The sequence below is a fragment of the Chryseotalea sp. WA131a genome, from assembly GCA_025370075.1.
Taxonomy (GTDB): Bacteria; Bacteroidota; Bacteroidia; order Cytophagales; family Cyclobacteriaceae; genus ELB16-189.
In genome coordinates, this window is record CP073016.1 from 4,037,008 (window position 1) to 4,094,678 (window position 57,671).

A 57,671-nucleotide genomic window follows, 5' to 3' on the forward strand; every position below is an offset into this window, starting at 1 on the left:
GTTTCGGCTTTGTTGGGTCGTATGCCTTCGGCCGTGGGTTATCAACCTACGTTGGCTTCTGAAATGGGTGCCATGCAAGAGCGCATTACTTCAACCAAAAATGGCTCTATCACTTCGGTGCAGGCCGTTTACGTTCCTGCCGATGACTTGACGGACCCTGCCCCCGCGACAACCTTCGCGCACTTGGATGCTACTACCGTATTGTCTCGTAAAATTGCCGAGTTGGGTATTTACCCTGCGGTAGATCCGTTGGATTCTACTTCAAGGATTCTTCGTGCCGATATCGTTGGTGACGAACATTACAACTGCGCACAGCGCGTAAAATTGACTTTGCAACGCTACAAAGAATTACAAGACATTATCGCCATCTTGGGTATGGATGAACTTTCGGATGAAGATAAATTGACGGTAACACGCGCTAGACGTGTGCAACGTTTCTTGTCTCAGCCATTCCACGTAGCCGAGGCCTTCACAGGCTTGAAAGGTGCGTTGGTAGATATTAAAGATACCATCAAAGGCTTTAACATGATTATGGATGGTCAATTAGACCATTTGCCAGAGATGGCCTTTAACTTGGTGGGTAGCATTGAAGAAGCCATTGCCAAGGGCGAGAAGATGTTGGCGGACGTAAAATAATTTGAAAATGACCCAATTTGAAAATTTGAAAATAAGTTCAGACCAGTTTTAACATTAGCTGTTTTTTTAATACTTAAAATTGGAAAAGCTCATCTCAATAAACTTCAAGTTGCATTACGTAACTCTTGGCTCATTTTCAAATTGACTAATTTTCAAATTGAGTATATGCATTTAGAAATAATCACACCAGACAAAAAAATATTTGAAGGCGAAGTAACTTCAGCCATCTTTCCGGGTGCGGATGGTATTTTTCAGACGTTGAACAATCATGCACCTCTTATCAGCCTGCTGAGAGATGGAATAGTGGAGTATAAGTCAAAAGAATCAACGCAAAGACTAACTATCACCGGAGGCGTTATGGAGGTGTTGACAAATAAGGTGATTGTCCTTGCTGATGGCGTTCAGAACAACTGAGAACGCTAAACTAAATGACTGGAAAAAGAGGCTGTCTCAAAAGTAGAGATAGCTTTTTTTGTTTAGAATTTTCGAAGTCTCTCGAGTTTTTGGGTTTTGCATTTAGGAAACCGAGGTAAAGGAAGTTATGCAACAGGAATCTAGTGTTTCCAAATTATCCCAAATTATGCATTAGACTTTGCTGATAACTAAACGATGATTGAAACTCTCAAATGCATAATGGGTTTAAAAGACGAGCTCATCCGCTTGACGGGACCAAGGACAAAGAATTGAAATTGGAAGACCAAGTACTCCGCAGGGTGGTCGTTTACAACGAAGAGCCAGCACCACATTGGAAATCATCACCAACTACCTGGATTGGAAAGCCTCTACCATAGCCGCACTTTACAAAAGGCGATCGGCCTCTAGCCATATTAGTCGAGATAGCTTCAAAAAGCTCCTGGTTTCGTTTACCGAGTGACCTGATTGTATAAGGCACATATTTGCTATCTTTCCGCTTGAAAATTTTGGGTGAATGACAAAACAAAAAATCGCACTTCTCTTTGGCGGACGCTCGGTAGAGCACGGGGTTTCAATCAATTCGGCCCGCAACATTTTTGAATTTATTGACAAGGCTTTGTTTGAACCGATCTTGATCGGCATATCCACCGCTGGCGTGTGGTACTTGGTACCGCACGTAAGTAAAGAAATCGAAACTGGAGAAATCCTATCGCTGAACCTCATGCCCGGCAAATTCACGCTGCAAACCGAATCAGGCAAAGTCATTTCTGCCGACATGGTGTTCCCCATTTTGCACGGCACCGATGGCGAAGATGGAAGCATTCAAGGATTGATTAAAGCATTGGATGTGCCAATGGTGGGCACCGGTGTCCTGGGTTCGGCCATGTCCATGAGCAAATTGATCACCAAACGATTGCTGCGCGAAGCGGGCATTCCCGTAGCGGATTTTTTGTATTTCTATTTCTCTGATAAAGAAAAAATATCTTTTCAGGAAGTTGAAAAAAAATTAGGCTTACCCTTTATGGTGAAGTCGGCCAGCTTGGGCTCATCAGTAGGTGTATCCAAAGTAAAATCGGAAGCAGATTTTGAAAACGCACTTTTGGAAGGATTTCATTATGATGATTGTATTTTGATCGAGAAATTTATCAAAGGCCGCGAAGTGGAATGTGCGGTGATGTGCAACCAACCTGCTCTCGCCTCATTGCCGGGTGAAATCATCATCAGCAAAGATTACGAGTTCTACACTTTCGATGCAAAATATGTGGATGGCAAAGCCGTAACCATTGATGTTCCTGCCAAGCTGAATCAATCATCAGTCGAAAAAATCAGAGAGCTATCCCTTCGTACCTACAAAAGCTTGGCCTGCGAAGATTTTGCCCGCGTAGATTTATTCTTAACAGAAAATGATGAAGTGTATGTAAATGAAATCAATACCATTCCTGGCTTTACTAATTCCAGCATGTTCCCTATGATGTGGAAAGAACGTGGGATATCGTTTACTGAATTGATTACCCAATTGATTACCCTTGCGCAAGCACGATTCCAACAATCAAAACGGGCAGAAAGAAGTTTTACCTCTTCATTGAAATACTAGGCGTTGCGTATGAATTTAAAAACACTTTTGAAAGGGAATTCCGTTGGCAGTTTGTTGGCGGTGTGGGCAATCTTCGTTGGCAGCATTGCCTTTGTTGCCATCCTTTACTTTTACATCTACTTGCCCAACGTTACCAATCATGGCGAGGAAATTAAAGTCCCGGATTTATTGGGGCTTACCATGCCCGAAGCCGAAAAAAGAGCCAAAGATTTTAAGCTGCGCTTGGCCGTCAATGATTCATCGTATGCCGAAGAGGCCAAGCCACTAACGATACTGAAACAATTTCCTGCGGCCAGCGAATTAGTTAAAGAAGACCGCACGATTTACGTTTCCATCAACCGCACCAATCCGCCCTCCCTGCCCATGCCCGATATTGTTGAGAAATCGTTGATCAATGCAGAAGTGGTATTGAAAAGCAGCGAATTGAGAAGAGGACGCGTGCTTTACGAGCCCGATCCTTTTTTAAACTATGTAAAAGATGTTTTGTACAAGGGCAAAACCATTGCCGCTGGCACGCGTATCCCCAAAGGTTCGGTCATTGATTTGGTAGTGGGCGATGGCGGTGGCACTTCTGATTTTGCGGTAGGTAGTTTGGTGGGTGACAATCTTAAAACCGCGATGTTGAAATTGATAGGTTGGAATTTGCATTTAGGCAAAGTAGAGATTCCGGCAGGAGAAGATACTACGGGCATTGTACCATACGTTTACAAACAGTTTCCGTTACCGGGCGACTCGGTACGGTTTGGCTACCCTGTAGATTTGTGGATTGCGCCAAAAGGTTACAAAGAACCAGAAGCAGAGGATGAAGGAAACGATAACTAGATAAATGCTGCATCACTCAATTTTGTATTCGCGCAACATTGCTAAGCAGCTAACTTCTGTCTATCTATTTCTATTGATTCCTTTTTTTGCGGTTGGTCAAATTGAAAAAGTGACCATTGAGCGAATTCCTCCACCACCCATTTCCTTTAAGAAAGATATTCCAAATGCCCGAGCGAGTGGTGCTTTGCCGGCAATGAAGCTTCCCTTTTGGGATGATTTTTCATTCAACGCCACATCGGCAGCAAATATTTTTTATCCGAATGATACGCTTTGGGAAAACAGCCGAAGGGTTTGGGTAAACAACAGCATGGGCATCAACCCACCCTCGATAAACGTAGCCACCTTTGATGGATACGATTCGCTGGGCAAACCGTATGCTGTAAACGATATATTGGCCAAAGGCTTTGCCGACCGAATGACCTCGCGGCCTTTGCGGTTGGACCTAGTGCCCGCACCCCTACGATCAAATGTCTTTCTTAATTTTTTCTATCAATTTCAAGGAAATGGAGAGCCACCCGATTTGGGTGATGTATTGAATTTATACTTTAAAGACGACAAGGGTATTTGGAATTTGGTATGGCAAAAACAAAACGATGGTAACTTAGATCCTACCAAATTTATAGAAGTGCCAATACAAATCACCGACCTAAAATACTTTCACAATAATTTTCAGTTTCGTTTCCAAAATTTCGGTCGCTTATCAGGGCCATACGATACATGGAGTATTGATTATGTGTATGTGAGCAATGGTAAAGCACAATATCTTCCGGTTTATAAAGATTTTCCCGACAGGGTAATAACACTTCCCTTCACTTCAATTTTTGGTGAATATCGATCGATGCCCGTTTCGCATTTCAGCCCAAGCATTTTAACCAAGCCAGTTGTTACTTTGAGCAACCGTAGAAAAGACCAAGTAGTTGGCCCCACCACAGATGGTCAATCATTAAAATACTCATCAAGTTCAAAAACGATTATCAGAAAAAAAGATAAGACGTTTATAACATATAAATCGGTTTTAGAATCTAGAAAAGATTTATTGCCTGTTCTTGTTTATGACATATCAAAACAACGAAATGTCACCCTCACAACCTTGCCAAGCATATTAAACTCAATTGCACAAGATATTGATTCTGTTAGCGTTCAAATAACCTTTAACCTAGATACTGCGGATAATGAAATCAAAAGAAAGAAGTTAGTAAAAGGTGTATTAACAGATTTTGGTGATTACGACACGGCTATCTACAAAGGCATTAACTTTAAACACAATGATACTACTCGAACAATCTTTGAAATGGTAAATTACTACGCCTACGATGACGGCTCTGCCGAATACGGTGCAAAAATAAATGGCATTGGCACGCAGTTGGCCTATCAATATGATATGAAAACCACGGAATCCGACACCATCGTGTCTTTTGATGTTTATTTTCCGCGGTTTGGTGATGACACCCCCCAATCCGTACAGTTATTGGTTTTAAATGCCCTGACAGGAAACGAAAGTGATTATGAATTGAGGCAATCCGTATCCATTACCCGCAACAACCGAAACAAATTTTGGCGCGTTAAATTATCAACACCTGTTGCAGTTAAAAATAAATTTTACATCGGCTGGAAATTGTTGTCAAATGCCACCTTACCCGTTGGGCTAGATGTTAATACTGATTCTGGGAGTAAAATGTTTGTCAATACCGCAGGCGATTGGGTACAAAATACCTCGCTGCAAGGCAGCCTCATGATTCGGCCGGTGTTTGGTAATCCAGGACAACAGCAGGTAACAACCAATGTGGCCGATGAAATTCTAGATAAACCATTTCCTAATCCGACATCAGGCATTTTTCATTTACCCTCTAACAGTACCCAAATTGTTGTTTACGATCTGGCAGGAAAGGCAGTAGAAGTTGGTGCCGAAGATTTTTCTGAATATGTGCGTGTCACCGTTCAAAATCCCTCCCCAAGCATTTTGTTGGTGAGGTATTTTACCGATCGATGGCATACCGAAAAAATCTTGATTCGGCCGTAAATAAAGCCCCAATCGCCCCAATCAACCAGTTTTTTCTTTCCCTGAATAAAAACCTATCTTTACACCCTAATAAAAATTATTATGGACACGATATTTTTGATTGGAATGCCGAGCGGAATGGAATGGTTTATCATCGGACTATTTGTACTGGTTTTCTTTGGTGCCAGAAAAATACCTGAATTTGCAAAAGGCTTGGGCAAAGGCATACGCGAATTTAAAGATGCCGTAAAGGATGTGAAAAAAGAAGTGGATGATGCCGGCAAAGAAGTACCTAAAATAGACGAAAAGTAATCCTTGAAGACGTACGCGAGTTTTGCAGAAATCCAGCGCGACCTTCATTCCGGAAAAATAACTTGCACGCAGTTGGTCAATGCCTATTTGGCCAACATTGAAAACAAAAAACATCTCAATGCTTTTTTGAGCGTTTATGGGGAAGAGGCCTTAACACGTGCATCCATTATTGACCAAAAAATAAAGAGCAATACCGCTGGTAAACTGGCAGGCTTGGTGGTGGGCTTGAAAGATGTGCTCTGCTACGAAAATCATCCGCTGCAAGCCAGCAGCAAAATCTTGGATGGTTTTGTTTCGAAATTCAATGCCACTGCTGTTCAGCGTTTAATCAATGCAGATGCTATCTTCATCGGCCGCCAAAATTGCGATGAGTTTGCCATGGGGTCATCGAACGAGAACTCTGCGTTTGGTGCCGTATTAAATGACATCGATAACACACGCGTTTCGGGCGGATCATCTGGCGGATCGGCAGTGGCGGTGATGGCCGATTTGTGCCATGTTTCAGTGGGCTCCGATACGGGCGGATCGGTTCGTCAGCCTGCTGCGTTTTGTGGCATTGTAGGCTTAAAGCCAACGTACTCGCGAATCTCTCGCCACGGATTAGTCGCATACGGGTCTTCCTTTGATTGCATCGGCATTTTTTCAAAATGTATTGATGATGCCGCGCTGGTGCTGGAAGTGATTGCCGGAGCCGATGAATTTGATAGTACTGTTTCACAAAAAAGGGTACCGGCTTATTCAGCAGAATTGGCCGCACCCAAAAACGAAAAATACAAAATCGCCTACATGCGCGATACCGTGGAATCTGCCGCGCTGCAACCTGAAATAAAAAAATCAATTTCAGAAGTGATCGAAAAACTGAAATCAGCAGGGCACACTGTGGAGGCAATTGATTTTCCGTTGAACGAATACGTGTTGCCTACCTATTATATTTTGGCAACGGCCGAGGCAAGTTCAAATCTATCTCGCTTTGATGGCGTGCGTTATGGTTTTCGTAGTCCTAACACAACTGATTTAAGTTCGCTTTATAAAAAAACACGAGCCGAAGGTTTTGGCAAAGAAGTGCAACGCAGAATTTTGCTTGGCACATTTGTGTTGAGTGCCAGTTACTACGATGCATACTACAACCAAGCACAAAAAGTGCGCAGGCTGATACGGAATCAATTAAAAAATGTATTTACAAAATACGACTGCTTATTGATGCCCACCACACCCACCACAGCTTTTAAGTTGGGCGAGCGTTCAGAAAACCCGGTTGAAATGTACTTAGCTGATTTGTTTTCCGTTCAAGCAAATGTGGCTGGTTTGCCCGCTATTTCTGTGCCCTGTGGCACCGATTTGAAGGGTTTGCCCATTGGCATACAAGCCATGGCCGATGATTTTGAGGAAACAAAATTGTTTCATTTTTCAAAAGTATTGATGAACTTGGCGTAATTATTGATTTTTTAAATTATCGAAAACCCTCAAACTTTAGCAATTCGCAAAGGGGTTTTACTTTTTTAAACGCATAGTGGCATGAGGAAATTTGTAATTTGTTGGGCTTTAATCGTTGCCTCGGGTGGTCTGTTTGCACAAGAAATTGATGTGAAAGACACCTTGCCGGAAAACGATTTGATTAAACCATTTGATACTATCGGCTCGAATTTTGAGCTGCCAACCGATGTTGAATTTATTCCAGCCAATGCCACGCCTGAATTGGTTTCGGATCGGTTGAGTTGCCTTCAAAAAGATATTGAGCTTACCTACAACAAACGCGTTCACGGTTTTATCGATTACTTTACCATTCGCGATCGGGAATACACCCGCATGGTGCAGCGCAGAAAAGATTTGTACTTCCCGATATTCGAGCGAAAACTAAAAGAATATGGCTTGCCGGACGAATTAAAATATTTATCCATTATTGAATCGGGCTTAAACCCCCGCGCCACTTCGCGCGCACGTGCAGTTGGTTTATGGCAATTTATGTCGGGCACGGGGCATTACATGGGGCTACGAAACGATTGGTACATAGATGAGCGAATGGATCCAGAGAAAGCAACCGATGCAGCTTGCCGCTATTTGTCGATGTTGTATTCAATGTTCAACAATTGGCAGTTGGCTTTGGCTGCATACAACTCAGGGCCTGGCACGGTGCGATATGCCATTCGAAAATCGGGTTACAAAAAGACTTTTTGGGAGGTGTTCAATTACCTGCCACGCGAAACGCGATCGTATGTTCCGCAATTCATTGCCATCATTTATGCTATGAATTATGCGCCCGAACACAACTTGGTTGAGATGGCGCGCGAACAAGTTCCTCCTCATGATACCATTCGGGTGAACCAGTTCCTGAACTTCGCCACCTTTGCCAAGCTGACGGGCACCACCGTGGAAGACATGCAGTTGTTGAATCCGCATGTGTTGCGAAATGCATTACCCGATAACGGACAAACCCATTCGTTGAAAATACCTGTTTGGTCGAAAAACACGTTGCAACAAAACAGATTTTCGATCTTAGATTCTGCTTCAAAAATTGGTAAAAAAGAATTGGAGCAATTGGCAAAAACTTCTTCTGGATCAACCTATGGAAGAGAAGTGCAAATCTACCAGGTGCAATCGGGCGATGTGTTAGGGTCTATTGCAGCGCGTTTTGGGGTGCGTGTAAACGATTTGAAAAAATGGAATGCCCTTATCGGAAATACCATTCGAGTTGGTCAACGATTAAATTTATGGACTTACAAACCTGGAACATTGGCAGCTTCGCGTGCTACGCCTTCGATTGTGTTTCCGTCCAATTCCAAAACCTATACCGTGCAGCCGGGCGACACGCTGTGGAGCATTTCTAAAAAAATTCCGGGTGGTTCGGTTGAAAAAATCAAGAACATGAACAATCTCAAAAACAACAAACTGCAACCTGGGCAGAAGTTGATCATTGGGTAAGGATCACTTGCTTCACTTAAATATACACACTATACTTTGTGACGTTTTCGCTTTTTTTGTGTTATTAGTCAAGTTGTAATCTCATCCGATATGAAACATCTACTTTGGTTAGTGCTGTCAGTGCTATTGTTTTCTTGTGATGATAAACCTGGCGAAAACCTTACCAACGCCACGGGCATGTCCGGAGATGTTTATTTGATTATGGACTCCACCCAATACCGTGGGCCACTAGGTCAATTGTTGGATTCCGTGTTTAGGGCAGAGGCACAGGTAATCAATCGGTCTGAGCCAATTTTTAAAATGCGATGGGTTGATCCACGCAAATTAAATTACACCTTAAAATTGAGGAGAAATTTGATCTATGCCGTTACGCTTGATCAAGGTCGAAGAAGTCAAAACCTGTTGACTCCAGAATCCATCAATCGAATTAAAACTGATACTTCCTTTTTCTTTTCGGCCTTAAAAAATCAATATGCACGTGGACAGGAAACTTTCTTTTTGGTGGGCGCCACGGAGGCTGCACTAATGAAAAAAATAAGAAAGAATGCACCTAGGCTTGTTTCAATTTTAGATAAATCCGAGCAAGAGCGGCTCACGGCTCAGATCTATAAATCAGGACAGCTCAAAGGCCTCACCGAAACTTTAAAGAAGAAATGGAACATTGACTTTAAAATTCCATATGGTTATGAATTGGTAATAGACACCGATGAGTTTATATGGGTTCGCCAGTTTAATAAAAAAGACGATCGCGATATTTTTATTTATCGCACACCTTATACCAATCAAAAGCAATTTGAGCGCGATAGTTTGATTAATTTACGAAATAGGATTTGTCAAAAATATTTATTTGGCGATCCTGAAAAATCGTATTCGTATTTGGTGACCGAAATGAGCGTGCCTTCCAAACAGGCACAGATTTATACAAGCCAACTAAATGGAAAATTTGCCTCCCAAATGCGTGGCTTGTGGAAAACCAATAGTTTGAGTATGGGTGGGCCCTTTATCTCTTACACCGTAGCCGATACCAAACAAGGAATGCTTTATTATGTAGAAGGCTTTGTGTATGCCCCCAGCCGTGAGCAACGCGAAATTATGCGCGAAGTGGAAACGATATTGAATAGCTTTACGATCGGCAAGTGACCGTCAATTTCAAATCTGTTGGTTTTGCATGAGGACGGTGTGATCAGCACCATGATCCCACCAAGGAAATCGCTTTTAACATTTCAGTACCAAACTTCTGTACTCACCATCTAGTGCAGAGGTCAACCGTTTAGATTGTTTGGACATTTTGGTGGATTTCTCTTTGTCCAACAAAGCCAAGGCCATCTTGTTGAAGATCGAGAAGTTGACAGTTGAATTGCCGGATTTCATCAGTAGAGCATCCGAAGTTTCTCAAAAGCAATAGAATCATTTATGAAAAGAAAATGAGGCTTTATGCAAGTGGCACAGATTAAAACGGCACGTTCACATGCCGCTCGGCATGATAGGAAGATCGCACCAGCGGGCCTGATTCCACATATTTCAATCCGCGTTTTAAGCCCTCTTCTTTGTAAAGGGCAAATGTATCAGGGTGGATAAATTCAGCTACTTCCAAGTGCATTTTGGTGGGCTGCAAATATTGGCCAAGTGTTAAAATCATCAATCCATTTTCAACCAAGTCGTCCATGGCTTTGTAAAGCTCTTCTTTGGCTTCGCCTATGCCTAACATAATACCAGACTTGGTGCGTTTTCCGGCTTCGCGGGTTCTTTTGATTTGCTCCAAGCTGCGTTCGTATTTTGCTTGGGGTCGCACCATGCGGTACAATCGCCCCACTGTTTCCATATTGTGCGAAACCACTTCTTGGCCGCCATCGATCATGCGATAGAGTGCGTCCCAATTTCCTTTGGTATCCGGTATTAGTGTTTCAATAGTTGTTGAAGGACTAAGGGATTTTGTTTGAATTACGGTTTGGTACCATACTTCTGCGCCACGGTCTTTCAATTCATCACGGTTCACGCTTGTGATCACCGCATGCTTAACACCCATCTTCTTGATCGATTCGGCCACACGCCTTGGTTCATCCGTATCGTACTCGGTAGGCCTTCCCGTGGCAACGGCACAAAAAGTACAACTGCGCGTACACACATTACCTAAAATCATAAAAGTAGCCGTGCCTGCTCCCCAGCATTCGCCCATGTTAGGGCAATTACCACTTTCGCAAATAGTGTGAAGTTTATTGTCGTCCACCAACTTTCGCACCTTGGCATATTCGGGTCCAATCGGCAACTTTACGCGCAGCCAATCGGGCTTGCGTCTTTTGGTTTGCTCTGGTGATATTGTAGGAAGTTCGATCATGAGTGGATCCTAGATTCTGGATACTGGATGTCGGATTTAGTTCCAGCATCTAGCATTAAATACCAACAGATTACTTGCCTATAAGTTCCTTGTATTGTGTGGCGTTCAACAAAGCAGTTACTTCGGCTACATCTTTGATTTCGATTTTTACCATCCATCCATCGCCATACGGATCGCTGTTTACTTTTTCAGGCGCGGTATCCAATGATTTGTTGAACTCAATCACCTTGCCGGCTATTGGCATAAACAAATCAGAAACCGTCTTCACCGCTTCCACGGTTCCAAACACATCGTGCTGCCCCACTTCTTGTCCAACCGTATTGATGTCTATATAAACAATGTCGCCCAGTTCGCTTTGCGCGAAATCAGTGATGCCAATGGTGGCTACATTGCCTTCAACTTTTATCCATTCGTGGTCTTTCGTGTATTTGAGTGAATCGGGTATCTTCATGGGGTAACGGTTAATTGAGCGTCAAAAATACTAACAAAGTTTACATTCAGCAATTAAAAGACACAACCAAGGTGAACACCATTTTTCCTTTTATAAGGAATATCCACCGAGCCTTTTATAGGTTGAACACCAACTTAAAGCCTACGCGGGTATTGCTGCGCGGAAAGGAACTGGTCACGAGTGGTTCGTTAGTACTGTGTTCCGCATAGGCTTGTAAGGAGAGCTGTTTATTTATTTGATAGCGAATATTAGGTCTCAATTGAAAATTTATATTTCCATTGGTAACCGTGGCCACATCATCTAGTCTGCGTTGAATGGTTTGGGTATTGCTCAGTGAAATGTTCAACAAAAATGTGACATCATTTTTTAGTGTAATGATTCGGCCTTGATCTTTGAAGGGCAGTTTCATATTGTTTTTGGTAAAGCCCATTTCAAACGACCAATCTTTTCCCAACTGCTCCGTCACTTGAGCATTGGAAACGCTTAACGAAATGTCGCGCTTGGTTTTGTACTCAAAACGCAAACTGATTTTGCTTTTGGTGCGTGCGTTAATGCCGATGAGTGGGGCAAATGTTTCGCTGATCATCACTTGGTTTATGACATACACCGGAATATAAAGATTACCGCTACTTGTTTGTCCTGCAAAATTGTCACCTGTATTATAATCGGTAATGCTCGAACTCAAATTTACATTTACATCGGTTTGGGGATTTCCCTGACTATACCGCATTGAATTGGTATAATTTACTACGGAGTAACTAGACGTGTAGGCATGATTGATGGTCACCGATTGAAATAGATCTTTCAGCCCACCAAGGCGTGCGAGGCCTGTGTAATCGATTCTCCAATTGGGCAATGGTATGCGGGGGAATGGAGACAAGCTGGTGCCATCCACTGAGGTGCCCGAGTAGGCGGCTATGAAAGCAGGTATCAGCACATCTTGCGATCGTGAATCATACTCTTTGCCACCGGTTACCAATTTAAAACGATCTGCCATTTTTGTTAAGTTCGATTTAAACTGTTCAAAAACATCTGACACTAGACTTGAGTTGTTTGCAAAGGCCGTGTTGATACTTAAAAAGGAGATGCGATAGCTACCCGAGCGGCTAGGGCTTAGCCCAATGTAGCGTCCACTATCTGTACTGAACCTATAAATCTCTTGAAAGCTTGAATTAGAAGTTCTGCGCGCATCCAGTTGAATTTTCAAATCATTGAATGGTTCTAAGTTTGCGCGCAAGGTGATTTCTTCATTTTGATTTTGGCTAAAGAGGTTTGTTAACTTCGAATTTTGAGTTAGCCAACCGTTTCTCGCTGCTTTGGCCGCAAAGTTAGGATCCTGCTCGCCTAAAATAAATCCCCACCCGGGCGAGTTCCAATTTTGATCCATGCCCAATAGTTTTGGTGTTTGCGTAAAACCTGGAAGAATAGACCCTTCATTTAATTGATACGTTCCATTAATACTTCGCACGGACATTAACAACCGCGAAATGAATTTTAAGCCTTTCAAGTCAGGAGGCCTACGAACCGTGTCGGGCTTAGCGGGTTTGTTTTTATCTGGCGGAGCGGTAGGTCGAGGCGGAGTATTAATATTTTTTAAGAAACCAATTTTGTTGTACAGTTTCACCATATCAATTTTGCCCGTAAAATTTTGTACGCGTGTATTTTGAATGATGTTGCCCAATTTCAAACTATCAATTTTTTCTAACGGCCCTGCTCTAAAATTATACCCTGTATTGTAGCGGTATTCGCCACCAAGAAAATTAGTGGCTGAGATTTTTTCGAATGGTAGGGTATAGTTGGCAGTAATATTTTGATCAAAGTTTTTGATGCGCCCAAGTCTCTTCAAGTTGTTGACAATCGAGTCGCGCTTCTCCGGGGTGTCAATCGCACCGTTGGGTTCGTCTATGATCGCGTTAACGGTGGCATTGTAATCCAGCGAAAGCGATTTGGTAAGGCTCCACCGTGCATTGTAAAATCGATTGAACACAAAAAACTTTTGGTAGTTGGGTTGATTGAGTGGTTGGTTTGGGTCGCGAATCGAATTTCGATAGGTCATTTCATTGTACGAGCGATCTAATTCCCAACGAACGGATAGCTGCGTTGGCATGGGATTGAAGTTGAAGTCTTTGATGAACTGCAAACTCTTGGGAAGCTTTAGTTCCTTAAGTGGCTCAAACCCTTTAAACTTAGGGCTGTATTGCCATGCTACTGCGCCTTTTACATTGCTGCGAATATTGGTGAGCAAACTAAAATTGGTTTGCGTTTGCTCGCTGTAGGCATAACTAAAGGCAAAATTTTCAAAATCATAAATGTGCTGTTTGGCATCTTTGTTCACTTTTACCTTACGCACGTTGGTGAAATTTAAACTTCTTCTGAAGGTGCGGTCTTGAATCAGCCGTGTATAGTCATCTCGCTCTCGCTCTGTGTTAAATGATTTGAGAGCCGCGGCAAGGCGAACATCAGGGTTGGCCGGATCAAAGTTGGGACTGATGACATTGCTTTCGTAGCTGAAGAACATCGGGATCTTCAAACCCGCTTTGGGCGGAAGCAATTTATCTACGTTGATGCTTCCCGAGATATCAAAGATGTTGGTCTCACCTCGGGCACGCTCGGCAATTTTGGATTGCACGCCCCCGTAGCCAAAGCCAATGTACCGATAGGAGCCGGTAATATTCCCTAAATCTGCCAGCTTTGCATTTACCACAATGTTACCAGCCCACCCTGCGGTTTGGTCAAACTCGGTTAGGCGCAATTCATTGGCCCACATGCAAACCGTGTAGGGTTTAGTGTCATCGCTTCGAGGATTGCGGATACCAATCATTATCAATCGTACTTGAGCCAAATCGGGTCGGCCCACAATGCTGATGCCATGCTTGCCCACAAATTTTGGTGCGCCCCTGGGGTATTGACCTGCCAAGTCAAAGCCTTCGCGGTCGCGTTGCACCTTTAAGGCATAGAGTTCATTCAAGTCCAAATCAATTTGATTTTGATCGGGCCACACATCTTCAGGTCTTCGTGTATCGGGCGCGGTGATTTTTAAAGGCAACTCAATCTCGTAGTAGTTTTTGTCAAAATCGGTACCCAAACGCAGAAAAGCCCGCAGTTGATTATCAGGGATCGTTTGAGAGTTTCCGCTGTGCGCACTAATAAACATTTTGATGCGCCCATAATTGAAAAAATCAAGTTGCACATTTTTGTACACAGCTCGTGCATCGCCATCGGGCAAACCATTTACACAAAGTTGCACCGACTGTTCATTTAATCTTCGCTGTTGCACTGAAGTCACATCACGATCTCGCCTTAGCGGCTCAACATAACCGGGTTTTTGTTCGCTTTCTTGTCCGTTGTCTTCAATGTTTACTGCCGATACGGTAAACTTTTCTAGTTCTTGTTCGGGCACTTTGGCCAATCCCGGGCTCTCTAAATTTTCGGTGTAGCGTCTCCAGCGATTGCCCACCAACCTAAAATTGGCCAAACGCATCACCACAGGTTCTTGAAAATCGGTTAAAATCATGCGCACATAGCGAATAGATTTAAAGCCATTGATATCGCCCACCTTGGTATCGAAATTGCGAACTGGTATGCGGAATTGGTACCAAGTTACTTCACCTCCAAAGGCCTCTGGTTTTATTTTATCAACAATGTATTTTGAACTAATCTGTGTTTGACTAGGATCTGGCTTTAGATCCATCTCATACGAATAATATTCTTCCAGATCGCTGAGTGTATTATCTTGATTTAAGTCTTCGTTATCAGGCAAGGGGCTGCCTGATTGCGCAAACGATTGGCCTGCCGTAACTATGGGTGAGTTGTTTTCCAATCCATTGATGTTTTTGTAACGCTCTAAGATTTTTGCATCTCGCGCATCATATTCTTCCCCTAAAAAATATTTGAAGTCGTCTGATGAAGGGTCGTTGGGGTCTAAGTTTGGTATGTTGCTAAAGAATTGTCTTTCGGTTTCATTTTTTAAACCATCGGCCCCCACATCTTGATTCGCCCGCGAAGCAGGGTCACTGTCAAACGCATTGTTAACAAACTGCTGACTGGTGACACGGCCAAAAGGAGTTTCTTGCACACCTGTTAGCGAACCGTCTTTCGACAATCCATTCTCAAAACCATGCTTGCCATCGCGCACTAAGTCTTCGGATATACTGCCCAAATGAAAAATCAATTTACCTCCATTAATGTTTGGCTTTTCATCCCCATTCCCTGCTTTTACAATTCCATTCGTTCCTTGTATAAAGGGGTTCATCATCCAAAACTCCACGTACTCCACGTTGGCCTTATCAAAATCTACTTCGTTGCGAATGGCGGTAGTAATGCCGCCCCAATTTTTCCGTACGTTAATGGGATCGGTTTGAAAATTTGAATTGTAATTATAGGGGCCCCGCTCATTCGGAAAATAAGCCACATCAAAAATGGGTTCATAAAAATTTCCAACAAAGGCATCGCGAAACGGAAAAATTTCTTGCGGCAATACGGGCCGTGTGTAGTGATTATCTAAATCTGGTTTGTTAATGTTGCTCGGTTTGAAACTTCCCCCTTCTCGATAAAACAAATTATCTACTTGGTACCAGGCTAACTTAGCACGCAGGTCACCTGCCCGGATATTATTCAAACTTCCGTTTGTTATTGGATCAAATTGAAAATCGCGTGAAGGTACCGCGGCCAACTTCCACCCTTGTGGCGCCAGCAAACTATACGGTGTAATGGTGTTTTCGAAGTCGTCAATAAAAGATGTTCCTTCCCCATCAATGATGTTTGAAGTGCCGGGCAATAACTGCGCAAACTCGGCATTCACCGTTACTGTAGATTTTTCTTTTGTTTGTAAAAACGGCAAGGCATCCACCATTTTGGTAAGGATGCGCGAATCTTTGCGCATGTTAAAGTCTAACCCGTATTGAATGTTTCGCGCAGGTTCGGAGCCAATCAGGTTGCGCGTTATCAACGGGCGCTCGTTGTAGTATAAAAAAGTACCGCCTAAATTTATATCATCGCTTAATTTATAATCGAAACGTGTGCCCAGCAACGATCGCGTTTGAAATGCAAAGGGATCTTGTTGCTCATAGGTAATTTCAATATCTTTTCCGGAACTCAAATATCCTTCGTTAAGGATGGTCACTTTTCCAAACGTATAGTCAATCGAGTAATCCACCCCTTCGCGCAAAGGCGTGCCACCCGCAAAAACTTTTACAGAACCTTGTGAGATGTTAAAACCCTGAATGACAATTTCTTTTCCAGCACCGGCTCGGAAAGATCCGGTGATAAAAAATTTATTTTTAGTGGCTACCAATTCTGCTTCAGCCTTGGTGGTATTGTAAAGGGTGTCGTAGAGATATTTGTTTACAAGAGTGGATTCTAACACATCATTGTTTTCTTGCTTAAATAAATTGCGAAGTGGATTATTGAAAGGTTGCAGAAAAGGAAAAATAATCAACCCATTGGTAGGGTTCACGGTTATGCCTTCCACAAAATCAAAATTGCCATCGGGCTGCGGATCGTTGTAGGGGTTCAACCGATCTAGCCCCAACACCTGTATGAGCTGTCGATTTCTAGAGACAACCCCATCTTGAATTTGTGGGTTATCGATACCTGTTCTATCATCGCGGTAGATCACACGCAGTTGAAATCCATCGCGTGTTAATTGCGACACATTTAAGCTGTAAATGTTTTTCATCATCAACTGCCACGTTGGTAAAATTCTACCTGCGTTGTCTTTCACAGCAATTTTGCGTGGGCGCAACATTTTTAGATAGATGACCTCTTTGGGATCTTTATTTGAATAATCTTCGGTTAATTCGCCCACCTTGTACACTTGCCCTAGATAGGTATATTCAAACGCTACGGCCAGTGCCTCGTCATTTTGCAGTTTCCGTTGCAAGGTGATATAACCTAACTGATTGTGGAAAGTAAACTCTGAAGCAGAAAGCTTGCGGGCACTTGTAATTTTTTCAAAGTCGGTGCCGTTGGCTAAATTAAAGTCAGCCCCTGTTAATATACCGTTGATGTTATCTGACACGGCCGAAATGGGCTTTAGTTTATCGAATAAATTATTGGCTGCATTACTAGCCGGTAAAGGCGAACTGCCACCATTGGAGGCAAATACATCTTTCCGGTAGATCTTGTCAGATTCACCTGCATCCATAAAGGCAACAATGTCACGATTGGTTTGAGTGTCCACTTGCCGATTGATGGTATAGACTTCAATGCGTGTAATATTTATGCCCGAAGTAATCTGGGGCAGCGTGCTTAGCCAGCCTTCAAAATTATCACGAAAGAACTGTGCTAAAAAAAAGTGACGGTTTTCATCGTAGGCAGATCCCACAATTTCGAACGGTCTTCCTTGTGTGGTGCCACTGGCATTGCCTGGAACTTTAATGGACGATTGCTTGCCGCGCTGCGTGCTGGCAATGGCGGTAACTGTCATCTTACCAAACTGCATTTGCGCTTTAATGCCAAAAAGATTTTGTGCCCCGCGTATCAGGCTATTGTTCAGGGGCAAACTCACGTTACCGATTTCCAGTTTTTTCAACAGGTCTTCTTTAAAACCTGTGTACTCCACCTTCATGTTGTTTTGAAAATCGAATGAGTTGTTGTTGTCAAAGTTGGTGATCACTTTTAATTTTTCGCCCACCTTACCTTGCACTTGCATACTGATTTGCTGATCGAACTCAAACCCTCCGTTGGTTTGCTGCCGGATGGGTATGCTGGGGTTTTGGGTCTTTTGAAATTGTGCGCCAAGATCAAGCGTTACAAATCCTTTTGGAACCAGTTCCACGTAGCTCCCACCAAAAATGCGATCGAGGATGGGGCTCACATAAAGCTTCGGCAAAAGATTTCGACCGCTCACGGCACTTTCTCCATCTAGCGCTAAACTTTTGGTTTGCCAATATTGCCTTCTGAACTGCGCATCTTGCTGCTGGCTAAATTCCCGAAAGGACATGGAGGAGGCAGGCCGGAAATTCAATTTGCCGATGCGCTCACGAATGTTGTAATGAAACCCCGTGTCGATTTGCAAATCGGTGCCAAACGATTTTGGATTTTTAAGAAAGAGTGGCGATTGTGTAGAGTAATTTGAGAAGGGGTCGCCATACCGATCGGGCGGACGAAAGCTAGGATAGTAAGGATTGATGACTTTATAGCGGGCCGAATCGGCTGGTTTGGTTTTGGTGCTATCCTTCTGTTGACTGTAAGATACAGACAATCCTGCACCCAGTAGCAGGCAAATAGTCAGCCCAAGGCCGATTGGTATCTTCCGTGTAATTACAATCAAAACTGTTTAGGCGTTTTTTAATGCTTGCTTTACAAGCTCCTCCAAACTAATGGTATTTCCAACCCTTTTTAGCACAGTATCCACACTCTTTTCCGCAGCAGGTTTGGCAATCCCTAAGGTAATCAAGGCAGATAACGCCTCGTGCCGCACCGTATTGCGTACCATACCTGTATTTGAGAGAGTTTCTTCCCCTTCTTTCTTCATTTTATCGCGCAGTTCCAATATCAATCGCTGGGCGGTTTTGCCACCAATTCCTTTTACCGATTGCAGGGCGGCTGCATCTTCGCGCACAATGGCTTGTCGCAATTCTTCGGGTGGTAAATAGGATAACACCACCAAAGCTGTGCTGGGGCCCACTCCGTTCACCGAAATAAGGTGACCAAACATGTGCTTCTCGGCTTCGGTGGCAAATCCGAACAGCACGTGGGCATCTTCGCGCACGTGAAAGTGGGTGGAGAGCCGTATGTCTTCTTTGTCTTTGATCTCCGCAAAGGTGTTGAGCGAAATTTGTACATGGTAGCCAATGCCATTTACCTCTACAATGGCGTAGGATGGAGCCTTGTGAACGAGTTTACCTTTTATGTAAGCAATCATGCTATTTGTAAACCAGAAAATTACTCAAATTAATTTGAAAACAACTCAATTTGAAAATGGATCAATTTGAAAATTTGAAAATGAGACTCAATGTAATTGTGAAACGCAGCGTTTAACAAGTGATCAATTTTTCACGGTCTTGTGCGAACGAAGTTTAACTTGAAAATGAGGGCCAATCCTATTGGTCAAGGTCGTCATTTTCAAATTGATTCATCTTCAAATTATCCAAGATGTTCATTCTTTTCGTGCAATTGTGCATCCACCACGGCAATGGCCGCCATGTTTACAATATCACGAATAGAACTGCCAAGCTGAAGTACGTGAACAGGTTTTTTCATTCCCAATAATATTGGCCCAATAGCTTCTGCCCCGCCAATCTCCATCAACAACTTATAGGCGATGTTGCCAGAAGCAAGGTTTGGAAAAATCAATGTGTTTGCACCTTCTTTTGCCAAGGCACTAAAGGGATAAATTTCTTTTTGCAATTCGGTATCGAATGCTACGTTGGCTTGTATGTCGCCATCCAAAATCAATTCTGGATATTTTTGTTTGGCCAAGCGCACAGCCTCCTGTACTTTTTCGGGGATTTCTCCTTTGCTTGATCCGAAGTTGGAATAAGATAACACCGCCACGCGCGGTTCAATATCAAAAAACTTTACGCCCCGGGCAGCCAACCCAATAATGCCGACTAATTCATCGGCAGAAGGATTTACGTTCACTGTGCAATCAGCAAAAAAGAATGTTCCTTTTTTATTCATGATGATGTACATGCCGGCCACTCGATTTACACCTTCGCTCATGCCAATGATTTGCAGCGAGGGCAAAATCGTTTTCGAATAATCTTTTGTCAATCCACTGATCAGTGCATCGGCTTTGCCGAACTCCACCATCATGGCGCCAAACACATTTCGGTCTCGCATTTGACGTTCTGCTTCTTTCATTGTAATGCCCTTGCGTTTGCGTTTTTCGAAGTAAGCCTCCGCATATTTTTTAGTCAGTTCTTTCTCTTCGCGCGGGTCAATGATTTCGCATCCGCTTAAGTCTAACTGATGCTGCTGAATCAATTGTTGTATTTCCGTACGACTGCCCAACAATACAGGGTGTGCAATTTCTTCGTCTTGAAGAATTTGAGCGGCTTTCAAGATTTTATGATGATCGGCCTCGGCAAACAAAATGCGCTTTGGTTTTTTCTTGGCCAGGTCAATGATGTGCGAAGTTAATTTTTGATTGATGCCAATTCGCTTGAGCAAATCAACATGATATTGCCCCCAATCGGATATCGGTTTTTTAGCAATTCCCGAATCCATAGCCGCTTTTGCAACAGCAGGAGATACCGTAGTAATCAATCGTGGGTCGAGCGGTTTGGGAATTAAGTATTCACGTCCAAATTGGATTTTATCGATGCCGTACGCTTGAAACACGATATCAGGTACGGGTTCTTTGGCCAAAGCAGCTAATGCATACACAGCAGCTAATTTCATTTCTTCGTTGATCTCGGTGGCACGCACATCGAGCGCACCGCGAAAAATATAGGGAAAGCCCAGCACATTATTTACTTGATTGGGATGATCGGATCGGCCCGTGCCCATGATCACATCAGGTCGAGATTTTTTGGCAAGGTCGTATGCGATTTCTGGATTGGGATTGGCCAAGGCAAATACAATCGGATCTTTGGCCATGGCACGAATATCTTCCTGTTTTAAAATATCTGCTACGGAAAGCCCTACAAAAACGTCAGCCCCTTTCACCGCTTCTTGTAGCGTGGTCACTTTCCGTTCGGTTGCAAATTCCAGTTTAGAAACATCTAACCCAGGTCGATTTTTATGAATCACCCCTTTGCTATCGCACATGATTAGGTTTTCTTTTTTCAACCCCAATGCGAGATACAACTTCGTACACGATACAGCCGCAGCCCCTGCTCCATTCACCACCAACACTATTTCACTCATTTTTTTCCCCACAATTTCTAATGCATTTAACAGCGCAGCACTTGAAATAATGGCCGTTCCATGCTGGTCATCGTGCATGATGGGGATGTTCATCTTCTCGCGCAATTCGGTTTCGATCTTGAAACACTCGGGTGCTTTGATGTCTTCGAGATTGATGCCGCCAAAAGTAGGCTCCAGCGATTTTACAATTTTGATGAAGGCATCAGGATCTTCTTCATCTATTTCAATATCAAAACTATCGATGCCGGCATATTTCTTAAACAACACTGCTTTGCCTTCCATCACGGGTTTAGCGGCTTCGGGGCCAATATTGCCTAATCCAAGTACTGCCGTTCCGTTTGAGATAACAGCTACTAAGTTTCCCTTACTGGTGTACTTGTAAACATCTTCTTTGTTGGCAGCAATTTCTTTACAAGGCTCGGCCACACCGGGTGAATAGGCGAGTGCTAAATCAAGTTGCGAACTAAGTTGCTTAGTGGGGGTGACTTCAATTTTTCCGGGCTGCCCTTGCGTGTGATAATCAAGGGCATCTTGCCTGCGTATTTTTATAGACATTATTTAATCAGTTAAGAGTGAAAGATAAGTAGAATTTGGAAAACTAGAATGGAAAATAGTGGCACCATAAAAATCTCTACTAAATTAGTAGGATAAATAAAATTTCGATCAATTATCAGTAAAAGAATAGTGAGTTTAGCCAATAAAAAAGTCGCCCGTGATTAATGCATGGGCGACTTTACAACGGTTGCTTCTTTCTACTTCTTGTCCACCAGTAGTCGGTTATCACGATTGGCAATTTCCCACGCAGTATAAAATGCGGTGCGCGCGCGTTTGGCCAATAAGTCAAACTCAATTTTGCTCACCTCATCGCTCACTTGGTGGTAGTCTTCGTGGATGCCATCAAAGAAAAATACAATGGGAATTCCCTTCTTGGCAAAATTCCAATGATCAGAACGCTTGTACAAATTGGTAGGATGGTTTTCATCATTGTACAAATAATCGAAATCTAACTTCTCGTATGTTTTGTTATTGCGCTCGTTGATCTCGTGCAACTCGCTGGATAATTTATCGGCACCAATCACATACACATAATCGGGTTTGCCTTTGTGCTCGGGGTCACGTCTGCCAATCATATCAATGTTAATATCCACAACCGTATTGGCCAACGGAAAAACGGGGTGCTCAGAATAATATTCAGAGCCGAACAATCCTTGCTCCTCGCCTGTCACCGTCATAAACAAAATGCTTCTGCGGGGGCCTTTGCCTTCTTTCTTGGCTTGGGTAAATGCCTTGGCAATTTGAAGTACACTCACCGTGCCCGAGCCATCATCGTCAGCACCGTTGTTGATTTGATCGCCCGTAGTGCCATCGTTTTTACCAATGTGGTCGTAGTGCGAAGTGATCACCACTACTTCGTCTTTTTTGTCGGTGCCTTCCATGAAACCCAATATGTTTTCTGATTTTACGATGGAAGAAGCCATGCTAACCTGATAGCTAAGTTTTGCTGGCTTGATTTTCTTCAACGCTTTTTTGGCCACATCGGCCTTGGCAGCATCTTGCAATTTTACAAGCGTGGTTGAAAAAACTTTTTCTGCAGCTTCGGGGCTCAAAAAGAAAATGCCTTTGTTAGGACTGTTTGGATTAGGTTTTTCCAATGACAGATTACCGCCTGATGAATAGCCTTGCATCTGCCCTGCAAACATTTTAAATTCATCTTGCTTTCCTTGCGGAATGACAAAAACCATTTTTGCCCCTTTATCGCGCACTGTTGCTACCAATTTCCGCAAGCCCGATAAAATGTTAAACGACAATGGCTCGCTTAAAATAGCAACTGCTTTATCTTTTACGTCAAGGTATGCCAAGTCTGCTTCAGAGCCATTTCCAGCAAAAATAATTTCAGCAGCAATCTCTCCTCCACTATCAGCGGAGCCCAAATACATGATTTCGCCAAAGTTGGAATAGTTGGTGGTACCCGTCTTCACATAAATATCACCGGGCTTGATCGAGTACAATTCGATGGGCATGTAGTACGAACCATTCACGGGTGCACTTAAACCCAATTCACTAAAATAATTACTGATAAATGCTGCGGCCATTTTCTGCCCACGTGTGCCGGTCTTGCGACCTTCCAGTGCATCGGAAGCAAGAATGGAAAGATTTTCTTTCAACTCAACCTCTTTAATGATGCTTGCATATTTGCTCACGGTAGCATTTTGGGCACTTGCCCAAATAGAGAGCAACAGAACAAAAGGGGTAATCAATTTTTTCATCAGGCGAATTTTTGGTTAATAATTGAAGGTGCGAAATAAAGGATTATTTGGTGCTGAAACGAAACGGAAAGTAAATTTGATTTACTTAAAAGCGGCTTTTGCGCCATAAATCAATGGTGCTGTACCACGCCTCCATAAAACGTTTATCCCGAAGCAATACATAATTGTCGGCATCATAAATGCTGCCTGCTTTCACAAAGGTGAAACGTGAATTGGTGCCACGGTAATACCACACTTCATTCCCTTGATTTTTAGAAACTTCATCAGGAACCCCAAAAACGGTATAGATCATGCCGCGATCGGTTTTCCATCCTTCTTTAAAAGAACTGAAATAACGGTTGGCCAACTCTACACGTTGAAAATAACTGCGCATAAAATTTCGAGCACGGTCTTTGTCTCGCGTAATGTCTAAAATGACTTTATCAAATTTTGGTTTATCGCCCTTGGCACCTACCAACTGCTTAAATTCATCAGGGGTGGTGATGAACAGCAACGGCCAAATCAAGTCATCAATCTTGGCGAGTTTTGGATAACTTTCATCCAATACTCTCAGAGCAAATCCATCGGCTGCCACTGTATCTTGCTGAAAAAGATACAAACCGATTCGCTTGGGAATAAACGACCCGCCAGGGGCAATCTTAAAAGTAGAATCATGAAATAAAAACTGATCGGTGGGTATTGCCTTTTCCGAGAAAGGTGGTAAAGGAGCGCTAAATTCTCGATTATAAAATGAAACGTAGATTATTTTTCCAGATTGATTGCTAAGGGTGTAGCGTTTTTTGAATGTAGCAAAATGATCTGAGATCCAACCGTTCTCATCTTCCAGCCAACCTGAAGTTGGGTAAATGGGATCCATGAATTGGTAATAGTACCACGCTTTTTGCGTTTCATTGTTCACCACTTTTGCCAACAACAGCCACGGCTTAGGCGATGGGGCAAAAATCAATTGCCCTTTTCGTTGATTGGCGTTGCTGACCGTCACCGAATCCTTTTCATTTACCGACAGCACATCGCGCGAAGAAAAGGATAAACGTTTCTCCCAGGTGATGGTATAGCGCTCCACACCGGGAGCCAAACTTTTCAATTGATAGTGAACCATCCATTGATTGGTTTCGCGTACCAAGTTCAATTGTAGCGACACTTCATTTTGTGGATTATACCAATGGCTAAAATTCAAGCCGGTAATGGCCTGACCACTTGTCTGAAAGGAAAAAAGGAGACAAGCATAGAATAGGCTTCTCTTCATAACTGTGCGAAAATCGATGCTGCTCAAGTAACTTGCGTTTACAACGATAAAATTAAGCAATTCGGCTATTTTTGCAGGATAATTTTTTTGAATGGCCTCTGTATTTACCACCGAAATCGCTTCTGACTCCATTGCTTCTGATAACCCCATCCATCAACGCTTGCTAAAAGCGTATGTATTGACCGCAGACTATGTGCATGGCGATCTGTTGGAGGTTGGCTGTGGCGAAGGCCGCGGCATCAACTGGTTGTTGCCAAAAGTAAATTCCTTTGCCGCCATTGATAAGATAGATACGATCATCGAAGTACTGAGAAATCAGTTCCCCAACGTAAAATTCACTTCTGATTTTATACCTCCGCTGCGTGCGTATGCCGACAACTCCTTTGATTGGGTAGTAAGTTTTCAGGTAATCGAGCACATCCAAGAAGACGGATTCTTTTTGAAAGAAATACATCGGGTATTAAAACCAGGTGGGCGCGCTTTGTTAACCACGCCCAACCGACCGATGTCACTGTCGCGAAACCCGTGGCATATCCGTGAATACACGGCTGAAGAGCTGACTCAATTGGCGAAAAAATACTTTTCACATGTGAGCATGAAAGGCATTACCGGAAACGAAAAAGTGATGCAGTACTACGAGCAAAACAAGCAATCGGTAAACCGCTTGATGCGGTGGGACGTTTTCAATTTACAATACAAATTACCTGCTTCCATTTTGCGCATTCCCTATGAATTACTCAACCGACTTAACCGCAATAAACTAAAAGGTGGTGCCAGCGAATTGGTGCAGAGCATTCAGCATCAAGATTACTTACTGGCAGAAGATGCTTCCACAGCACTGGACTTATTTTTGGAGGTGAGAAAGTAGTGTATCAGATAACTTAGGATAGCAAAGCTTTGTACTTTCTGAATCTTCTAAATTTCTTCCTATTCCTTTTTGAGGGGTGTATTCATCCAGTAATTAGAACCATCATTATGAAGGCCATATTTTTTAACCCTTGAGAATGTGGTACGGTCTTATCAATAAACAATGAATCCGCGACATTTTTTATGATGGATGAAAATGAGCGGTAGCTACTCTGGTGGCAGCTATCGGATTCGCAATCGGTACTCTTCAACTAGTGGTTCTCTTTCTGGCAAAATTGAAGCATTTCCAGAGAAAACATTTATGCCGCCTCAATCATTCATTGAAGAGAAGAGGCAAATTGCCCAAAATAAATTCCTCTCTTTGGCAACCCCGCTCGAAGCAAAAGTAAAAATTAAGAACATCTACAACGCAGAGGTAAACGGAAAGTCGAGAGAGTTTAGTGAAAAGGATTCTCCGTTTAGCTTTAGAAGCTACCTTTCTTATTACTTTTCAGAGAATTCAGCCCAAGTGTTTCACATTGAAACAAAATTTTGGACAAAGGAGGTTGTGGAAGTAAAGATTCCTCCCAGCGACAAACTTAATCGACCAGCCAACCAAATGTATTTTAAAAGGCCGCTAGAAAATTAAAATACGCCTTGCTTACTTCTTATATTTATTCATCAGCATCGCCAACTTCTCTTCCATTGAAAGTTCAGGAGCTTTTGGTTTGGCAGGTGGCACATCATGCCTCCTTTGAATGCTCTGAGTTGAAGGAACCGGTTTAGTTTTTGGCTGATGTTTGACTGGTTTGGTTTCAGCTACGACCTGGTCTGCAAACGGATTCGTTTTCATCGATAAACCAATGCGCTTGCGCTCAACGTCCACTTCCACTACTGTAACTTTTACTTTTTGTTGAACGGCCACGGCCTTGTTGGGGTCTTTCACAAACGTGTCAGACAAATGACTGATGTGTACCAACCCATCTTGGTGCACGCCAATATCTACAAACGCTCCAAAGTTGGTTACGTTGGTTACAATACCAGGCAAACTCATTCCGATTTTTAGATCGGCCACTGTGTTAACACCCTCGGTAAAACTAAAGACCTCAAACGACTCACGCGGGTCGCGACCGGGCTTTTCTAATTCTGTTAAAATATCTTGTAGCGTGGGCAAGCCAACTTTTTCGTTGATGTATTTTTCCAATTGCAATTGCTTGCGAAGCTCTGCTTTGGTCATCAACTCTTTCATGCTACAGCCTACATCAGTTGCCATCTGATTAACGATGGGATAACTCTCAGGGTGTACGGCACTGGCATCCAACGGATTTTCAGAAGAAGAAATGCGCAAAAAACCTGCGGCTTGTTCAAATACTTTTTCACCAAAGCGGTTGACTTGCATCAACTCTTCGCGGCTTTTAAACGGCCCGTTTTGATTGCGGAATTCTACAATATTTTTTGCCAATGCAGGGCTCAACCCGGCTACATATGAAAGTAATTCTTTGCTGGCCGTGTTAACTTCAACACCTACCGAGTTTACACAATTCATCACCACATCATCCAAGCCCTGCTTCAATTTAATTTGATCTACATCGTGTTGGTATTGGCCCACGCCAATCGATTTGGCATCGATCTTCACCAACTCAGCCAATGGATCCATCAATCGCCTGCCGATCGAAACCGCGCCTCGCACGGTAATGTCCTTGTCAGGAAATTCTTCACGGGCTGCTTCGGAGGCGGAGTAAACCGAAGCACCACTCTCGTTCACCATCACAATTAAAATGCGGTTGCTCAACCCAATGCCTTTTACAAAAGATTCGGTTTCGCGGCTGGCCGTGCCGTTGCCAATGGCGATCGCTTCAATTTTATATTCGTCACACAATTTTTTGATTAATGCCTCTGCTTTTGTTTTTTCGCCCTGGCCATTGTGTGGATAGACTACATCGTGATGGATCAATTTGCTTTGCTTATCGAGGCATACCACTTTGCACCCCGTGCGAAAGCCCGGGTCAAGTGCCAAAACATTTTTCTGACCGAGTGGTGCTGCCAATAAAAGTTCTTTCAGGTTTGAGGCAAACACTTTAATGGCTTCTTCGTCAGCTTTCATTTTTGATTCCACCCGAATCTCTGTTTCCAACGAAGGGCTGAGTAATCGTTTGTATCCATCGGCAATGGCGAGCTTCACTTGTTCGCTGGCAGCATTTTCGGATTTTATATGAATGCGTTCGATGGCTTGAATGGCCAACTCTTCGGGTGGTGCAATGGTGAGCGAAAGAATCCCTTCCTTCTCGCCTCTGCGCATGGCCAACAAGCGGTGCGAAGGCGTTTTTGAAATGGGTTCACTCCATTCAAAATAATCTTTGTATTTCTGCCCTTCGGCTTCTTTGCTTTTAAGCAGATGCGAAGATACCGTGCCTTCGCTCCAAAAAAGCTCACGCACCTTTTTGCGTGTGTCAATGTGCTCGCTCACTTGCTCGGCAATAATATCGCGCGCACCGGCCAGCGCATCGGCAACGGATCCTACACCTTTTGCTTCGCCCACAAACGCCAGGGCAAAATCATCGACATCAAATTTTTCTTGCGAAAAAATTTTTTCTGCCAAGGGCTCCAAGCCTTTTTCTTTGGCAGCACTGGCGCGTGTTTTTCTTTTGGGGCGATACGGTAAATAAATATCTTCCAGTTCGGCTAGCGTTTCAGCAGTCACTACCAAACCCAGTAATTCGGGTGTTAGTTTACCTTGCTTTTCGATGGAGGCAATCACTGCCTCCTTGCGTTTATCCAGTTCTTCTAGTTGTTCCAATCGATCGCGCACGTTAGCAATCATCACTTCATCCATGCTGCCAGTTTTTTCTTTGCGATAGCGCGCAATAAACGGTATGGTGCCGCCTTCGGCCAACAATTCGGCAACAGCTTTTACGTTTTGAATAGGCAACCCGAATTGCTGTGCACTTTGCTTTACCCAACGCTCGATGTTTTCTTTCTCAATCACTTTTTCCATAAAATAAAAGGCAGCAAAAATAGGATTATTAATTGCAAGCAAAACCAAAGTGGCTGAGATTTTTTTGGATTGTTTATAGCCTTTAAAACTCGCGATTAGAATATTGTCAATACAATGCTTTCCCGTTATGGGAACTTTTCGATACCTTTGATTAAAATTTAGAAAGTGAGAGTTCTTTCAAAGCCAGTACTTCGAGATTTTTGGAAAAAGCACCCCGATTGTGAGGAACAGCTTAAGTCGTGGTATCGAGAGGCGGAGAAAAGTGAATGGAAGAATACCCATGATTTAAAGTTGGAGTACCCCTCGGCAAGTATTTTAGGTGATAATAGGGTGGTATTTAATATTAAGGGCAATAGTTACAGACTAATTGTGAAAATTAACTTTCAATACCAAATGACTTGGATACGATTTGTGGGAACACACAAGGAATATGACAAGATAGATGCAACTAAAATTTGATGACGATGAAACTAAAACCGGTAAAGACGAAAAAAGATTACCAAGCAGCACTGGCACGATTGGAATTTATTTTCGATGCCAAAAAAGGAAGCGCGGAAGGGGACGAGCTCGAAATCTTGGGCATTCTGATTGACCAATATGAAAATGAACATTTTCCAATTGATTTGCCCGATCCGATTGAAGCCATTAAGTTTAGAATGGAGCAGCTTGGATATACGCAAAGCGACTTAGCAAAAGTGGTTGGTTTGAAAAGCAGGGCAAGCGAAATTTTAAGTAAGAAAAGAAAATTATCGCTTGATATGATTAGACAAATCCATGATAAATTGAATATCTCAACAGATGTTTTAATACAGGTTTATTAAAAGGCCATTTAATTTATTATTTTCTGTTTTCTCCCTAGATCACCAATTTTCTGTAATTCTCTGCGTTCACAAACAACAATTGGATTACCCTCGAATATTTGTTAACTTTTCGGTCTAATTTGCAATATGATTAAACTACTTTTTGCAACCTTTTTGTTTACAGCCGATGCCGATTCGTTGCGTTTAGAAACCATTAACGGCAAACAGTTTATTATTCACCAAATTGAAGCAAAAGAGACACTTTATTCAATTTCGAGAAGATATGGTGTGCAGGTAACAGCCATTATTGAGAGCAACGATCAATCGGGAGGTTCGTTGGCAGTAGGTCAATTATTGAAAGTGCCCTACGTACCAAAATCTAAAAACACTAAGCCTACTGAGCCAACTACTGTTTCGGCCATGAAATCGGCTCACGCCTTGCATATTGTGGCGGCAAAAGAAACCTTGTATTCCATTGCGCAGCAATATTCTCTTTCGGTCGACCAATTAAAACAATGGAACAACTTGACTGCCGATGAACTAAAGCTTGGTCAGTCATTGATCGTGATCCAACCAAAATATCAATCGACTGCCGCACCGATTACAAAAACACCTTCGGAAGTACCTGCGATGAAAGGCGCAGGCGCCATGCACACCGTGGCGGCCAAAGAAACGCTTTATTCTATTTCGCGTCAATACAACATTTCGGTAACGCAATTGAAGCAATGGAATAATTTAACAAGCGATGAACTGAAACTCGATCAACAACTGATTGTAGTGCAGCCGAAGCATTCAACCACCGCTATTGCGGTCACCTCTACACCAACCAATACTGCACCTACCACCAACGTATCACCAACAAACTCATCATCAACTACAACTACCATTCGCATTTCAGAAAAAGTAATGGGTGCTGATGAAGTAAAGGAAGAAGGCAATGGCGATTTAATGAGTGGTACTGAAAGCAGTCGTAAGTATTTGGCTTTCCACCGCACGGCCAAGATTGGGTCGGTATTGAAAGTAAGAAACCAACAAAACAACAGGGAAGTATTTGTGCGGGTAGTGGGGCCTATGCCAGCAGATGCAACAGCCGATTTAGCAATACGTATTTCAAAAGCAGCCTTTAACCGGTTGGAAGCAGCCGAAGGAAAATTTAAAGCGGAGATTACATACTATCAATAGTAATTGACAGTTGACAACAAGCAATTGACAACTCAAAATCTTCCACCTATTCACGTTAAAAATCTCGTCACATTACGCTTTATCAATTTCCTACTGTCAAGTGCGCTTTTTTCTTTTTTAGCGTTTCCGTGTATTTCACAAAACCTAGTCCCCAACCCAAGCTTCGAAGAATTTTTTAAGTGCCCGGGCTCTTATAATTATTCGACTGATGGAAGACTTGCACCCGGTTGGTTTTCGCCCACTGCAGGCACCCCCGATTTATACAACGAATGCAGCAAAGGCGATGCAGATGTGCCTACCAATTGGGCGGGCTTCTCAAAAGCCTACACGGGCAAAGGCTACGCTGGCATCTATTGTTTTGTAAAGGGAAAGGAATACCGCGAGTATTTGCAGACGAAGTTAACGAAACCGTTGCAAGCGGAAGTAGAATATTATATTGAATATTTTTTCCGACTGTCGTCCAATTCTAAATACAGCATCGACCGGATTGGTTTGTTGTTGAGCGATTCGGCTGATTGGCGCACCAACGATGAACCGTGGGGCAAGTCAACATATGAATATAAAATGGCGTCTGCGTACAGTCGAACGACAGGCATCTGGAACAAGTGCCGCTTTTTTTACAAAGCAAAAGGTGGTGAGCAATACTTGACCATTGGTAACTTTTCTGGAGATATTGAAACGCACACTTTTCACATAAAATTTTCAAAAGCAAAAGAGCCGATGCTCGATCGCGGTGCTTATTATTATATTGATGATGTTCGTGTGATTGCCTTTGAAGAACCGAAGAAGGTTAAAGAGAAACCGTTGATGGTGGAGGGGTATCCCGAAATCAAAGTGAATGAAACGTATATTTTAAAAAATATCTATTTCGAGTTTGATAAGTATAACTTGATCAACGATTCGTTTGCCGAATTAGATAAATGGATTTCTGTGATCCTTCAAAAGCAAAATTGGAAGATTGAACTAACGGGCCACACCGATGAGCGAGGGAGTGAGGCATACAATGTGGAACTATCCATTCATCGAGTGGAAGCGGTGGCTGATTACTTGATTTCTAAAGGGATTGAACCTTCGCGTTTTAAATTGATTGGCGAAGGCAAGCGCAAGCCTTTGTCAGCCGGAAAAGATGAAACTGCTCACGCATTGAATAGAAGGGTGGAGATTCGTTTTTTTGAAAAGCAAAGATGACTGCCAAAAAGCGTTTGTACATTCTTAGCTTAAAAGATTTTTTGGATGAAAAAGTAGATCAATTCAATCGGCCAGGTTTTATTGAATTAGATCCTATTTCAATTCCCTATCAATACCAAAAAAAACAAGACATTGAAATTGCAGCACTGATGGCCGCAGTGCTGGCGTGGGGGCAGCGCGCAACAATAATCAACAAAGCCAATGAGTTTTTACATTGGATGGATGGTGCGCCCTATGATTTTTTGCTGCATCATCGCCCAAGCGATCTGAAGTCGTTTGCTGCCTTTAAGCACCGCACCTTTAATGGTACGGATGCGTTGTATTTTATCGAATCCCTCAAAAGTATTTATCAAAGGCATTCTTCGCTTGAAGATGCTTTTTTGATTCAGCCATCAGACGAAACAACAGAAACGGCCCTGCTTCATTTTCACCAGCTTTTTTTCAGCTTGGAATTTGCTCCTGCGCGCACACGCAAGCATCTCTCCACACCCGCGCGCAAATCGGCATGCAAACGACTAAACATGTTTTTGCGATGGATGGTGCGGCACGATGGCAAGGGTGTTGACTTTGGCATCTGGAAAAAAATTCAACCGCACCAGCTCGTTTGCCCGTTGGATGTGCACGTAGAGCGGGTGGCCAAGAAACTCAAACTTTTATGCAAGCAACCGCCCAATTGGCAAACTGCGGTAGAATTAACCAATTTGTTAAAATGTTTAGACCCCGCTGATCCTGTAAAATATGATTTTGCGTTGTTTGGGTTGGGGGTAGAAGAGAAGTTCTAAAGGCATGCGGTTCATTTATTGTTCAATGGTTTTCGATTTAAGTTATGATTGGTGAATCAATAAGGATGATGTTGCCATCTCCCCTTAATTTTTTTGACCAGCGGTATATTACAGAAATGAAAAATTTATTTACCTTTTACGACTTTTTAAAACTTACCAACTTCTATGAATCTGAATACTGAAGCGGAGAAAAAAAATACCTACGATGCTATTGTGGTAGGTACGGGAATTAGTGGAGGCATTGCAGCCAAAGAACTAACCGAAAAGGGTTTGAAAACACTGGTGCTAGAGCGAGGGCGCGATGTAAAGCACCCCGATTACCCCACCGCAACAAAAGATCTGTGGCAGTTGGAAAATGCGAACAAGCCCACCCAAGAAGATCTGCGGAAGCAAGGTGTGCAAAATCGTACGGGATACACCACCAACCAAGATACCAAGCACTGGTTTGTCAATGATTTAGAACATCCTTATACCGAGAAAGAAGGAACCCGCTTTGATTGGATGCGCGGCTACCATGTAGGTGGTCGGTCTATCATGTGGGGCAGACAGAGCTATCGCTTGAGCCCCATGGATTTTGAAGCCAACGCCAAAGATGGTATAGCGGTAGATTGGCCGGTGCGCTATGACGAAATTGCACCATGGTACGATTATGTAGAACAATATGTTGGGGTGAGTGGCCAAAATGAAGGGCTTGCGCAGTTGCCCGATGGAAAGTTTCTTCCGCCTATGGAATTGAATTGCGTAGAGTTGGAATTGAAGAAAACATTGAAAGAAAAATTTGATAGGGCCTTTACTATTGGTAGAACGGCCCATGCCACCGCTCCACTAGCACACATGCCTTGGCGCGGCACTTGCCAATTTAGAAATTTATGTGCGCGCGGTTGCCCGTATGGCGGATATTATAGCAGCAACTCAGGTGGATTGATATCGGCAGAAAAAACGGGCAATATGACATTGCGGGCCAATTCGGTGGTGACAGAAATTATTTATGATGAGCAAAAAGGCAAAGCCACGGGCGTGAAAGTGCTGGATGGCGTAACGGGCGAGCAAATGGAATTTTATGCAAATGTCATTTTCTTGTGTGCTTCTACCATGGGCTCCGCGTTTATCATGCTCAATTCTATTTCCAATCGTTTCCCCAATGGTTTTGGAAATGATAGTGGGGAGTTGGGTCACAATATCATGGATCATCAACTAGGTGTAGGTGCGGGTGGCATGGTAGAAGGTTTTGAAGATCAATATTACTTTGGCCGAAGGGCAAACGGTTTTTACATTCCACGTTACCGCAATGTTGGAAAAGATAAGCGCGATTACTTGCGTGGATTTGGATACCAAGGTGGTGGCAGCCGGCAAGGTTGGGGCAGCTTGGTAGCGGAAATGGCTATTGGCGAAGACCTAAAGAAAATGGCTTCTACGCCTGGCAGGTGGACAATCGGCATGATGGGCTTTGGCGAAATTTTACCGGACCATGCCAATCGGGTATCCATTAACAAAGACAAAAAAGATATTCATGGTTTGCCTACTCTTCTTTTTGAAACAAATCTTAAGGAAAATGAACTGAAGATGCGGGTGGATATGAAAAATGATGCCGTGGAAATGTTAGAAGCGGCCGATGTTAAAAATATTCATTCGTATGATAATGTAACAGGGATCGGCCTTGGTATCCACGAAATGGGCACTGCGCGCATGGGCAAAGACCCCAAAACATCGGTGCTCAACAAATGGAACCAAGTGCATGCTTGTAAAAATGTATTTGTTACCGATGGTTCGTTTATGACCTCTGCGGGATGTCAGAATCCATCACTCACGTACATGGCCTTTACAGCACGTGCAGCCGATTTTGCCGTGAGCGAAATGAAAAAAGGAAATTTGTAAAACGATTAAACATAAAAAGATGAACCAATTAATCGATCGAAGAGAAGCATTGCGCAAAACTGCGCTATTGATGGGTGCAGCGGTTTCAGCTTCTGCTATGGCAGGATTGCTCAACGGCTGCAAGGCCAAACCAGATCTCAATTACAAGCCCGTGTTCTTTAATGAAGATCAAGCTCGATTGGTATCGGAGCTATCAGATATTATTATGCCCAAGACCGATACACTAGGGGCCAAGGAAGTGGGAGTGCCCAACTTCATTGACAAAATGCTAAACGAATGTTACAAGAAAGAAGACCAAGATCGCTTCCTTGCGGGATTGGCTAGTTTTGATGAGGAAGCCAAGAAAGCACATGGCGATAGCTTTATTTACCTAAAACCGGAAGAGCAATTGACGTTTGTAAAAAAATACAACGAAGATTCAGTGAAAGCCAGTAAAGAGAAGCCGGGACCTAAACCATTTTTCTTAATGGCCAAAGAACTAACCTTGATGGGGTATTTTACTTCTGAGGAGGGAGCTACGAAAGTACTTCAATACGAAGCAGTTCCTGGCGCATACAAAGGCTGCATTCCTTTGAAAGAAGCAGGGCAGGGCAGAACGTGGGCTACGTAGTTTAGGATGTCTACAAACGAAAAAAAATAATCAAAAAAAATAAACGGGTATATAGAAACACCCAGCAGTTTTATATCCAATAAAAAGCGTTTTGTTGTGCAATAGACTAGCAATGGAGAAACAATCTTTAATTGCTCGGGCTTGTACCTTTCGCACCAGTTTTTGGCCAAATGAAGAGATACAAAAAGAGAAAAAACAAATAGCTAAGGTTTTGGCGGTGGTGTTATGGTTGGCAATTACATTTTGCCCCTTGGGTAGACCTGTTTCGGTATCTATGAGAGTGTTTTTTCCGTCTTGGCCTGTTTTAGTTGTGGGGTCATAAGGGAGTGCCAATACCAAGGGTTTTTCTTCAAATAAACTATCAATAGCTTGAGCCAGGGTTAGACTAGAAAAAGACCTAACCAATGCTTGAGTATAAGTAAATGTTGTTCTTTTGAGCAAGTGTCTTGCGTATTTTTCACCTAGAACTGCATTATTGGGTGCTAGTGATGCCATATCTAGAAAGATGTTATTGATACAAATGTAAGGTAAGGTCGTTTATTATGAATATGCCCTTAGAACTTCCTTCCATTTCCGTAAACCCAGATTACGGATTAGAAAAAGATGAGGCAAAACAATTGAAAGACAGTTGTTTAGGGCACTTATTTTCTAATGAGTAGCAATAGAAAATTTAGTGCTTTGTAGTTTTTTTGGCAAGTAATTTCTCTCTTTGGGAATAGGTATCGTTTGGTTAAGAATTTCATTCTTTTTGTCACGAAGTAGACGCACCAACAGACTTGTTTTGAATTGCACTCTATACCAAAAAATGAATTAGCATTATTTTATTTCACTTTTGTTATGAAGCCAGATACCTGGCGTATTGTTCGTGAGCTTGGAGTTCTTTATCACAAAAATACCGTTGACGAGCATCTGCTCGATACCTTCAGAATATTTTTTGGAATCTGTGTAAGTGGCTTTATCCTGAATCTTATCTATATCAAAGACAATGATATCTGCATAAGCGCCTTCCTGAATCCGTCCTCGATTGTATTGCTTGATTTGGTTAGCTGGCATTGAAGTCATTTTCTTGATCGCTTCTTCCAGCTTAATTACTTTCATTTCGCGAACATAGCGCGCAATCACCCTTGGAAAAGATCCATAGGAGCGGGGGTGAGGGAAAATACTTTTCTCTGGATTCACCAAGTCACCGTCTGTTTCAATCATAGAATAGGGATATTTCAAAATGTTAATTACATCTTGCTCATCCATCTCATGATAAATCGCCAGAAAACCGCCCTTGAGTTCTAGATCAATGATGGCTTGTATTCCACCAGCTAGATTATTTTCATAGCCTTTGGCTTTCACATAGTCTTCCAATGTTTTTCCATTAAACAAGGTGTCGGATGGAATGCTATTGAATTGAATGCGCCATAGGTCTTCACCAGTTTCATCGTTCATGATGATATCTTTCATATCAGCTTCGATTCGTTTACGAAGTTTCTCATCCTTCAGCCGCTTGGCCAATTCAACGGTTCCGCCATCTAACGCCCACGCTGGAAATAGAATGTAGGAATAGGTATTAGCCGCTGTGTAAGGATAGAGATCTACCGAAATATCAATACCGGCATTTCTGGCCGAGTCAACAATTTCCAATCCCTTACTCGCTAATCCAAACTGCGCGACTCCCGCTGCTTTGAAGTGATTAATTTGCGCTGGCATATTAGCTTCTTTTACTATTCGGATGGTTTCGCGAATAGAAGAAAGTAATCCGCTTCCTTCATTTCGCATATGCGTAACATAAATACCATTATACTTAGCCGCCACTTTCGATAACTCAATGATTTCCTCTGTGGAAGAATATATACCGGGCACATAGATTTGACCTACCGAAAATCCTAAGGCACCTTGCTTCATTGATTGCTCCACATAATACTTCATGCTATCAAGTTCCTCATTGGTGGCAGGGCGATTTTCCAAACCGATCACTTTTTTTCTTGTCCAGTTCAGACCAGAAAAGAAGGCAACGTTGGGAGCTACTTTCAATGAAGCTGCATAGGTATCAATGGGATATGGCTGATCTCCACTATGTAAACTGGCGCAAATCGTTGTGATACCCTGTCGGAGAAAATTTTCTGGTTGTGGATATTGATGAATGGTGGTTTGAATGTGAGCATGACTATCAATAAAACCCGGAGAAATGATCTTGCCTCGAATGTCAATTACTGTATCAGCTTGAGCCGGATTAATTTTTTCTTTTGATACTTTTACAATCTTGTCGCCTTTGATGGCGATGTCGCCTACAAATCCATCGTTTCCTAATCCATCTATAATTGTACCGTTTGTATAAACTAAATCATACTCTTTCGGTGTTGGTTTACAGGCCGATAGAAATAGTACAAGGATAATAAAGGGCTTCATTTCGTACTTTCGAGTTGTTTCATTTTTTCTAAAATAAAGGAAGCATTTGGATAATACTTCAATCCAATTTTGGCTACTACCAGCGCTTTTTCTCTGTCAGGAAATCGATTGGGTGCGGTTAGATAATGTAGTACAATTTCAATAACGTCTTGCGGAGGCGGCATTTTTAACCCAATTTTTTTTTCAAGGTTAGCGTAATGCGATTCGATTAACTCGGGATTTGCCGTAAAACTATAGTGACTCACATCGTAGCCTTCAAAAATGTATCGTAGCCCGTTATACCAACTCAGTAAAGGAATAGATGAGTGGTCGGTATCCTTTATAACTTCCAATTTCGTTTGCACATTAAGAGGCGCATAATCTTTGAGAGCCTTATCAAACCGATGAATGCTTTGAATATGAAACCTATTCCCCGCCCCAGCCTGTGTTGAGTCGATTACAGAAATATAGACCCGTTGGATAGTTTTTGATTTGAAATTTTTCAGATCAACCGATGCTTCACGGATGCACTTTCCATTATCCCACCACAGGCTACCATCAATTGAAAAGTAACCATTGAAAATACCTGGATGTTTGAGCAACGTATACGCAGTAGTAAGACCTCCCAATGAATGCCCTACATATACGCGATAAGGAATAGTTCGATAGTCACTTTCAATTTTTGTAAACAACTCTTCGGTCAAGAACTTGAAAAACGTCTCACCGCCACCACCACCTGCCATCATTAATTTCTGAGACTCTGTTTTCGCTTCTTGTCCATCAGGCATTTTAGTAGTGGGATTAGGTGTTAAGTCTTTTAAGCGATTTTCAGTATCGACTCCCACCACAATCATTTCCGGTATTTGAAAGTTTACGCTTTCCTTTTCACTCATAAAACTGACCACACCGAGTATAGGAGAAAAAGCTGATTTGCCATCCAGTACGTACATCACAGGATACGATTGTTTGTCGTACTTTTTATTGCTATACGAAGCTGGCAACTTCACCCAATAGGTGCGCTTTTCATTCAGGATTTTGGATTCTAGAATAAACTTCTTTCCACAGTCGATAGCTTCATCTGCATTGTCTTGCGCGATGGCGATGGCGCGGGCGGAGATAATCAACAAACCGATGATCAATTTTTTCATTTACTTATTCTTTATATCGCGGATTATCTGCAGTTCTTTTAATTCCCAACCGCTAACGGTGGCCGGCATTGTTATTAACGTTTTTCGGCTTGGCGAAGGTGGCGGATTGTTGGCGCAAAAGTTAAATAAAAAGTTCAATAGAATTACTGCTGTTGAACCTTGCACAGATGTTTCATAGAAACATTTCAGCCACCATATTGCCAAACCAATGTTATCGGTTCGTTATTTTTAGACTTGTTTAATTTATGAGAGCGTTTATTTTGCTCCAAAGCTCGTTGTCAAAACCTGAAACAGCAAAATTTGGATTTGCAGGGTCAGACGCATCTCCCATTCTTATAACCACCATTTTTTTACTTGGTATTACATAAATTCTTTGGTCATTTGCTCCCATAGCTGAATACATATCAGCAGGCGCATTTGGAACCAAGTAACCCTTATAAACGGTTTGCTCACCGGGAATCATAAAACTAGTTTTTCCATTTAACCACCAAAAATAGCCATAAGAAGTATTGATATTTTGAGATGTTGATATACTCTCATTAAAAAAGGTTTCATTTATAACTTGTTCGTTATTCCATTTTCCTTTATTCAATGCCAATAGACCAAACCTTGCCATACTTCTGGTTGTGCTGTGATAAATGGTAAAGATTGTTCCGAAATTCCAAAATCCATCCATTCCAATTTTACTTTTTAATTTTTCGTTAAAATAAGTTTCAAAAGTTTTATTGCTTGCAGTGGCAATAACATTAGTCAATTTTTGAAAAATATTACTGTACGCCCACCGAGTTCCTGCGTCTGCAACATAAGTTAAGTTGGGTTTAATAACATATTGTTTTGTATCATCATTGCCTGCTGTCATTGTTAGTAAATGTCTTACAGAAATCAAGTCTTCCTTTGCCAAAGGCATACTTGTCCAATCTGTTCCGATATAATCAGATGCTTTGTTATTAATATTCAGTAACCCTTCTTGTTGTGCAATTCCCGTTGTTGTGGCTACTAAAGTTTTACCTGCACTATTCCATTCCCAAGTAGTGTTTGCAGAATGACCATTATAATATTCTTCCATTACAATTCTTCCGCTCACAAGTATCATAAAAGATTTTGTATTTTTCTGTGTAAGAAAATCCTTCAATGGTTGAACTGCGTTTTGATTCCACCCCAAACTTGAAAGCGTTTTAGTTTCCCAAGTAGAATTTGTATTGGAAGGGAAAAACATGGATTCAGAGGGTGTTGGTTGAGCAACATCATCATCTTTACTGCAACTCGAAATTATTAATAGTAAAAGCAATAAAAGAAATGTAAAGGGCTTCATGATTATTTTGATATTAAGTTTAACACCTCAATAGATAATTTATTTCCCAAAAGGTTTAAAGTGTTTTAGCATTTTTGGCGTGTTATTTAGAATGACTTTCGAGCGGGATTTTTGAAACCGCGTCAAGTACCTGACACCCAACGGAATAAAGATACGAAAACGTTGGATTGCGCGTCAACCCCGCTTCAAATTCAAGAGTCCACTTTAAAAGTAATAATGCGTACCAAAAAGGACTCGGTTTTGATTTAATGTTTTCTTGCTCCTTTAGAATTGTCAGTAAGTGGATTACTAAAGACTCGTAAGTAAATTTTCTTATTTTGTTTCTAATTGGTTTAAAGTCCACCGTTTATAAATTGGTCTAGGCGTTGTCTCTGGTCAGTCTTGGCACATGCCCCACAACCGTTACGTATAGGCGATGGTGGGATATTTGAAAAACGTCAGTCCAACACTTGTACAAATGCCCACTAGAATTACAAAAGTTGAGTTTATAATTGCCAGCCCCACTATTGCCAACACGATGTTAGCGGTAGTTTTTCTTTTCATCAATTTCATCTTTAATTCTTTGTCTAATATCAATTTTTGCACCTATAAAAACAAATATTCCTGTCCCATATTCTCTTGCATATTGGTTAGTTATTGAGCCTGCAAGAGTTGAATTTTGAAAAAATTGTGATGTTTCTTGTAATTCTACATTTACTTCTTCTGCTTCTTTTACTCTAATTAAGTTTTCATATCTTTTTGATAGATCAAACCAATTGATATAGTCTGCATTAAAAGAAACTGCTTTTAGTTTTTGCTTTGCAAAGTAATTTATAGCACCTGCCTGTCCATAATTATCGCAAAGAACAAGTGTATTTTCCTTGTTGGGTAAACTTAAATAAACACTATCCACTTTTAATGCTAATTCTTTCCACCCGAGCATATCAGCAAAATCTTGTGGTAATAAATGGTCTTTGCCATCTTCCCAACGCAACAAACCTAATTTTTGGTAGTTTTCTGAATGTTGAACAATGTATTCAGGGCTTTTATTTGGAAAAGCAACAGTGTAAATTGGAATAAATAATATTAATGGAAGTGCAATGGCAACTGGTTGTAAATATTTTCTCCATCCGTCTTTCAAAACATCTGCAAGATAAGCAGAGCCAAAAGCAATGTAAATAGGGTAAATACCAATGGCATAATAATCTTTTGCCTTGAAGTAAAGAAAGGCTATTAAAGTAAAGAGAATAGAGAAAAAGAAAAGCCTGTATTTTTGAAAAGGCTTATAAAAAAGCAACGCATAAAAAGATGATAATATTACTATTAGTGAACCCATAAAAAAGAGCAATTGATTCTTCAAAAAGTCAAATCTATTTACATTGACTAATTGAGTCTCTGCTAATTGTTTTAAGTGGTGAAAGACTGGAAAATTGTTATTGTATTGCCAAACAAGATTAGGTAAAATTAAAACCAAACCCACTAAAATGGCAAAATACAGAGTGGGTTTTAAAAATATTTTCCTATGCTCTGTAACCAATAAAGAAGGTAAAAGTCCAATTAAAAGAAAGACGATGTTATATTTATTTAAAAAGCCAATTGCAAATGCTGTCGCTCCTACATAGAGCCATTTTAAATCATCAGTTTTGATATATTTTAGCAATATATAGTATAAAACCGTCCAACTTAATACATCAAAAGAATTAGGTTGATACAAAGTATTTAGTCGCAATAATGCAGAAAATAAAACACAAGTTGCACCTAATATCAATGCTAATAGATTTCCATTTAATTCTTCTATGGCTTTCCAAACTATATAAATTGTCAATACACCATATAAGGCAGGAAAGAACTTAATCCAAAAAATTGAATTGCCGAGTAATTGAATAATATAAGATGTCCAAGAAGTAAAGGGTGGAACAGAAAGATAACCCCAAGCTAAATGATTTGCTTGGTCAAGATGCAAATATTCGTCTCGTTGCAATTCATACTCACTGCTTAACAATAAAAATTGCAGCACGAACTTAAGTCCAATAAAACCTATTAAAATTGTCGTCTTTTTTGTCATTGAATTACCTCAAATCCTGTATGTCATTGGGATCATGCCTTTCCTGTCTATTTTTTTAGTGTCATAAATTCACCATTTCAGAAACAGGCATTGTTAGCAGCTGAACATTTGTCTATTGTTGCTTAACAGGGCAAGTCGAGATACCAAAAATTGCATACAAGGGACAAAAACTAATAATACTTGTCAACGTAAATACACCCGATAATAAAAGTAATATTATTCCAACAGTTCCACCAACGATGTTAGTGAAGTAAAGAGTAACCATAATTGTCGATATTATTAATCTAATAATTCTGTCGCTGAGACATGTTCTTTTTCATTTTTGTTTGTTTTTTATTTGTTTAGGAAAGTTTACAATTAATACAATTTAAGGATTTTCATAATGCACCGATTTCTATTTTATTGATTAACGATAGAATATTTTCCTTCTCCGGTATTTCCATAAGATCTTCAGAATCAGTCGATGGAAACTTCCTTCATTTTTTCATTTATCATACCAATAAAAAATTTACCACTATTGTCTAAATGAAGTCCATGATATTGAATCGGTATTAAACTTAGCCCCTCCATTGAAATGACTCCGAACAAACCCTCCTGCGAGGCAATCAATCTTCCATTCTCTACTTCACGTAAATAATCAAACCGTGGTTCAATTTCAATTTTACCTTCTGCGCTCGCTCTTCCTTTTTTTTGATTCGCTATAATTTCTAATCCTCCATTGGGTAAACGATTAATCGCATCATACCTAAACTCCAAAATTGGTTTGCCACTCGCATCGATCATGCCAAATTTGCCCCTTTGTTTTGCCATGCAAACGCCTCCGCGAAAAAGGTCAACCCATTCGTAGTTGGGGTGGATCGCAATTTTATCTTGGGCATTCAAAAATCCCCACTTGCCAATCAACTTGATGGCGGCCAAGCCTTCATGAAAATCTCCAATGCTATCGTAGCGATTGGCAATGCGCAGTTTGCCTTTTGCATCTACAAAACCAAACTTTCCATCTTTTTGTACACCCCTAAATCCTTCGCTCTCCTTAAAAACGTATTGAACATTTTCAGTTTGAGGCTGGATGGCCGAAGGGAGGGCAATGCCTTGGTATGAAATTTTTCGATCACTTCCGTTCGGCAAATGCTCTAGCCAATAATTCTTTTCAAATGAGGTTTTGTTCGGGGTAAAGTAAATGATTTGTCCTTCGATCGTTTTTAGAAATGATTGCTCAGACTGTTTCACCAAATAATGTGTGGAATTTATCAATTGAATGGGATAAACTTGAGGTGGCACCACCCATCGCTCATTTTTATCAATGATCCCATACTGACCTCGAAACTTTACTGAAACTAAATTATCTTTTATACTGATGATTGAATCATACACACAATGAACCACTTCTTTTCCAGTATTGTCCAGCCATCCGGCATAATTGCGGTGCGTAACCAAAAATCCCTCCTCCCGCAATTTCGAAATGGATTGGTAGTATTTGTCCGTCATCACCATATTGTTTTCGTCCACCAATTGCCATCCAATGCTTGTGGTGAAGGCTTCAAATAAGTTACCCGCTGCGTTTAAACGATCGTAGGTAAATGGAACGATTACCTTCTCATGCGAGGTAATAGCACCCAGTTTTCCGTTTTTCGTAGCGATGAATCCATTGGCGATTGGTTGCAATTTTTGATACCTGATCGGAATAACAATTTTAAAATCCTGATCCACTACCCCAATTTTATCCCCCCTTGTCACCAGTTGATGACCATTGGCCAAGGGTTGCAGATTGTCTGCCATAAATTTTTTAACAATTTCGTTTTTGGGAGTCAGCCAAACCCATTCGCTTGGCAAGCGCACAACTATTTTTCCTTCGTCATTAATTTTAATGGATTGATAGATGGGCTTGAGTTTGACTTGCCCCTCGCGATCCATTAGCCCCTGCAACAAATTCTCGTAAATGATGGCATAGCCTTTATAAAAAGAAGAAATGCTGTCAATCGAAAAATCGGTTACCGCCCTCCCCTGCTCGTTGTAAAGCGCCATTTTGTTTTGTGGATTCTGTACCGCAAAACGCAACGTTCCCAACGAAAAAATATTTTTGAACGAAACCGGAAGAAGTACATTGTTTTGCAAATCGGTAAGGCCATACCAAAATTTTCCTTTCACCAAATTAAATACAATGGCGCGCAAGCCACTGATTTGGATGCCATCGTAAGCAAAGGGGATTTTGTTCTCGCCTTGCAAGTTCAGTGTGCCTACCTTAACGGCAACAGGGCTCAGTTTTTTTCTGGCAATGATGTTATCACCTCCTGCATACACCAAGGTTTCGTATTCGGCTTTCGTAACAAACTCTTTTTTTAAATTGATAATACCCCAGTAGTGGGCTAAGCGGTAGCCCGTAACATTGCCAATTACTGAAAAGCTTCCATCCGACCAGCCCAGTGCTTCAAACGATGGGGGAATGATAACTTGTCCTTGCTCATTTTTTATTCCCTTCTTTCCATTCTCTTCAAAAAGTTGGTAGCCATTTGCTTTCGCAAACAATGGGAAAAGAGTTAAAACGATGAGGCCAAGCGATTTCACAACGACAAAGATAACGAATGAGGTGTTGCCCTGAATGGTAAAGTTGCAGCCTATCCACAAAAGTGAGATATTGCAAGATTGTATTTTCGCCAGTGCTAAAAATCGATAGCCATACGCACATTTTGCCAAAAAAAATGCCCAATTGGAGCGAAAAATTTGGCTATGGGGATTTCATTTATCTGCAACACCACAAAAAAGGCTTTGCCAAGATGATGCGCGGCAATCAATTTTTTCGTGAGATCAAAAACAATTGCTGGGATGCTGACGTGCGAATAGAAGAATACCAACAATTCAACACCCATGTGCAGGTGGTGTGCACGATTCCCGTCATGTTCTCGTACTGGGCAAAGCCGATCGATTGCCTTTCTCTCTCCGAATATTTAAACGATCACCTAGCCAAGCTAGTAAAAAAATACCCGAAACAATACATTGGCCTTGGCACCTTGCCCATGCAAGACGCTGAGTTGGCGGTGAAGGAATGTGAGCGAATCAAAAAAATCGGTTTGAAAGGAATTCAGATTGGCAGCAACATAAACGATGAAAATTTAAATGAAGAACGGTTCTTTCCCGTATTTGAAGCCTGTGAGAAATTAGGCTTGGCAGTCATGGTTCATCCATGGAACATGATGGGCGAAAAGAAAATGCAGCGCTATTGGTTGCCATGGTTGGTGGGCATGCCGGCCGAAACATCGCGCGCGATTTGTTCGATGATTTTTGGGGGCGTGTTTGAGCGCTTGCCCAAACTAAGGGTGATGTTTGCGCATGCAGGCGGCTCCTTTCTTCCCACCATTGGCCGCATCCAGCATGGGTTTGATTGCCGGCCCGATTTGGTGGCCATCGATAACCCAATCAATCCCAAAAACTATTTGGGCAAATTTTGGGTAGATAGTGTTACCCACGATTCCCTCATGTTGGAGTATGTATTAAAACTGCAAGGATCAAAACGGGTGATGTTAGGTTCCGATTATCCATTTCCCCTTGGTGATTTAGAGATTGGTAAGTTTATTGATGAGATGAACCTACCAAAAAAAACAAAAGAGGATATTTTTGCCAACGCGGCCTTGGAGTGGCTGGCTTTAAAGAAAAGTGACTTTGAATAAAACTATTAACCACAACGGCCCGTCACAAACCAACCGATAACGGTTTTTTGTAGCGCAGGTAATTAAAACTGATTAAACGTGATTCGTACTTTACTTTTTCTAGCTGTTGTTTTGCCGTCTTTTTCTTCTCTTGCACAACGCGAAGCCGAGAAAGAAAAGATCAAAGAAATTGAAGCGCAAAAACAAATAGATCGGCAGCGAAAAATTACCATGGCCATCGATTCTGCCGTGCGCTTGTCTGAAGAAGGCGAATATGAAGCTGCTGATGAAAAGTTTAAACGCGCATTAAAAGTGATTCGTTCGGTGCCCACCGATTTAACCTACCACTTTGGGCGAAATTCTTTTTTCTTGGGCAAGTACCGTCAATCGGTTGACTGGCTTAACAAGTACATTCAATTAAAAGGAACCACTGGCCAGTATTCCAACGATGCGGTGGAGTGGTTGAAAAAAGCTGAGGTTGAGTTATTAAAGGAAAAAGAAGAAGAAGCCAAGCAAGCGCAATTAGTTTTATCCAGTGATTACACCATTGACTGCGGCCCTTCAGGAAAAGTGGTTTGCCCTGTTTGCAAAGGAACAACCGTTGTCACTAAAAAAGATTACTTCGGCACCAAGTATTCTACTTGTGGCTATTGCAAAACCAAAGGCCATTTAGATTGTGAGGATTACAATAAACTCTTGAAAGGCCAATTGAAGCCTACAGTGAATTAGTAAATCAAGTATATTTTGCCTTAGTGCCTTTGTGACTTAGTTGGTAGTAATCACCTCTCCCTCTTCACCACCACACTTGCCATCTTACAAACCCCACCAATAGGTGGATTGAATTTGGAGATTTTTACCTCTACCATTTTGGCCGTTGGAAAAGATTGCAAGGTTTGTGTGGCTATGGAATGCCCCACTTTTTCTAAAAGTTTAGAAGGCTTGGCCATTTCCGATTTTACTAGTGAATACAAATCTTCATAATTAATGGTGCCCTCCAACTCATCGCGAAAAGCAGGTTCTGAAAATTCAGTATCAACAGAAATGTCTACTTGAAATTTGTTTCCGGAAGACCGCTCGTGCGGATATACTCCATGGTAGGCATGAAATTCCAACCCTTCCAGCACCACTTTACCGGTCATTGAATGTCGTCAAAAAAAGAGCGCTGCACGCGGGGCGGCATTTCTACTTTTACCGTCTCCATCTCTGGTTTTTGTGCTGGCAACGCCATCGAATTTTTAATTTCACGCTCCAATTCCGCATTGGGAAACAATGCCTTTTTGGTTTCGCGTTTGGCCAATGCCAAATGTTGATCTGGATCAAAATCGCGAGCCGTTGTTTTGGCGCGCTCTACACGATCAATGGTATCGCCCGCCAACCGTTTCATATCCGAAAGAAGATTATCGCGGTGCAACTCCAAAGTTTTGTAATGCTGCCCCAACATTTTTAATCGGTCTTCCATCTCGGCAAGCATTTGCTTCGATACAAACTCTGCCTCCTCAAGGGTATTTTTGGCTTTTATCTTTGCTTCGTTCAGCATGGAGTCGGCTTTCATTTGGGCTTCACGCAAAATCAGTTCGGCTGTTTTATTGGCTTGGTCAATTACGTTGGCGCCTGTATCTTCGGCCGTTTTCAAAGTTTTGTACAAGGAGCTCTCCACCTCGCGAAGCTTGGTCACTTCGCGCTCAGTAGCCTCGTATTTAATGCGCACTTCTTTTACTTCATCGAGGGTACGTTCCCACTCTTGCGACAAAGATTGCAAATAGGCACTTACTTCATCTCGATCGTATCCACGCAAAACGCGTTCAAAAGCCTTTTGGCGAATTTCCAAAGGGGTGATTTTCATAATGTGTTAGTTAAGTAGATTAAAAAATAAACGCAAAAAGTTTAAAAAATTGAAAACACTAACAAATATAGTAAAATGTTTGAAACCGCCTTAAATTCAGGGTACTAGTATTCAACTCTACCAGATACATATTCTTAGTAAATTGGATGATTTATGGTTTTTAAGGGACGACTATTTCGAAGGCTTGTCAGCAAAAAACTTCCCCTTCCCAACCAAAAGGTCTTTCACTAAACTTTGTGTGGTAGAAAAATATACACCATTCTGTAACGAAGAATTGAGTATCCACTGATCACCGTTCATCCATCCTTGCACAGTTGCCAATACACCATTCTTACTTTCGATTTGCAACGTGGCCGTTGGTTTTTCTGCTGATGTAAATCCGTCAGCAAAATCATTCAGGGTCTTGAATGTGAGCTGGCTCAAAAATGAATTGACTTTGCTGTCATCGGCTTTTTGGTTGGCCGCATACCAAACAGAATCGCGCTTCTCCAATACAAAACTAGAATCGCCCGCATAATTGAATATCACTTTGGCGATGTCTGATTGATTCAAGCGCAAAAATGTTTTGTTGCGCCAGTCATTGTAAGTACGGTTGAAATGGGAATCGAGAAATCCTTCCACTGCATAAACTTCCTCCTGATTGCCCAGACGCACAAATGTGGTGGCGCCACCTTGGCCGTAATTACTTTTGCCAAAATGAATATCGGTTTGCTTGCCATTTTGTAGAACGGAAACCAATGTTCCACTTTCGCCTACTTGGTAGGTATCCCACTTATCTTTCTTGCGTGAGGCCAATCGTTGCACCTTTAAATCTTTCAGCACACCCAACATGCTTTTTACAGTTCCAACCTCTGTTTCGGCTTGCTGTTGGTTGTTGAATACTTTCCACTTGTTCGCTTCCCTTTTCAAAATCACCTCTAACGGTTTGTAATTGGATGGTTTGATGCGTACTTCATTGATGGAAGCGGTATCGAGCGAAAGCAATTCCTTCTTTAAGTTGCTTTCCAAACCGGGTGAGCGTAACCATCTCGATAAAGCAAAAATCCCGACAAGGCCGACCAATGCTGCTATTAAAATTTTGTTGTTAAGCTTCTTCATAGTTTTCACTCATTCTCTTGAAACGCTTCATTCTGTTTTGTTGTGAACGGAACACACCGTACCCGATTACCAATAAAATCGGCAACAGGAAATTGGTGTACTTTAAAATTGTTTTGGTGGAATCTTCCAATTCGTCAATAGGACGAGAGGTTACACCTTTGGTGCGCAGACTAATCAAACCGGTATCGTCTGATAGCCAATCGATGGAGTTCGAAACCAAGTTTACATTATCGGGCTGCAGTTTGCGCGGTTGTTGGCCTGCGCCATTTACTATCAAATCGCCATCGCCAATCACCACCATTTTTGAGCGGCTGTTGCTTGATAGTTTTCCTTCAATTGCTGCGGCTACAACAATCCCTTTCATGGGCAAATCGGCTTGTGTCCATTGTTGCTGGATGTTGAAGTAAACGGGGGCTTTGATTTCATTCGACTGATCGGAGGTGAAAGCAAGTGGGATAAATTTTTTGGTGGTATCGCCTTGATATTTGATCGAGCTCACAAATTCAAATAAAACATTTTCCAATCCTTTCGAAAGTGGATGATCGGCAAACTTGCCAATCAATGGGATGTACGGAAACGGCACTTGACTTTGCATGGTAAAAAATCCGTTTTGTTGCTGTACGGTTACCGAACCGCACTTCGCATCAGCCACAAAATTATCTTGCACCACAATTCCTTTGGCGGCCAACCAATTTTCTAAACCTGTGCTAATGGGTGAGCCAAAAGCATTTTGCAAATTGCCCATCACGCGATTGATACAAACCACTAGGCGGCCACCTCTGTCGAGGAAGTTGTCGAGTTTGACAAAATGAGAAGCTGGAATGCTATCCATCGGACGGATAATCGCCAGTGTTTTGATGTCTTGTGGAATATCCGTTGAATCAGAAAGTGTCACTTCTTTGGTGGCGTACAAGATATCCAATTGCTCAGTTAATTGAGCCATTTCGTTGAGTGAAGGCTCGCCATGGCCAAGCAAAAATCCAATAGCGGGTTTTACATCAATGGATATTTTTTTGATGGAAGTTGACAAAGTGTATTCCATAGCCGTGCCCGGTTGTACGACAGGAATCACATCGCGCTTATCACCCAATGAAACGGTTGCTCCTAAAAACGCCTTTTGTTGTTTCACTTGGTCTTTTTCGCGCACATTGATCATCACTGGCTGAATGCCATTTTGTGCTGCTTCATTTTCCTTTGTTTCATTTTCGTTTGGGTCAATGAATTCATATTGAATGTTCCCATCCGCGCGGTTACTGTACTCAATCAACATCTCCTGAAAATCTTGTCGTGTCTTAGCTATAGAAGGAGGCAAGTTCTTTGAGAAGTAAGCCTTTACGGTAACGGGTTCTTCCAGATTTTTCAAAATACCCAGTGTAGCGTCACTCAAGGTATATTGTTGTTCATCAGTAAAATCAAAACGAAGGTGAAATTCGTTGGAGAGCAAATTGATCACCAACAAGATGGCAATGATTAGGCCTGTGGTGATAAACACTTTTTGTTTCATAAATCCTATACCTAAAATCTTAGCTTAAATTTCTTTTTGTCAATGATAATTCGGATAAAATCAATCCAATTAAAATGATGGAACCGAAATAAATCAAATCACGCGTATCTACCACCCCACGAATAATGCTTTCAAAATGATTGGATAGACTAAGTGTATTCAACAATTGTGCAACAAAGCCTGTAAAATTGTTGGCCAGTACTCCGAAAATGATATGAAAGAACAGGCCAATAAACAGTGCCAATAGAAAGGCTACAATTTGATTGTGAGTCAGACTACTTGCATATAGCCCTATGCTGATGTAAGCAGCGCTCATTAACAACAAACCCAAATAGCCACACACCACTTGGCCGTAATCCAAATTTCCAATGTTGGCAACGGTAATGGCATAAGGCATTGTAAAGGCAAGAGCAATTCCAACTAACAGAAGGGTTGATAGAAATTTACCAATCACTACTTCACGATCGGTGACTGCTTTGGTAAGCAATAATTCGATGGTGCCTGTTTTATTTTCTTCCGCCAACAACCGCATGGTAAGAGCCGGGATGAAGAAGAACAGTGACCAAAACGCAATGTTGAAAAATGACTCTAAACTGGCTTGCTCCACAAAAAAAACATCAGAACCAAAGAGCCAGGTGAAGAAGCCGCTGAATCCTAAAAATAGAATGAGCATGATATACGCAATCAACGAATCAAAAAATGATTGCAGCTCTCGTTTTGCAATTACCCAAATAGCACTCATAAGTAATCTAAAATTTAATTTACAGTCAGGTTACGGAAAATATCTTCGAGTCGCGTTTCAATCGGGATCATTTCACTGAGTACCCAATTATTTTGCACGCACAAGTGAAACACTTCTCGCCTAGAAGAAGCCCCCGATCTGCTTTGCACTTCAAAGCGGTTCAAACTTTTATCGACCAATTCTACCAAGTCGATGTTTTTTATCCTTCTTAATTCATGTAGAATTTCTTCGGGGGTGGCGTCTTCGATGCGCAGTTTAAAAATCTCTTGCCCGGTGGCTTGCTTACGCAAATTTTCTGCTGTGCCATCGGCCACAATTTTTCCTTTATTGATAATAAGGATGCGGTCGCAGGTAGCTTCCACTTCAGGCAAAATGTGGGTGCTTAAGATTACCGTTTTCTCTTTGCCCAACTCGCGGATCAGCTTCCTGATTTCTACAATTTGGTTGGGATCCAGTCCAGTGGTAGGTTCATCCAAAATTAAAATTTCGGGATCATGAATCATGGCTTGTGCCAAACCTACCCGCTGGCGATAACCCTTTGATAGTTCACCAATTTTTTTGTGTTTCTCGGCATTCAATCCACACACCCGAATCATGCGTTTTGCGCGGTCGCTGATTTTCACTTTCTCTACTCCTTGCAATGCCGCACAAAAATTGAGGTAATCCATCACGGGCATATCCAAATACAACGGATTGTTTTCAGGCAAGTAGCCGATGTGCTTTTTGATTTCATCGCCACTTTGCTTCACTGATTTTTCGCCAATGAAAACATCGCCTTCGCCAATGCCAAGGTAGCCCGTAATCATTTTCATGGTGGTGCTTTTACCTGCACCGTTTGGCCCAAGAAAGCCCAAGATTTCGCCCGTCTTTACCCCAAACGAAATTTGGTCCACGGCTTTTTGCGAGCCATACCGTTTGCTTAGGTTTTCGATTTTTACATCCATACCTTTTTTAAACAAATAGTTTTACTTTGAATTTGCAATGATTGGGTGTCCTACACCTCTTAGTTTGCAGCCATTAGGTGTAGGCCACCTGTCCAATTTGAATTTTGCGATTGCAAAAATAATTTTTTGTATAAAAAAACAAAGTCCCGCAGGGGCGGGACTTTGTTTTTTTTTCATGAAACAATTGATCTATTGTCGAATTAGCCATTTAACAAAAAAGACCAAACCAATAATTAGGGCGATTGCGCCAATGACATTGAAGACATTGCCTCCAATAATAAGTCCTACTATGCCAACCGCCCCAAAAATGGCCGCTAATTTTAAGTCATAGTCAATGCCAGTTTTGGCTGTTATCCCATCAGGATTGGGTGCTTTTTTATTACTTTTGGCAATTGCCTTGATTTCTTTTTTTAATAGCTGCCTTACTTCTTTCTTTTCTTGTTTTGAAAGTTTGCTATAAGCTTCTTTTACTTGCTTTCTTACTCCCTCAGAAGGCACAAAAACAGGTTGCGCACTTGTCGAGGCCGTTAAGGTAGAGGGTTCTTCCATGGCTGCTGCAGGTTGAGTGTTGGTAGTTTTTGCAACATGATAGCCAACGTCAACTTTGCTAGATGGAAACTTTGCAACCTGCTGTGAAGAAGAACAAGCAGCCAACAATACAACAACAAAAACAAAAAGGAGATTTTTCATGTGTTTATATTTTTTTAGTGGTCACCTGGAATGGCCACGATTATCATTCCGTTGGGTGTAGAACTTCTCAATGACCATTTCATAAGTTTAAAATTTGAATTATTTCTTGGGTCTAAAGATAGAGATTATCCGACTAAAAAAACGTTTTTCAAACTCCCAAAAGAAACTAAACTGCCCGAAAACGAATCCGTAAAAAAGAAGAAAAAGGTTGTAAACAGGGAGTATCAGCAAATAGTAAAGAAATGTGGCATAAACAGGTATGGAACCCTCGGCAAACCAATACTTAAACAACGGACGTTTAATGAACAAAACCGTAAAGCCTGTGCACGCAAAAACAATTAATATTACGATAACCTGGAGGATACTATTTACTTTCCAGCGAGTTTGAAGTTTTTGTAGCCAGCTCATGTAAGAATTTAAGGGTTACTACTTCGTTTCATTATCAAAGTGGCATTCTTACTGCCTTTTTCTCTAAACTTCGTAGCACGCAGTAAAGAAACGCATCAATCAACAAGATTCCAAGACTCTTGCTTAGGCAGTTCGGCCAAAATAGTGATGGGTTCCTTTTTCACCGGATGCACAAACGACAATGTGTGGGCGTGCAAACAAATACTGGCATCGGTATTGGCCATTGGGCAACCGTATTTTACGTCACCCACAATCGGGCAACCTATGGAAGCGAGTTGAACACGGATTTGATGAGGTCGGCCCGTCACGGGCGATACTTCCAATAAAAAAAACATACCAACCGATTTTAACAAGCGATAACTCAACTCGGAACGCTGGCCTTGTGGATGCTCATTTTTATAGGCTGTGGTTTTATTCTTCTTTTCGTCTTTTACCAACCAATGCACCAACGTGCCTTGTGGTTGGGGTGGCTTTTTTTCTACCAAAGCCCAATATATTTTCTTTGTTTGCTTTTCGCGAAAGAGTTCATTCATTCTTTCCAGCGCTTTGGAAGTTCGCGCAAACACCACCACGCCACTCACCGGCCGATCAAGTCGATGCACTACGCCTAAAAACACTTCACCCGGCTTTTGATATTTTTGTTTGATGTATTCCTTACAGATTTCTGACAATGGCTTATCACCTGTGGCATCGCCCTGCACCAGAGTGCCAGCGGTTTTGTTGACGGCCAGTAAATGATTGTCTTCGTATAGAACTTGAAGCATTCCTCAAACATCCTAAATATTTTTATAACTTTAAATATGCAAACCGCAACAATCGATCGAAGTAAAGAATGGACTGTGGAAGAATTTATGCAATTGGAAGAATCGAATCTGCTCTGTGAGCTAATTAACGGAGAAGTTTTTATGAGCCCAGCACCCAGTTTTACTCATCAAATCGTATCTGGCAATTTGTATGACCTGCTGAAGGCATTCGCCCGCAAAAATGGTGGAGTTGCGCTTTTTTCCCCAGTGGATGTCATCTTGGATAGAAAGAATGTATTCCAGCCCGACTTACTTTATGTAGCGAAAGAAAATTTAGGTATCATTTCTGAACGCGGCTTGAATGCTGCCCCTGATTTGGCCGTTGAAATTATCTCTCCCTCAAATAGTTTTAAAGACCGCAATCAAAAGAGAAAGCTCTATCAGAAATTTGGAGTAAAAGAATATTGGATCATCGACCCCGGGAATTTGACCTTAGAGATTTATGACTTTAGCATGGAAGATACACCTATCCTTTATCTGGTTGAAGATGGAACCGTGACCTCAAAGCTATTGCCAGGCCTCTCTTTCAATTTTAAAGATTTGTTTGTTCGGTAACTTTTAAAGCTCTAGGGTTCGCTGATTTTGGGATTCTTCCCTTCACTCAAAACTCAGAAGTAAAGTGAAATTCTATCTCCGGAAAATTGTCTTTCACCATTTGCAGCCACGCTTTTGACTCGGCCATAAACACCAACTTATCATCTTTGTCGCGGGCAATGTGCCGCTGCTTCGAATCAATAAACTCCGCTAGTTTTTTAGGGTCCTTGCTGCTGATCCAGCAAGCTTTGTAAATATTTTGTGGGGCAAAATCGGCCGAAGCTCCATACTCATTTTTTAATCTAAACTGAATGACTTCAAACTGAAGGGCACCTACCACACCCACTACTTTTTTCTTTCCCAATTCATAGGTGAACAATTGCGCCACGCCTTCTTCCATCAATTGAAGCAAGCCTTTTTCCAATTGCTTCGTTTTCATGGCATCTTTGTTGATCACCTCTTTAAAAATCTCTGGCGAAAAACTGGGGATGCCTGTGTACGTCATTTTTTCTCCATCGGTAAGGGTGTCACCAATTTTTAGGTTGCCTGTATCGTACAAACCAACAATATCGCCTGGCCAAGCCAAATCAACCGTCTCTCGGTCTTGCGCCATAAATGCAGTTACGTTTGAGAAGCGAATTGCTTTGTCTTGACGGACGTGATAATAATTGGCGCCTCGCTCAAATTGCCCTGAGCATACCCGAATAAATGCTATCCTGTTTCGATGCTTCGGATCCATGTTGGCATGGATTTTAAAAATAAACCCAGAGAATTTTTTTTCTTCCGGCTTCACTTCGCGCACAGTTGTTTCACGATCAATTGGTGGCGGAGCGATCTTGATAAAAGCATCGAGCAATTCTTTCACACCAAAATTATTGACCGCACTTCCAAAAAATACAGGCGCTACTCTTCCGCTTAAATAATCTTGCACCTCAAAATCAGGGTACACCCCTTCAATCAACTCGATATCGGCACGCAATTGTTTTGCATACGTCTCACCCACCAATCGATCGATCTCGGGGCTATTGATATCTGAAATCTCCAAGCTCTCTTGCACCGTTGTTTTACTGGGGGTGAAAAGCTGTAAACTTTTTTCGTAAAGATTGTAAACACCCTTAAACGTTTTGCCCATGCTGATGGGCCAGCTCAACGGTCGGACTTTGATACTCAATTTTTCTTCTACTTCATCCAACAAATCAAAAGGGTCTCGCCCTTCCCGGTCGAGTTTGTTGATGAAACACAGCACTGGTGTATTGCGCATGCGGCAAACATCCATCAGCTTTTCGGTTTGCATCTCCACTCCCTTCACACAATCAATCACCATGATCACGCTATCCACTGCAGTGAGAGTACGATACGTGTCTTCAGCAAAATCTTGGTGACCGGGTGTATCGAGCAAATTGATTTTGATGTCTTTGTAGTCGAACCCCATGACCGAAGTGGCCACCGAAATACCGCGTTGCTTTTCAATCTCCATCCAGTCGCTGCGGGCGTGGTCTTTAATTTTTGATGACTTTACCGCGCCTGCTTTTTGAATAGCACCACCAAACAATAAAAGTTTTTCTGTAAGCGTAGTCTTGCCCGCATCGGGGTGACTGATGATCCCAAATGTTCTTCTGCGCGCTATTTCTTGTTCCAGTGTCATTCTAAAAATCAATTCTAAAAATCAGGTAATAAAAAAGGGATAGAATAAATCCATCCCTTCAATTACTAGCTTCTGAAAAGCTTTGAGCCTTTGAGAAGCTAGTAATGCTATTTATGAGTTAACCTCGAGCTTCGCTTTTAACTTCTTGGCATTTTGCACCTCGGCCGAGTCCCAAAACTTATCAATAATGGTTTGGTAGGCTTCAATTGCCTTTTGGCTTTTGTTCAATTTTTCGTACGCCAAGGCAGCCTTCATCAAATAAGTAGGCGTAAACTCTTTGTTCGGTTTGTAGTTCGATGCCTTATCGTAATACGAAGCGGCATTTTCAAAATCTTTCTGCTCCATATACGCATCACCAATCAGGCTATAGGCACGGGCTTGTACCAACAAATCGCTTGCTTTAAATTCTTTTAAATGAAAAACTGCTAACGCGAATTTGCCTTGTTTCAAATAGATATAACCTGTATAGAAATTGGCCAGGTTGGCTGCCTCGCTCATTCCATAATTGTCAATGATTTGGAGCATTCCCAAGTTATTGCCATCGCCATTCAAGGCTAGGTTCAAGCTATCCGCTTCAAAATAACGCTGAGCTTGGAACATCTCCTTTTGGGCTTCTGCGTTTTGGCTTTTCTTATAGTAATTAAAGCCGAAGTAGCTACCCGCTACGGCCAACAAGGCCACCAACACGCCAATGATCAATTTGGGGTTTTTGGCCACCCAATGCTCAAAACCCTCCAACTTCTCTTCAATTACCTCTGCGTTTTCCAGTAAACTCTTGCTTTCTTCCTTCTTTGCCATGATTTTTATGTAAATGTCTGAAACCCCTATAATTCGGGACGCAAAACTAAGAATTATGGGCATTAATCAAAAGAATCTTGGATGGCTGATTTTTGGGGATCGCGGCTAAATGAACTTCAGAAATGGCGTGTAGGAGAACGTGTATTCTTTTGCTTCCTTAGCGCTATAGTGGGCTAAATTGAGCGATTTACTAAACTGTAGCGCAACGTATTGCCATTAAAATTTTAAATGACTGCATACTGCTCCAACAAGCAAGGCGTTATAGGTTAAAAAACAATATGAGCACCAAGTTATTATCTTTATTCCTAATCATCCTCGTTTCAGAAGTAGCTCATTCACAAGAAAATTTTATTCCTTCGCGACCTGACCATGTATCAGAGTCGGAATACAGACGGGGTTCTTATATTCTAGAAAATTCTTATAAACAATTGGCAGAAAACAATTACCATATAGTGTATGCTGATTATTGGAATTTTGCAATGGCCTATTCCATCATGGGCCAACCAAAAGAATTGATTTACGACTTTTTAGTAAAAGCAAAGTTTGAGAATAAGAAAAGTTTTTGTCAAGTGATTGAGCTGCACCACGACCGTACCAAAGGAGTGGATAGCTCAAGATTCTATAAATTGTTAGGCGAAGATTATATTCAATTGATAGCAGACTGTTCGCAGGTAAACACAACCGAGGAGAGTTTTAACATAGAAGAATACATTGCAAAGAACCGTTACAACAAAGAGCTAATTTACAGATTGAACGCTTTGGCTGAAGCCGACCAGAGAATTAGAGGGAAACGAAACAATCCCAAACTGGATGAGCAACAAGCCGTTGATAAGCGGAACATGAAAGAGGCTGAATCGATAATAGAAAAATATGGTTACCCCGGAACAAGCGTGGTTGGAAGTAAATTTGATTTTGTGGTTTGGCTTGTTATTCAGCATGCTGATTTACTCTACCAAGAAAAATATTTGCCACTAATTGCAAAAACAGTAGAGGCTGGTGAACTTGCAAAAGTTCCTTTGCGAATGCTGATCGACAGTATTTACCATAAA

General features: G+C 41.8%; 50 protein-coding genes (2 of these 50 only partly in view). 24 read left to right on the top strand and 26 right to left on the bottom strand.

Going from position 1 to position 57,671, the window contains the following annotated elements:
- From KA713_18455 to KA713_18500, 10 genes are all read left to right on the top strand, one after another.
- Positions 1-636, top strand: partial view of a F0F1 ATP synthase subunit beta gene (locus tag KA713_18455; GenBank protein UXE66408.1) — the final stretch only. The gene continues 870 nt to the left of window position 1, outside the view; only the last 636 of its 1,506 coding nucleotides appear in the window; its start codon lies beyond the left edge, outside the window; its stop codon occupies positions 634-636.
- 165 nt (positions 637-801) lie between these two features.
- Entirely contained in the window at positions 802-1,050 is a 249-nt protein-coding gene (gene atpC / locus KA713_18460) for an ATP synthase F1 subunit epsilon (GenBank protein ID UXE66409.1), read from the top strand.
- 212 nt (positions 1,051-1,262) lie between these two features.
- A complete protein-coding gene (locus KA713_18465; protein UXE66410.1) occupies positions 1,263-1,427 on the top strand; it encodes a hypothetical protein in 165 nt (54 codons plus the stop codon).
- Positions 1,428-1,564: 137 nt separating this feature from the next.
- The gene (locus KA713_18470) at positions 1,565-2,644 is read left to right on the top strand and encodes a D-alanine--D-alanine ligase (protein UXE66411.1); all 1,080 of its coding nucleotides are present in this window, start codon (positions 1,565-1,567) and stop codon (positions 2,642-2,644) included.
- A gap of 9 nt (positions 2,645-2,653) precedes the next feature.
- On the top strand, positions 2,654-3,466 hold the full coding sequence (locus KA713_18475; GenBank protein ID UXE66412.1) for a penicillin-binding protein: 813 nt from the start codon (positions 2,654-2,656) through the stop codon (positions 3,464-3,466).
- A 4-nt stretch (positions 3,467-3,470) separates the two neighbouring features.
- A complete protein-coding gene (locus KA713_18480) occupies positions 3,471-5,486 on the top strand; it encodes a hypothetical protein (protein UXE66413.1) in 2,016 nt (671 codons plus the stop codon).
- 81 nt (positions 5,487-5,567) lie between these two features.
- Positions 5,568-5,777 carry a twin-arginine translocase TatA/TatE family subunit gene (locus tag KA713_18485; GenBank protein ID UXE66414.1) on the top strand — a complete coding sequence of 70 codons (210 nt, stop codon included), beginning with the start codon at positions 5,568-5,570 and terminating at the stop codon, positions 5,775-5,777.
- 3 nt (positions 5,778-5,780) lie between these two features.
- The gene (gene gatA, locus KA713_18490) at positions 5,781-7,211 is read left to right on the top strand and encodes an Asp-tRNA(Asn)/Glu-tRNA(Gln) amidotransferase subunit GatA (protein ID UXE66415.1); all 1,431 of its coding nucleotides are present in this window, start codon (positions 5,781-5,783) and stop codon (positions 7,209-7,211) included.
- Between the two features lie 81 nt (positions 7,212-7,292).
- Entirely contained in the window at positions 7,293-8,696 is a 1,404-nt protein-coding gene (locus tag KA713_18495) for a LysM peptidoglycan-binding domain-containing protein (GenBank protein ID UXE66416.1), read from the top strand.
- Positions 8,697-8,786: 90 nt separating this feature from the next.
- Complete coding sequence (locus KA713_18500; protein ID UXE66417.1) at positions 8,787-9,836, top strand: DUF4837 family protein; 1,050 nt, start codon at positions 8,787-8,789, stop codon at positions 9,834-9,836.
- A 310-nt stretch (positions 9,837-10,146) separates the two neighbouring features.
- Here KA713_18500 and lipA read toward each other — a convergent pair whose 3' ends face one another.
- The 7 genes from lipA to KA713_18535 form a co-directional block, all read right to left on the bottom strand.
- Positions 10,147-11,031 carry a lipoyl synthase gene (gene lipA, locus KA713_18505; GenBank protein ID UXE66418.1) on the bottom strand — a complete coding sequence of 295 codons (885 nt, stop codon included), beginning with the start codon at positions 11,029-11,031 and terminating at the stop codon, positions 10,147-10,149.
- 70 nt (positions 11,032-11,101) lie between these two features.
- On the bottom strand, positions 11,102-11,482 hold the full coding sequence (gene gcvH / locus KA713_18510; protein ID UXE66419.1) for a glycine cleavage system protein GcvH: 381 nt from the start codon (positions 11,480-11,482) through the stop codon (positions 11,102-11,104).
- Positions 11,483-11,597: 115 nt separating this feature from the next.
- Positions 11,598-18,614, bottom strand: coding sequence for a cell surface protein SprA (sprA, locus tag KA713_18515; protein UXE69189.1), 7,017 nt, complete (start codon positions 18,612-18,614; stop codon positions 11,598-11,600).
- A 147-nt stretch (positions 18,615-18,761) separates the two neighbouring features.
- Positions 18,762-19,349, bottom strand: coding sequence for a Holliday junction branch migration protein RuvA (gene ruvA / locus KA713_18520; protein UXE66420.1), 588 nt, complete (start codon positions 19,347-19,349; stop codon positions 18,762-18,764).
- Between the two features lie 221 nt (positions 19,350-19,570).
- Positions 19,571-21,853, bottom strand: a complete 2,283-nt coding sequence (locus KA713_18525) for an NADP-dependent malic enzyme (protein UXE66421.1) — start codon at positions 21,851-21,853, stop codon at positions 19,571-19,573.
- A gap of 197 nt (positions 21,854-22,050) precedes the next feature.
- Positions 22,051-23,565 carry a M28 family peptidase gene (locus tag KA713_18530; protein UXE66422.1) on the bottom strand — a complete coding sequence of 505 codons (1,515 nt, stop codon included), beginning with the start codon at positions 23,563-23,565 and terminating at the stop codon, positions 22,051-22,053.
- 85 nt (positions 23,566-23,650) lie between these two features.
- Positions 23,651-24,943, bottom strand: coding sequence for a GWxTD domain-containing protein (locus tag KA713_18535; protein UXE66423.1), 1,293 nt, complete (start codon positions 24,941-24,943; stop codon positions 23,651-23,653).
- Here KA713_18535 and KA713_18540 point away from each other — a divergent pair.
- Positions 24,903-25,679, top strand: a complete 777-nt coding sequence (locus tag KA713_18540) for a class I SAM-dependent methyltransferase (GenBank protein ID UXE66424.1) — start codon at positions 24,903-24,905, stop codon at positions 25,677-25,679. The two genes, KA713_18535 and KA713_18540, sit on opposite strands and share 41 nt — an antisense overlap.
- Positions 25,680-25,874: 195 nt before the next feature.
- A complete protein-coding gene (locus KA713_18545) occupies positions 25,875-26,306 on the top strand; it encodes a hypothetical protein (protein ID UXE66425.1) in 432 nt (143 codons plus the stop codon).
- Positions 26,307-26,318: 12 nt separating this feature from the next.
- On the opposite strand, the gene KA713_18550 is transcribed toward KA713_18545, so the two are convergent.
- Positions 26,319-28,652, bottom strand: coding sequence for an RNA-binding transcriptional accessory protein (locus KA713_18550; protein ID UXE66426.1), 2,334 nt, complete (start codon positions 28,650-28,652; stop codon positions 26,319-26,321).
- Between the two features lie 165 nt (positions 28,653-28,817).
- On the opposite strand from KA713_18550, the gene KA713_18555 reads away from it, so the two are divergent.
- The 7 genes from KA713_18555 (at position 28,818) to KA713_18585 (ending at position 35,089) form a co-directional block, all read left to right on the top strand.
- Positions 28,818-29,111: a type II toxin-antitoxin system HigB family toxin gene (locus KA713_18555; protein ID UXE66427.1), complete on the top strand. Its 294-nt coding sequence runs from the start codon at positions 28,818-28,820 to the stop codon at positions 29,109-29,111.
- Between the two features lie 5 nt (positions 29,112-29,116).
- Positions 29,117-29,473, top strand: a complete 357-nt coding sequence (locus KA713_18560) for a helix-turn-helix domain-containing protein (protein UXE66428.1) — start codon at positions 29,117-29,119, stop codon at positions 29,471-29,473.
- Between the two features lie 126 nt (positions 29,474-29,599).
- Positions 29,600-30,634 carry a LysM peptidoglycan-binding domain-containing protein gene (locus KA713_18565; protein UXE66429.1) on the top strand — a complete coding sequence of 345 codons (1,035 nt, stop codon included), beginning with the start codon at positions 29,600-29,602 and terminating at the stop codon, positions 30,632-30,634.
- 3 nt (positions 30,635-30,637) lie between these two features.
- Positions 30,638-31,822: an OmpA family protein gene (locus KA713_18570; protein UXE66430.1), complete on the top strand. Its 1,185-nt coding sequence runs from the start codon at positions 30,638-30,640 to the stop codon at positions 31,820-31,822.
- Positions 31,819-32,604, top strand: coding sequence for a TIGR02757 family protein (locus KA713_18575; protein ID UXE66431.1), 786 nt, complete (start codon positions 31,819-31,821; stop codon positions 32,602-32,604). Before KA713_18570 ends, KA713_18575 begins: the two co-directional genes overlap by 4 nt.
- Before the next feature lie 165 nt (positions 32,605-32,769).
- Positions 32,770-34,479 carry a GMC family oxidoreductase gene (locus tag KA713_18580; GenBank protein UXE66432.1) on the top strand — a complete coding sequence of 570 codons (1,710 nt, stop codon included), beginning with the start codon at positions 32,770-32,772 and terminating at the stop codon, positions 34,477-34,479.
- A gap of 31 nt (positions 34,480-34,510) precedes the next feature.
- Complete coding sequence (locus KA713_18585) at positions 34,511-35,089, top strand: gluconate 2-dehydrogenase subunit 3 family protein (protein UXE69190.1); 579 nt, start codon at positions 34,511-34,513, stop codon at positions 35,087-35,089.
- A 30-nt stretch (positions 35,090-35,119) separates the two neighbouring features.
- Here KA713_18585 and KA713_18590 read toward each other — a convergent pair whose 3' ends face one another.
- The 8 genes from KA713_18590 to KA713_18625 all read right to left on the bottom strand — a co-directional run bounded on the left by KA713_18590 (position 35,120) and on the right by KA713_18625 (position 44,534).
- Positions 35,120-35,584 (bottom strand): hypothetical protein, encoded by a 465-nt coding sequence (locus tag KA713_18590; GenBank protein UXE66433.1) that lies wholly within the window; start codon positions 35,582-35,584, stop codon positions 35,120-35,122.
- A gap of 321 nt (positions 35,585-35,905) precedes the next feature.
- A complete protein-coding gene (locus tag KA713_18595; GenBank protein ID UXE66434.1) occupies positions 35,906-37,486 on the bottom strand; it encodes an amidohydrolase family protein in 1,581 nt (526 codons plus the stop codon).
- Complete coding sequence (locus tag KA713_18600) at positions 37,483-38,613, bottom strand: alpha/beta hydrolase (protein ID UXE66435.1); 1,131 nt, start codon at positions 38,611-38,613, stop codon at positions 37,483-37,485. The genes KA713_18595 and KA713_18600 overlap by 4 nt, the downstream gene beginning before the upstream one ends.
- A 238-nt stretch (positions 38,614-38,851) precedes the next feature.
- Entirely contained in the window at positions 38,852-39,925 is a 1,074-nt protein-coding gene (locus KA713_18605) for a serine hydrolase (protein ID UXE66436.1), read from the bottom strand.
- 402 nt (positions 39,926-40,327) lie between these two features.
- Positions 40,328-40,468, bottom strand: a complete 141-nt coding sequence (locus tag KA713_18610) for a hypothetical protein (GenBank protein ID UXE66437.1) — start codon at positions 40,466-40,468, stop codon at positions 40,328-40,330.
- Positions 40,446-41,969 (bottom strand): glycosyltransferase family 39 protein, encoded by a 1,524-nt coding sequence (locus tag KA713_18615; GenBank protein ID UXE66438.1) that lies wholly within the window; start codon positions 41,967-41,969, stop codon positions 40,446-40,448. The genes KA713_18610 and KA713_18615 overlap by 23 nt, the downstream gene beginning before the upstream one ends.
- Positions 41,970-42,081: 112 nt before the next feature.
- Entirely contained in the window at positions 42,082-42,234 is a 153-nt protein-coding gene (locus KA713_18620; protein ID UXE66439.1) for a DUF2892 domain-containing protein, read from the bottom strand.
- Positions 42,235-42,425: 191 nt separating this feature from the next.
- Positions 42,426-44,534, bottom strand: a complete 2,109-nt coding sequence (locus tag KA713_18625) for a WG repeat-containing protein (GenBank protein UXE66440.1) — start codon at positions 44,532-44,534, stop codon at positions 42,426-42,428.
- Positions 44,535-44,668: 134 nt separating this feature from the next.
- Between KA713_18625 and KA713_18630 the strand changes: the two genes are divergently transcribed.
- Positions 44,669-45,634 carry an amidohydrolase gene (locus tag KA713_18630; GenBank protein UXE69191.1) on the top strand — a complete coding sequence of 322 codons (966 nt, stop codon included), beginning with the start codon at positions 44,669-44,671 and terminating at the stop codon, positions 45,632-45,634.
- Positions 45,635-45,712: 78 nt separating this feature from the next.
- Complete coding sequence (locus tag KA713_18635; GenBank protein ID UXE66441.1) at positions 45,713-46,342, top strand: hypothetical protein; 630 nt, start codon at positions 45,713-45,715, stop codon at positions 46,340-46,342.
- A gap of 50 nt (positions 46,343-46,392) precedes the next feature.
- On the opposite strand, the gene folB is transcribed toward KA713_18635, so the two are convergent.
- From folB to KA713_18670, 7 genes are all read right to left on the bottom strand, one after another.
- Positions 46,393-46,752 carry a dihydroneopterin aldolase gene (folB, locus tag KA713_18640; protein ID UXE66442.1) on the bottom strand — a complete coding sequence of 120 codons (360 nt, stop codon included), beginning with the start codon at positions 46,750-46,752 and terminating at the stop codon, positions 46,393-46,395.
- The gene (locus tag KA713_18645) at positions 46,749-47,456 is read right to left on the bottom strand and encodes a DivIVA domain-containing protein (GenBank protein ID UXE66443.1); all 708 of its coding nucleotides are present in this window, start codon (positions 47,454-47,456) and stop codon (positions 46,749-46,751) included. Before KA713_18645 ends, folB begins: the two co-directional genes overlap by 4 nt.
- A 171-nt stretch (positions 47,457-47,627) precedes the next feature.
- Positions 47,628-48,554, bottom strand: a complete 927-nt coding sequence (locus KA713_18650; GenBank protein ID UXE66444.1) for a DUF4340 domain-containing protein — start codon at positions 48,552-48,554, stop codon at positions 47,628-47,630.
- On the bottom strand, positions 48,541-50,058 hold the full coding sequence (locus tag KA713_18655; protein UXE66445.1) for a Gldg family protein: 1,518 nt from the start codon (positions 50,056-50,058) through the stop codon (positions 48,541-48,543). The genes KA713_18650 and KA713_18655 overlap by 14 nt, the downstream gene beginning before the upstream one ends.
- Before the next feature lie 19 nt (positions 50,059-50,077).
- Positions 50,078-50,800, bottom strand: coding sequence for an ABC transporter permease subunit (locus KA713_18660; protein UXE66446.1), 723 nt, complete (start codon positions 50,798-50,800; stop codon positions 50,078-50,080).
- 14 nt (positions 50,801-50,814) lie between these two features.
- Positions 50,815-51,744 carry an ATP-binding cassette domain-containing protein gene (locus tag KA713_18665; protein ID UXE66447.1) on the bottom strand — a complete coding sequence of 310 codons (930 nt, stop codon included), beginning with the start codon at positions 51,742-51,744 and terminating at the stop codon, positions 50,815-50,817.
- A 189-nt stretch (positions 51,745-51,933) separates the two neighbouring features.
- Positions 51,934-52,434, bottom strand: coding sequence for a hypothetical protein (locus KA713_18670; protein ID UXE66448.1), 501 nt, complete (start codon positions 52,432-52,434; stop codon positions 51,934-51,936).
- Between the two features lie 30 nt (positions 52,435-52,464).
- On the opposite strand from KA713_18670, the gene KA713_18675 reads away from it, so the two are divergent.
- Entirely contained in the window at positions 52,465-52,776 is a 312-nt protein-coding gene (locus KA713_18675; GenBank protein UXE66449.1) for a hypothetical protein, read from the top strand.
- A gap of 161 nt (positions 52,777-52,937) precedes the next feature.
- On the opposite strand, the gene KA713_18680 is transcribed toward KA713_18675, so the two are convergent.
- Positions 52,938-53,606: an RluA family pseudouridine synthase gene (locus tag KA713_18680; GenBank protein UXE66450.1), complete on the bottom strand. Its 669-nt coding sequence runs from the start codon at positions 53,604-53,606 to the stop codon at positions 52,938-52,940.
- A gap of 36 nt (positions 53,607-53,642) precedes the next feature.
- On the opposite strand from KA713_18680, the gene KA713_18685 reads away from it, so the two are divergent.
- Complete coding sequence (locus tag KA713_18685) at positions 53,643-54,200, top strand: Uma2 family endonuclease (protein UXE66451.1); 558 nt, start codon at positions 53,643-53,645, stop codon at positions 54,198-54,200.
- A gap of 46 nt (positions 54,201-54,246) precedes the next feature.
- Here KA713_18685 and KA713_18690 read toward each other — a convergent pair whose 3' ends face one another.
- On the bottom strand, positions 54,247-55,824 hold the full coding sequence (locus KA713_18690; protein UXE66452.1) for a peptide chain release factor 3: 1,578 nt from the start codon (positions 55,822-55,824) through the stop codon (positions 54,247-54,249).
- Between the two features lie 111 nt (positions 55,825-55,935).
- Entirely contained in the window at positions 55,936-56,622 is a 687-nt protein-coding gene (locus tag KA713_18695) for a tetratricopeptide repeat protein (GenBank protein UXE66453.1), read from the bottom strand.
- Positions 56,623-56,900: 278 nt separating this feature from the next.
- Between KA713_18695 and KA713_18700 the strand changes: the two genes are divergently transcribed.
- Positions 56,901-57,671 carry the 5' portion of a hypothetical protein gene (locus tag KA713_18700; protein UXE66454.1) on the top strand. 93 nt of this gene lie beyond the right edge of the window, so the window shows 771 of its 864 coding nt (coding positions 1-771); its start codon is at positions 56,901-56,903; its stop codon lies off the right edge, out of view.

What these genes read in the sequence shown, in the direction of transcription:
- KA713_18650 (UXE66444.1), bottom strand. Translation starts at nt 48,554, where the DNA reads ATGAAGAAGCTTAACAACAAAATTTTAATAGCAGCATTGGTCGGCCTT.
- KA713_18545 (UXE66425.1), top strand. Translation starts at nt 25,875, where the DNA reads ATGAGCGGTAGCTACTCTGGTGGCAGCTATCGGATTCGCAATCGGTAC.
- KA713_18595 (UXE66434.1), bottom strand. Translation starts at nt 37,486, where the DNA reads ATGAAGCCCTTTATTATCCTTGTACTATTTCTATCGGCCTGTAAACCA.
- KA713_18670 (UXE66448.1), bottom strand. Translation starts at nt 52,434, where the DNA reads ATGAAAAATCTCCTTTTTGTTTTTGTTGTTGTATTGTTGGCTGCTTGT.
- KA713_18530 (UXE66422.1), bottom strand. Translation starts at nt 23,565, where the DNA reads ATGAAAAAATTGATTACCCCTTTTGTTCTGTTGCTCTCTATTTGGGCA.
- KA713_18560 (UXE66428.1), top strand. Translation starts at nt 29,117, where the DNA reads ATGAAACTAAAACCGGTAAAGACGAAAAAAGATTACCAAGCAGCACTG.
- KA713_18470 (UXE66411.1), top strand. Translation starts at nt 1,565, where the DNA reads ATGACAAAACAAAAAATCGCACTTCTCTTTGGCGGACGCTCGGTAGAG.
- KA713_18605 (UXE66436.1), bottom strand. Translation starts at nt 39,925, where the DNA reads ATGAAGCCCTTTACATTTCTTTTATTGCTTTTACTATTAATAATTTCG.
- ruvA (UXE66420.1), bottom strand. Translation starts at nt 19,349, where the DNA reads ATGATTGCTTACATAAAAGGTAAACTCGTTCACAAGGCTCCATCCTAC.
- gcvH (UXE66419.1), bottom strand. Translation starts at nt 11,482, where the DNA reads ATGAAGATACCCGATTCACTCAAATACACGAAAGACCACGAATGGATA.
- KA713_18480 (UXE66413.1), top strand. Translation starts at nt 3,471, where the DNA reads ATGCTGCATCACTCAATTTTGTATTCGCGCAACATTGCTAAGCAGCTA.
- KA713_18660 (UXE66446.1), bottom strand. Translation starts at nt 50,800, where the DNA reads ATGAGTGCTATTTGGGTAATTGCAAAACGAGAGCTGCAATCATTTTTT.
- KA713_18475 (UXE66412.1), top strand. Translation starts at nt 2,654, where the DNA reads ATGAATTTAAAAACACTTTTGAAAGGGAATTCCGTTGGCAGTTTGTTG.
- KA713_18655 (UXE66445.1), bottom strand. Translation starts at nt 50,058, where the DNA reads ATGAAACAAAAAGTGTTTATCACCACAGGCCTAATCATTGCCATCTTG.
- KA713_18675 (UXE66449.1), top strand. Translation starts at nt 52,465, where the DNA reads ATGGCCACGATTATCATTCCGTTGGGTGTAGAACTTCTCAATGACCAT.
- KA713_18580 (UXE66432.1), top strand. Translation starts at nt 32,770, where the DNA reads ATGAATCTGAATACTGAAGCGGAGAAAAAAAATACCTACGATGCTATT.
- KA713_18685 (UXE66451.1), top strand. Translation starts at nt 53,643, where the DNA reads ATGCAAACCGCAACAATCGATCGAAGTAAAGAATGGACTGTGGAAGAA.
- KA713_18690 (UXE66452.1), bottom strand. Translation starts at nt 55,824, where the DNA reads ATGACACTGGAACAAGAAATAGCGCGCAGAAGAACATTTGGGATCATC.
- KA713_18665 (UXE66447.1), bottom strand. Translation starts at nt 51,744, where the DNA reads ATGGATGTAAAAATCGAAAACCTAAGCAAACGGTATGGCTCGCAAAAA.
- KA713_18645 (UXE66443.1), bottom strand. Translation starts at nt 47,456, where the DNA reads ATGAAAATCACCCCTTTGGAAATTCGCCAAAAGGCTTTTGAACGCGTT.
- KA713_18620 (UXE66439.1), bottom strand. Translation starts at nt 42,234, where the DNA reads ATGGTTACTCTTTACTTCACTAACATCGTTGGTGGAACTGTTGGAATA.
- KA713_18610 (UXE66437.1), bottom strand. Translation starts at nt 40,468, where the DNA reads ATGAAAAGAAAAACTACCGCTAACATCGTGTTGGCAATAGTGGGGCTG.
- KA713_18630 (UXE69191.1), top strand. Translation starts at nt 44,669, where the DNA reads ATGCCCAATTGGAGCGAAAAATTTGGCTATGGGGATTTCATTTATCTG.
- KA713_18535 (UXE66423.1), bottom strand. Translation starts at nt 24,943, where the DNA reads ATGGAGTCAGAAGCGATTTCGGTGGTAAATACAGAGGCCATTCAAAAA.
- KA713_18615 (UXE66438.1), bottom strand. Translation starts at nt 41,969, where the DNA reads ATGACAAAAAAGACGACAATTTTAATAGGTTTTATTGGACTTAAGTTC.
- KA713_18495 (UXE66416.1), top strand. Translation starts at nt 7,293, where the DNA reads ATGAGGAAATTTGTAATTTGTTGGGCTTTAATCGTTGCCTCGGGTGGT.
- KA713_18680 (UXE66450.1), bottom strand. Translation starts at nt 53,606, where the DNA reads ATGCTTCAAGTTCTATACGAAGACAATCATTTACTGGCCGTCAACAAA.
- KA713_18590 (UXE66433.1), bottom strand. Translation starts at nt 35,584, where the DNA reads ATGGCATCACTAGCACCCAATAATGCAGTTCTAGGTGAAAAATACGCA.
- KA713_18575 (UXE66431.1), top strand. Translation starts at nt 31,819, where the DNA reads ATGACTGCCAAAAAGCGTTTGTACATTCTTAGCTTAAAAGATTTTTTG.
- folB (UXE66442.1), bottom strand. Translation starts at nt 46,752, where the DNA reads ATGACCGGTAAAGTGGTGCTGGAAGGGTTGGAATTTCATGCCTACCAT.
- KA713_18485 (UXE66414.1), top strand. Translation starts at nt 5,568, where the DNA reads ATGGACACGATATTTTTGATTGGAATGCCGAGCGGAATGGAATGGTTT.
- KA713_18600 (UXE66435.1), bottom strand. Translation starts at nt 38,613, where the DNA reads ATGAAAAAATTGATCATCGGTTTGTTGATTATCTCCGCCCGCGCCATC.
- KA713_18465 (UXE66410.1), top strand. Translation starts at nt 1,263, where the DNA reads ATGCATAATGGGTTTAAAAGACGAGCTCATCCGCTTGACGGGACCAAG.
- KA713_18565 (UXE66429.1), top strand. Translation starts at nt 29,600, where the DNA reads ATGATTAAACTACTTTTTGCAACCTTTTTGTTTACAGCCGATGCCGAT.
- atpC (UXE66409.1), top strand. Translation starts at nt 802, where the DNA reads ATGCATTTAGAAATAATCACACCAGACAAAAAAATATTTGAAGGCGAA.
- KA713_18550 (UXE66426.1), bottom strand. Translation starts at nt 28,652, where the DNA reads ATGGAAAAAGTGATTGAGAAAGAAAACATCGAGCGTTGGGTAAAGCAA.
- KA713_18500 (UXE66417.1), top strand. Translation starts at nt 8,787, where the DNA reads ATGAAACATCTACTTTGGTTAGTGCTGTCAGTGCTATTGTTTTCTTGT.
- lipA (UXE66418.1), bottom strand. Translation starts at nt 11,031, where the DNA reads ATGATCGAACTTCCTACAATATCACCAGAGCAAACCAAAAGACGCAAG.
- KA713_18525 (UXE66421.1), bottom strand. Translation starts at nt 21,853, where the DNA reads ATGTCTATAAAAATACGCAGGCAAGATGCCCTTGATTATCACACGCAA.
- KA713_18540 (UXE66424.1), top strand. Translation starts at nt 24,903, where the DNA reads ATGGCCTCTGTATTTACCACCGAAATCGCTTCTGACTCCATTGCTTCT.
- KA713_18695 (UXE66453.1), bottom strand. Translation starts at nt 56,622, where the DNA reads ATGGCAAAGAAGGAAGAAAGCAAGAGTTTACTGGAAAACGCAGAGGTA.